General features: G+C 71.1%; 50 protein-coding genes and 1 pseudogene (2 of these 51 only partly in view). 23 read left to right on the top strand and 28 right to left on the bottom strand.

All coding sequences use genetic code 11. The features are described from left to right. On the bottom strand, positions 1 to 589 hold the 5' portion of the coding sequence (locus tag SLUN_RS05410; protein ID WP_108147398.1) for an aldo/keto reductase. 431 nt of this gene lie to the left of the window's left edge; 589 of the gene's 1,020 nt are visible here — the first part of the coding sequence; the start codon lies at positions 587 to 589; the stop codon falls past the left edge of the window. A gap of 158 nt (positions 590 to 747) precedes the next feature. Between SLUN_RS05410 and SLUN_RS05405 the strand changes: the two genes are divergently transcribed. Then, positions 748 to 1,338: a TetR/AcrR family transcriptional regulator gene (locus SLUN_RS05405; protein ID WP_108154548.1), complete on the top strand. Its 591-nt coding sequence runs from the start codon at positions 748 to 750 to the stop codon at positions 1,336 to 1,338. A 116-nt stretch (positions 1,339 to 1,454) separates the two neighbouring features. Continuing rightward, entirely contained in the window at positions 1,455 to 1,877 is a 423-nt protein-coding gene (locus SLUN_RS05400; RefSeq protein ID WP_108147397.1) for a secondary thiamine-phosphate synthase enzyme YjbQ, read from the top strand. A 120-nt stretch (positions 1,878 to 1,997) separates the two neighbouring features. Here the strand turns inward: SLUN_RS05400 and SLUN_RS05395 are convergent, their stop codons facing one another. Both SLUN_RS05395 and SLUN_RS05390 read right to left on the bottom strand, forming a co-directional pair. Next, a complete protein-coding gene (locus tag SLUN_RS05395) occupies positions 1,998 to 3,242 on the bottom strand; it encodes a PucR family transcriptional regulator (protein ID WP_108147396.1) in 1,245 nt (414 codons plus the stop codon). A 32-nt stretch (positions 3,243 to 3,274) separates the two neighbouring features. Next, complete coding sequence (locus SLUN_RS05390) at positions 3,275 to 3,457, bottom strand: hypothetical protein (protein WP_108147395.1); 183 nt, start codon at positions 3,455 to 3,457, stop codon at positions 3,275 to 3,277. Between the two features lie 240 nt (positions 3,458 to 3,697). Between SLUN_RS05390 and pgfA the strand changes: the two genes are divergently transcribed. The 8 genes from pgfA to SLUN_RS05350 all read left to right on the top strand — a co-directional run bounded on the left by pgfA (position 3,698) and on the right by SLUN_RS05350 (position 14,817). After that, complete coding sequence (gene pgfA, locus SLUN_RS05385; RefSeq protein ID WP_108147394.1) at positions 3,698 to 4,651, top strand: cell envelope lipid trafficking protein PgfA; 954 nt, start codon at positions 3,698 to 3,700, stop codon at positions 4,649 to 4,651. Between the two features lie 322 nt (positions 4,652 to 4,973). Beyond that, a complete protein-coding gene (locus SLUN_RS05380; RefSeq protein ID WP_108147393.1) occupies positions 4,974 to 6,182 on the top strand; it encodes a glycosyltransferase family 4 protein in 1,209 nt (402 codons plus the stop codon). A gap of 78 nt (positions 6,183 to 6,260) precedes the next feature. Then, a complete protein-coding gene (locus SLUN_RS05375) occupies positions 6,261 to 6,938 on the top strand; it encodes a class I SAM-dependent methyltransferase (protein ID WP_108147392.1) in 678 nt (225 codons plus the stop codon). Between the two features lie 22 nt (positions 6,939 to 6,960). Beyond that, complete coding sequence (locus SLUN_RS05370; RefSeq protein ID WP_108147391.1) at positions 6,961 to 11,229, top strand: alpha-(1->3)-arabinofuranosyltransferase domain-containing protein; 4,269 nt, start codon at positions 6,961 to 6,963, stop codon at positions 11,227 to 11,229. Positions 11,230 to 11,309: 80 nt separating this feature from the next. Continuing rightward, entirely contained in the window at positions 11,310 to 12,902 is a 1,593-nt protein-coding gene (locus SLUN_RS05365; protein ID WP_306610678.1) for a condensation protein, read from the top strand. 26 nt (positions 12,903 to 12,928) lie between these two features. Then, positions 12,929 to 13,690: a class I SAM-dependent methyltransferase gene (locus SLUN_RS05360; protein ID WP_108147389.1), complete on the top strand. Its 762-nt coding sequence runs from the start codon at positions 12,929 to 12,931 to the stop codon at positions 13,688 to 13,690. 15 nt (positions 13,691 to 13,705) lie between these two features. Continuing rightward, positions 13,706 to 14,599, top strand: coding sequence for a DMT family transporter (locus SLUN_RS05355; RefSeq protein ID WP_108147388.1), 894 nt, complete (start codon positions 13,706 to 13,708; stop codon positions 14,597 to 14,599). Continuing rightward, positions 14,596 to 14,817, top strand: a complete 222-nt coding sequence (locus SLUN_RS05350; protein WP_108147387.1) for a Trm112 family protein — start codon at positions 14,596 to 14,598, stop codon at positions 14,815 to 14,817. Before SLUN_RS05355 ends, SLUN_RS05350 begins: the two co-directional genes overlap by 4 nt. Positions 14,818 to 14,974: 157 nt before the next feature. Here the strand turns inward: SLUN_RS05350 and SLUN_RS05345 are convergent, their stop codons facing one another. The 3 genes from SLUN_RS05345 to SLUN_RS05330 form a co-directional block, all read right to left on the bottom strand. Continuing rightward, the gene (locus SLUN_RS05345; RefSeq protein ID WP_108147386.1) at positions 14,975 to 15,775 is read right to left on the bottom strand and encodes a VOC family protein; all 801 of its coding nucleotides are present in this window, start codon (positions 15,773 to 15,775) and stop codon (positions 14,975 to 14,977) included. A 246-nt stretch (positions 15,776 to 16,021) separates the two neighbouring features. Next, the gene (locus SLUN_RS05335; protein ID WP_108147385.1) at positions 16,022 to 17,584 is read right to left on the bottom strand and encodes a DUF4139 domain-containing protein; all 1,563 of its coding nucleotides are present in this window, start codon (positions 17,582 to 17,584) and stop codon (positions 16,022 to 16,024) included. 8 nt (positions 17,585 to 17,592) lie between these two features. After that, positions 17,593 to 19,665 carry a DUF4139 domain-containing protein gene (locus tag SLUN_RS05330; protein WP_108147384.1) on the bottom strand — a complete coding sequence of 691 codons (2,073 nt, stop codon included), beginning with the start codon at positions 19,663 to 19,665 and terminating at the stop codon, positions 17,593 to 17,595. Between the two features lie 110 nt (positions 19,666 to 19,775). Here SLUN_RS05330 and SLUN_RS05325 point away from each other — a divergent pair. Next, a pseudogene (locus tag SLUN_RS05325) lies at positions 19,776 to 20,318 on the top strand (nitrobindin family protein). Between the two features lie 44 nt (positions 20,319 to 20,362). Here SLUN_RS05325 and SLUN_RS05320 read toward each other — a convergent pair. The 7 genes from SLUN_RS05320 to SLUN_RS05290 all read right to left on the bottom strand — a co-directional run bounded on the left by SLUN_RS05320 (position 20,363) and on the right by SLUN_RS05290 (position 30,959). After that, entirely contained in the window at positions 20,363 to 21,139 is a 777-nt protein-coding gene (locus tag SLUN_RS05320) for a hypothetical protein (RefSeq protein WP_108154547.1), read from the bottom strand. 13 nt (positions 21,140 to 21,152) lie between these two features. Then, a complete protein-coding gene (locus SLUN_RS05315; RefSeq protein ID WP_108147383.1) occupies positions 21,153 to 25,922 on the bottom strand; it encodes a putative T7SS-secreted protein in 4,770 nt (1,589 codons plus the stop codon). A 2-nt stretch (positions 25,923 to 25,924) separates the two neighbouring features. Continuing rightward, a complete protein-coding gene (locus tag SLUN_RS05310; protein ID WP_108147382.1) occupies positions 25,925 to 26,581 on the bottom strand; it encodes a hypothetical protein in 657 nt (218 codons plus the stop codon). Beyond that, complete coding sequence (locus SLUN_RS05305; RefSeq protein ID WP_175314171.1) at positions 26,571 to 26,990, bottom strand: hypothetical protein; 420 nt, start codon at positions 26,988 to 26,990, stop codon at positions 26,571 to 26,573. The genes SLUN_RS05310 and SLUN_RS05305 overlap by 11 nt, the downstream gene beginning before the upstream one ends. Positions 26,991 to 27,438: 448 nt before the next feature. After that, a complete protein-coding gene (locus SLUN_RS05300) occupies positions 27,439 to 29,658 on the bottom strand; it encodes an NADP-dependent isocitrate dehydrogenase (RefSeq protein ID WP_108147380.1) in 2,220 nt (739 codons plus the stop codon). A gap of 97 nt (positions 29,659 to 29,755) precedes the next feature. Further along, the gene (locus SLUN_RS05295; protein WP_108154546.1) at positions 29,756 to 30,451 is read right to left on the bottom strand and encodes an HAD family hydrolase; all 696 of its coding nucleotides are present in this window, start codon (positions 30,449 to 30,451) and stop codon (positions 29,756 to 29,758) included. 25 nt (positions 30,452 to 30,476) lie between these two features. Then, entirely contained in the window at positions 30,477 to 30,959 is a 483-nt protein-coding gene (locus tag SLUN_RS05290; RefSeq protein ID WP_108147379.1) for an Lrp/AsnC family transcriptional regulator, read from the bottom strand. Positions 30,960 to 31,204: 245 nt separating this feature from the next. Here SLUN_RS05290 and SLUN_RS05285 point away from each other — a divergent pair, with 245 nt between their 5' ends. From SLUN_RS05285 to SLUN_RS05275, 3 genes are all read left to right on the top strand, one after another. After that, on the top strand, positions 31,205 to 32,707 hold the full coding sequence (locus SLUN_RS05285; protein ID WP_108154545.1) for an FUSC family protein: 1,503 nt from the start codon (positions 31,205 to 31,207) through the stop codon (positions 32,705 to 32,707). A gap of 136 nt (positions 32,708 to 32,843) precedes the next feature. Beyond that, positions 32,844 to 34,091 (top strand): nitric oxide synthase oxygenase, encoded by a 1,248-nt coding sequence (locus SLUN_RS05280; RefSeq protein ID WP_108154544.1) that lies wholly within the window; start codon positions 32,844 to 32,846, stop codon positions 34,089 to 34,091. Positions 34,092 to 34,164: 73 nt separating this feature from the next. Continuing rightward, entirely contained in the window at positions 34,165 to 35,214 is a 1,050-nt protein-coding gene (locus SLUN_RS05275) for a lactonase family protein (RefSeq protein ID WP_108147378.1), read from the top strand. A gap of 94 nt (positions 35,215 to 35,308) precedes the next feature. Here the strand turns inward: SLUN_RS05275 and SLUN_RS05270 are convergent, their stop codons facing one another. The 5 genes from SLUN_RS05270 to SLUN_RS05250 all read right to left on the bottom strand — a co-directional run bounded on the left by SLUN_RS05270 (position 35,309) and on the right by SLUN_RS05250 (position 40,436). Then, the gene (locus SLUN_RS05270; protein ID WP_108147377.1) at positions 35,309 to 36,229 is read right to left on the bottom strand and encodes a sirohydrochlorin chelatase; all 921 of its coding nucleotides are present in this window, start codon (positions 36,227 to 36,229) and stop codon (positions 35,309 to 35,311) included. A 95-nt stretch (positions 36,230 to 36,324) separates the two neighbouring features. Then, positions 36,325 to 37,311, bottom strand: a complete 987-nt coding sequence (locus SLUN_RS05265) for an N-acetylglucosamine kinase (RefSeq protein WP_108147376.1) — start codon at positions 37,309 to 37,311, stop codon at positions 36,325 to 36,327. Positions 37,312 to 37,313: 2 nt separating this feature from the next. Beyond that, positions 37,314 to 37,991, bottom strand: coding sequence for a uracil-DNA glycosylase (locus SLUN_RS05260; protein ID WP_108147375.1), 678 nt, complete (start codon positions 37,989 to 37,991; stop codon positions 37,314 to 37,316). Positions 37,992 to 38,026: 35 nt separating this feature from the next. Further along, complete coding sequence (locus SLUN_RS05255) at positions 38,027 to 39,112, bottom strand: WD40/YVTN/BNR-like repeat-containing protein (RefSeq protein WP_108147374.1); 1,086 nt, start codon at positions 39,110 to 39,112, stop codon at positions 38,027 to 38,029. Between the two features lie 244 nt (positions 39,113 to 39,356). Next, positions 39,357 to 40,436: an NADH:flavin oxidoreductase/NADH oxidase gene (locus SLUN_RS05250; RefSeq protein ID WP_108147373.1), complete on the bottom strand. Its 1,080-nt coding sequence runs from the start codon at positions 40,434 to 40,436 to the stop codon at positions 39,357 to 39,359. Positions 40,437 to 40,553: 117 nt separating this feature from the next. Between SLUN_RS05250 and SLUN_RS05245 the strand changes: the two genes are divergently transcribed. Both SLUN_RS05245 and SLUN_RS05240 read left to right on the top strand, forming a co-directional pair. After that, on the top strand, positions 40,554 to 40,925 hold the full coding sequence (locus SLUN_RS05245; RefSeq protein WP_108147372.1) for an ArsR/SmtB family transcription factor: 372 nt from the start codon (positions 40,554 to 40,556) through the stop codon (positions 40,923 to 40,925). A 77-nt stretch (positions 40,926 to 41,002) separates the two neighbouring features. Beyond that, entirely contained in the window at positions 41,003 to 41,704 is a 702-nt protein-coding gene (locus SLUN_RS05240) for an SDR family oxidoreductase (protein ID WP_108147371.1), read from the top strand. Here SLUN_RS05240 and SLUN_RS05235 read toward each other — a convergent pair. Next, positions 41,679 to 43,082 carry an FAD-dependent oxidoreductase gene (locus tag SLUN_RS05235; protein WP_108147370.1) on the bottom strand — a complete coding sequence of 468 codons (1,404 nt, stop codon included), beginning with the start codon at positions 43,080 to 43,082 and terminating at the stop codon, positions 41,679 to 41,681. The two genes, SLUN_RS05240 and SLUN_RS05235, sit on opposite strands and share 26 nt — an antisense overlap. A 140-nt stretch (positions 43,083 to 43,222) precedes the next feature. Between SLUN_RS05235 and SLUN_RS05230 the strand changes: the two genes are divergently transcribed. After that, positions 43,223 to 43,819: a DUF6214 family protein gene (locus SLUN_RS05230; protein ID WP_257153672.1), complete on the top strand. Its 597-nt coding sequence runs from the start codon at positions 43,223 to 43,225 to the stop codon at positions 43,817 to 43,819. Positions 43,820 to 43,893: 74 nt separating this feature from the next. On the opposite strand, the gene SLUN_RS05225 is transcribed toward SLUN_RS05230, so the two are convergent. Next, a complete protein-coding gene (locus SLUN_RS05225) occupies positions 43,894 to 44,559 on the bottom strand; it encodes a DUF305 domain-containing protein (RefSeq protein WP_257153671.1) in 666 nt (221 codons plus the stop codon). Between the two features lie 176 nt (positions 44,560 to 44,735). Here SLUN_RS05225 and SLUN_RS05220 point away from each other — a divergent pair, with 176 nt between their 5' ends. Continuing rightward, positions 44,736 to 46,241 (top strand): LVIVD repeat-containing protein, encoded by a 1,506-nt coding sequence (locus SLUN_RS05220; protein WP_108147368.1) that lies wholly within the window; start codon positions 44,736 to 44,738, stop codon positions 46,239 to 46,241. Here the strand turns inward: SLUN_RS05220 and SLUN_RS05215 are convergent. The 6 genes from SLUN_RS05215 to SLUN_RS05190 form a co-directional block, all read right to left on the bottom strand. After that, positions 46,223 to 46,870, bottom strand: coding sequence for a TetR/AcrR family transcriptional regulator (locus SLUN_RS05215; RefSeq protein ID WP_108147367.1), 648 nt, complete (start codon positions 46,868 to 46,870; stop codon positions 46,223 to 46,225). The genes SLUN_RS05220 and SLUN_RS05215 overlap by 19 nt on opposite strands. 133 nt (positions 46,871 to 47,003) lie before the next feature. Further along, the gene (locus SLUN_RS05210) at positions 47,004 to 47,741 is read right to left on the bottom strand and encodes an HAD family hydrolase (protein ID WP_108147366.1); all 738 of its coding nucleotides are present in this window, start codon (positions 47,739 to 47,741) and stop codon (positions 47,004 to 47,006) included. Between the two features lie 19 nt (positions 47,742 to 47,760). Next, complete coding sequence (locus SLUN_RS05205; RefSeq protein WP_175313052.1) at positions 47,761 to 48,447, bottom strand: phosphatase PAP2 family protein; 687 nt, start codon at positions 48,445 to 48,447, stop codon at positions 47,761 to 47,763. Positions 48,448 to 48,481: 34 nt separating this feature from the next. After that, positions 48,482 to 49,417, bottom strand: a complete 936-nt coding sequence (locus SLUN_RS05200; protein WP_108147365.1) for a M56 family metallopeptidase — start codon at positions 49,415 to 49,417, stop codon at positions 48,482 to 48,484. Between the two features lie 106 nt (positions 49,418 to 49,523). After that, on the bottom strand, positions 49,524 to 50,078 hold the full coding sequence (locus SLUN_RS05195) for a DUF5134 domain-containing protein (RefSeq protein ID WP_257153670.1): 555 nt from the start codon (positions 50,076 to 50,078) through the stop codon (positions 49,524 to 49,526). A 169-nt stretch (positions 50,079 to 50,247) separates the two neighbouring features. Continuing rightward, positions 50,248 to 50,634 (bottom strand): VOC family protein, encoded by a 387-nt coding sequence (locus tag SLUN_RS05190; protein WP_108147364.1) that lies wholly within the window; start codon positions 50,632 to 50,634, stop codon positions 50,248 to 50,250. Positions 50,635 to 50,871: 237 nt separating this feature from the next. Between SLUN_RS05190 and SLUN_RS05185 the strand changes: the two genes are divergently transcribed. Next, positions 50,872 to 51,435, top strand: a complete 564-nt coding sequence (locus tag SLUN_RS05185) for a GNAT family N-acetyltransferase (RefSeq protein ID WP_108147363.1) — start codon at positions 50,872 to 50,874, stop codon at positions 51,433 to 51,435. A gap of 181 nt (positions 51,436 to 51,616) precedes the next feature. Here the strand turns inward: SLUN_RS05185 and SLUN_RS05175 are convergent, their stop codons facing one another. After that, positions 51,617 to 52,300, bottom strand: coding sequence for a glycerophosphodiester phosphodiesterase (locus SLUN_RS05175; RefSeq protein WP_108154540.1), 684 nt, complete (start codon positions 52,298 to 52,300; stop codon positions 51,617 to 51,619). A gap of 472 nt (positions 52,301 to 52,772) precedes the next feature. Between SLUN_RS05175 and SLUN_RS05170 the strand changes: the two genes are divergently transcribed. From SLUN_RS05170 to SLUN_RS05155, 4 genes are all read left to right on the top strand, one after another. Continuing rightward, positions 52,773 to 54,170 carry a DUF6421 family protein gene (locus SLUN_RS05170; protein WP_108147362.1) on the top strand — a complete coding sequence of 466 codons (1,398 nt, stop codon included), beginning with the start codon at positions 52,773 to 52,775 and terminating at the stop codon, positions 54,168 to 54,170. A 26-nt stretch (positions 54,171 to 54,196) separates the two neighbouring features. Then, positions 54,197 to 54,952 carry an SDR family NAD(P)-dependent oxidoreductase gene (locus SLUN_RS05165; RefSeq protein WP_108147361.1) on the top strand — a complete coding sequence of 252 codons (756 nt, stop codon included), beginning with the start codon at positions 54,197 to 54,199 and terminating at the stop codon, positions 54,950 to 54,952. Beyond that, positions 54,949 to 56,019, top strand: coding sequence for a threonine aldolase family protein (locus SLUN_RS05160; RefSeq protein ID WP_108147360.1), 1,071 nt, complete (start codon positions 54,949 to 54,951; stop codon positions 56,017 to 56,019). Before SLUN_RS05165 ends, SLUN_RS05160 begins: the two co-directional genes overlap by 4 nt. Before the next feature lie 172 nt (positions 56,020 to 56,191). Continuing rightward, positions 56,192 to 56,884 (top strand): B3/B4 domain-containing protein, encoded by a 693-nt coding sequence (locus SLUN_RS05155; protein WP_108147359.1) that lies wholly within the window; start codon positions 56,192 to 56,194, stop codon positions 56,882 to 56,884. A gap of 13 nt (positions 56,885 to 56,897) precedes the next feature. Here the strand turns inward: SLUN_RS05155 and SLUN_RS05150 are convergent, their stop codons facing one another. Then, on the bottom strand, positions 56,898 to 56,966 hold the 3' end of the coding sequence (locus tag SLUN_RS05150; RefSeq protein WP_108154539.1) for a lysophospholipid acyltransferase family protein. The gene runs 654 nt beyond the window's last position; the window shows 69 of its 723 coding nt (coding positions 655–723); its start codon lies off the right edge, out of view; the stop codon is at positions 56,898 to 56,900.

Below are 56,966 nucleotides of genomic sequence, written 5' to 3'. Positions count from 1 at the left end.
CCTCGGCCACGGGCAGGACGTGGGTCTCGATCCCGCGCTGCAGGATCGAGTAGCTGGGCTGTTCGGTGACGTAACGGCTCAGGTGATGCTCGCGGGCGGCCCACTGTGCTTGCACCATGCGGTATGCGGGGAAGGTCGAGGAGCCGAAGTAGCGGATCTTTCCCGCGCGCTGCAGGTCGGTCAGAGCCGACAGCGTCTCCTCGTCGCTGGTGTTCGGGTCCCACCGGTGGATCTGGTAGAGATCAACGTGGTCGACACCGAGGCGGCGCAGGCTGTTGTCGAGCTCGGTGACCAGCCAGCGGCGCGAACTGCCCTGATGGTTGCGCTCGTCGCCCATGGGCATGTTCGCCTTCGTGGCCAGCACGATGTCGTCGCGGCGGCCGGCGATGGCTTTGCCGACCATCTCCTCCGACCCGCCGTCGCTGTACATGTCGGCGGTGTCGATGATGTTGATCCCGCCCTCGAGAGCGGCGTCGACGACAGCGGTGGCCTCGTCCTGGGTGGTGCGCCCGATCTTGCCGAAGTTCATCGCGCCGAGCGCGAGGGAGCTGACCTGCACACCGGTGCGGCCCAAGGTGCGGTACTGCATGACCGTATCTCCTCCATTGCGGGTGAAGCGTGGTGGCAATGCATGGCTTGGTTGCCGGCCCCCTGCTCTGGCATCATGAGCAAACGGAACCTTGTCCCGTTTGACGATACGGAACGTTGTCCCGTTTAGCAATGTCGGGTAACGGAGAGGACGGCGCGGTGAACGACAGCGACGAGGGCGCGGGGCACGCGGCCCGGCCCAAACGGGCGGACGCCCGGCGCAACAAGGAGACTCTGCTCGACGCGGCCGCCGCGGTCTTCGTCACGTCGGGCGTGGAAGCGCCGATCCGCGACATCGCGGCCGAGGCCGGCGTCGGGACGGCCACGATCTACCGCCACTTCCCGACGCGAGCGGATCTCATCATCGCCGTCTACCGGCACCAGGTCGAGGCATGCGCCGAGGCCGGTCCAGCCCTGCTGGCAACCAGCCCAACTCCGCCCGCCGCACTGGGGCAATGGATCAATCTCTTCGTTGACTTCCTGGTCACCAAACATGGTCTCGCTGCCGTGCTGCAGTCCGACAACGCAGGCTTCGAGACGCTGCACTCCTACTTCCTCAACCGCCTCGTGCCCGTCTGCACCCAACTGCTCGACGCCGCAGCCGCCTCCGGCGAGATCCGATCCGACCTGCAGGCCTACGAACTCATGCGCGGCGTCGGGAACCTCTGCATCGGCGCGGACAGCGATCCCCGCTACGACCCACGCCGGCTGGTCGAACTCCTCATCGCAGGACTACGCCGACCGCACTGACTGCCGGCCCGAGCTGACGCAGGCCTCCCTCGTCCGCCTTGCGATCGCAGGAGCGGGTCAATGCCGTCTCGGTCCTCGGACGCGCGATCTTGCGGATTGAACGAGAGAATGCAGCCATGCCCGGACGCTTCACCACCAGGACCCTGAACATCTCCACCGGCTCGGCCGAGACGGTCACCGATCTGACCCACGCCTGCGAGCAGTTCCTCCAGGAAGCCGCGGGAGGCAGGGACGGCCTGCTCAATGTCTTCGTCCCGCATGCGACGGCAGGCATCGCCGTCATCGAGACCGGCGCGGGCAGCGACGACGATCTGCTCGCCGCGCTGCACACGCTGCTGCCCGCCGACGACCGCTGGCAGCACCGGCACGGCAGCCCCGGTCACGGCAGGGACCATGTGCTGCCCGCCTTCGTACCGCCGCACGCGACCCTGCCGGTGATCAGCGGGCGGCTGGAGCTCGGCACCTGGCAGTCCGTCTGCCTGGTGGACACGAACAAGGACAACCCGAACCGCCAGGTGCGGCTGAGCTTCCTAGGTTGATCAAGAGCGTCCTGGGGGTGGCCGCCGATTCTCCTTAACGAAATCCGACCCCCGTCTCCAGAAACGCCCTGACGGACTGTCAGGCGCGAGTCCGACAGTCCGTCAGCCTCGCCCCCCGGGTCAGTCAGGCGGTGGGACGAGATCACCGCGCAGCCGCCGAGCGCGAAGCACCAACTCCAGTTCGAAGCGGCGGTCCGGGTCGTCCAGGTCCTCGCCCCACAACTCACGGAGCTGTCTCAGCCGGTAGCGCACGGTCTGCGGGTGGACTCCGAGCTGGGCGGCCACCTCCGGCGCGCCACCCCGCGTTTCCAGCCAGGCCAGCAGGGTCTCGGCGAGACGGTGGGCGTGCGCCGGGCCGCCACACTCGCCCAACTGGGCGAGCCGCCGCCGCGCCAGATCGTCGATCAACTCCCCTGCGGGCAGCAGCACCAGGGCTTCGACGTGCTCGCCGCAGTGCAGGAGCCGCCCTTGCGGCAGCAGGCCCTGCTCGATCATCCCGACGGCGGCCTCCGCCCAGCGCAGCGACGTGGCGGCCTCCGCCAGGGGAACCGACGGGCCGATCGCGCCGGACCAACTGGCCAAGGCCCGGTGCAGCAACTCCGCGCGCCCGGGGGCGTCCGGGTCCGGCACCACCATGCGCGGCTGCTCGCCCTCCATGTCGAGCAGCACCTCGTCGCCCACGGCGGGGGCGACAGCCTCCTGGGCGGGGCGGAGCAGCACGGCCACCGCCACCTTTTCGGGCAGTTGCCAGCCGACGCCGGCCGCGCGGTCGGCGAGGAAGGCGGACGGATCCGTGCGGTGCTCGGCGAGCAGGAGCTCGACGAGTTGTCGTTGCAGGCGCAGCCGCTCCCCGGCCTGGCGGGCGACGGCCTCGGCGTAGCCGCGTACCGACTGGGCCACCATGACGTCGAGGTACTCGAACGCGGACTCGGCGAGTTCGTACATGGCTGCGGGCGGGATGTCGACCTGCTGGCCGATCTCCGCCATACGCCGCCAGGAAAGGCGTACGCCCAGCCGGTAGATCCCCTGCAAGGAGTCCAGGCTGCGCCCCTGCGTAACTTCGCCGCGCCCGAAGTCCTGGAACATCTCGGGAAGGGCGCGCGGCCGGTCCGACCCGGTGGTCATCTGCTCCACGAAGAGCTCCAGCGCGTGCCGTATCGCCACCAGGGCCTTCGGCTCTCCGGACTCGTCGGCGATGAACGCCAGACCCGGATATTCCCGTCGGATCGCGGCGAGGATGTCCTGTGCAAGCTCGGGGACCTGCTCCAGGGCTCGGTCGGCGAACCGCTGAATCCGTGCTCGTGGCACGTCGTGCCACGCTGACGACGCTGCCACAGCACCTTCTCCCGGACGTCCGGTCCGCATGCGCTCGATCAGCGGGCCTGGATCTTCACAACCTAACTCGCGCTCGGGCTCGGTGCGCTGGACGGCCCATTGGCGGGAGGGTCGGGGAACGTGACGAGCGGCACATTCTGCTGCTCGGGTGTGACATTGAGGGCGGCGACGATTCCGAAGGCGGCGCCTGTGGCCAGGACGGCAGAGGCGACGCAGGTCAGGAAGGCGACGAGCAGTCTGGGCATGAGGGTGATCGGCCTCTCGTATCGATGAGGTTGTCACCCAGCGCGCCGGCCCGGTCCGGCGCGGTCAGTATGCGAGGCGCATTGACAGGCGGTCAAGCTCCGCCTAATTTCGCCCGTCACAGCGCTGTTACTCCCGGGTACGCCACTCCTCGGCCCGGACAGGCTGAAATCCGTGCGTGTGACCCCTTCCCGCACGGTCCACGAACGCCCCGCATATCCCGCACGCATTGGAGTACCCACATGCGCCGTTCAACGTCGCGTTTGTCCCTGATTCTGCTGGGTACTGGCGTTTTTCTGCTGGTACTCACTCAGCTGCTCGCCTGGTACGTGGAGCCGCGTGCCAAGCGCACACCGACCGACGTGAACTCCACGACGGTCTTCAGTGGTGAGGGTAGCTATTTCGACACCGGATCCCTCTCCACGGTGGACGGCCAGACGATAACGATCACCCGTCGAGTGCTGGGCGACGTCGCCGGCAGCGAGCGCAGCGGAAACGCGATCTGGGACGTGTCGACACAGATCGACACGCCGAAGACGCTGCCGCTGGCCGACCCGCGGAAATCCCTGCAGTGGACCACGGAACGCTGGGTCACCGACCGCCGGACGAACCTGCCGGTGCGCTGCTGCGAGGAGAAGCCCGGGTTCGAGGGCGAGGCCTACCTGAAGTTCCCGTTCGACGTCGAGAAGCGCGTTTACACCTGGTGGGACAGCACCCTGGGTGCCACCGTGCCGCTGGAGTTCAAGGGCACCACCAAGATCCGCGGCCACCGGGGCTACCTCTTCGGCGGCACTGTCGCGGCCACCCACACCGGCGAGCGTCAGGTGCCCGGAGTGCTGGTGGGCCGCCCGCAGGGCCAGGTGCTCGCCGAGGAGTGGTACTCCAACGCGGGGATTGAGCTGACGGTGGACCAGCGCACGGGCCGGATCATGAACGCGGTGATCGCGCCGACGAAGACGCTGCGGGCCCCTGGTTCGAAGAAGGACGCGGTCACCCTGCTGTCCAGTAAGCGGCTGGAGTTCACCGAGGCGACCCGGCGCGAGCAGGTGACGCTGGCCTCGGACGACGGCAGTCGGCTGCAGCTGCTCGGCGAGACTGTGCCCGTTGTGGGCGGGATCGCGGGCGGTCTGCTCGCCGCCGCCGGCGTGGTGATGCTGATCCGTGGCCGCCGGCAGACGGAACACTCAGGCGAGTGATAAAGGTGAGCCGCCGAACAGCCCAAACTTGTCACCCGCGTGCGTAGTGGAACGAATCACTCGAACGAACACTTGGGTTACCCCGCAGTAAGAACCAGTGATTCCGGTTTGTGTCGGGCTCCCACCCCCAGGAGTCCGCCGCCACCGGACCGATGCTCACACACATCGACCGCACATCCCGGTCGGCACCGTCCCGGCAGTACCGGCAGAACCGGCAGCCGCGGCAGTACCCCGCACACCGAGCCAGCCCAGCGCTTCACCCCCGGAAGCCCGGCAATCCCTTATCCGCCTGCCCCCGCAGCTGCCGAGTTGGAGCACCTCTATGCCCCAGCACGCGTCCGCTCTGGCCTCCGGCCAGGAGGACTCCGTCCCCGTTCAAGCCCGCATCGGCAGCGCAGTCACCGACTCGCTCGCCGATGACCCGCACATCGCACCCGTCGCGGAACCTCTGCCGCGCCGGATCACCTTCCTCGCCCGCCGTGACCTGGGCAACCAGGCCGCCGGCGGCTCGGAACTGCTCATCGACCGGATAGCCGGCGGTCTGACCGCCGGCGGCCACGAGGTCACGCTCGTGTGTGGCGGCCCGGCCGCAGAACGCGACTACCGGGTGGTCTCCGCGGGCGGTGACGCAGGACACTTCCTGCGCGCCAGGAAGACCTTCGCCCGCGAGGTCGGCGACTGCGACCTGCTGGTCGAGGTGTGCAACGGCATGCCGTACCTGGTGCCGCTGTGGCACCGCGGACCGACGTTGTGCCTGGTCAACCATGTGCACACCGATCTTTGGCAGATGCGTTACCCCGGCCCGGCGGCCCGGCTCGGCCGCAGGCTGGAGCACTGGGCGCTGGCAGGCACTCACCGCGACAACCTGATGGTTGCCGTCTCCGAGTCGACCGCCTCCGAGCTGCGCGGCATCGGCGTGGCCGCGGACCGCATCCGGATCGTCAACAACGGCGTCGAAGACCCCGGCGCGCTGCTGCCCGAGGCGAAGGAGCCGCTGTTCCTGGCCGTCGGCCGCCTGGTGGAGTACAAGCGCATCGATCTGCTCCTGCGGCTGTGGGAGCGGGTCCGTCCGGTCACCGGCGGTCGGCTCGTCATCGTCGGTGACGGCCCCGAACGGGAGCGGCTGGAAGCCATGGCCGGCCCCGGTGTGACGTTCGCGGGCCGGGTGTCGGAGGCCGAGAAGCACCGGCTGATGTGCGAGGCGTGGCTGCTGTTGCACCCCTCCCTCGTCGAGGGCTGGGGGCTGGTCGTCACCGAGGCCGCCGCCCGGGCCACTCCCGCAGTCGGTTTCGACATACCGGGCCTGTGCGATTCCATCGAGGACGGGGAGACCGGGGTGCTGGCCCGGGGCGAGAGTTCGTTCGCCGCCGCGTGGTGCACTCTGTCCCTCAGTGCCCACCGGCGCGTAGCCATGGGACGTGCCGCCGCGCGTCGCGCCAAGTCCTTCCGCTGGAGATCGACGGTCCGTCAGTTCCAGGCGGTTGCCGCCGAGGCCGCGGCGCTCGCCTCCGCCCCGGGACGCGGGAGGTGAGCGGCCATTTTTGATGTCACCGAACGTGCGTTCAAGGATCCGTCGCTGCGGCGATCGGCCACCCTCTTCCGGGCGTTCATGCGCGAACAGAGCGACCCCGAGCGGTGCTACACCCTGCTGGCCCGTGACTCGGTCGCACAAGTGGCACGTCACATCGACCTGCCCGGCAAGACCGTCGTCGACATCGGCGGCGGCAGCGGCCACTTCACCGAGGAGTTCCGCCGCCGCGGCGCGCGGAGCTACCTCTTCGAGCCCGACCTGCGGGAGCTGAGCGCCCGCGGCCCGGTGACCGAGGACGCGGTGCTCGCCGACGGCTATCTGCTGCCGCTCGCCGACGGCGCGGCGGACGTGTGCTTCTCGTCCAACGTGCTGGAGCACGTGTCGGACCCGCAGACGTTCATCAGCGAGATGGTGCGGGTCACCCGCCCCGGCGGACTGATCTACCTGTCGTTCACCAACTGGCTCTCCCCCTGGGGAGGTCACGAGACAGCGCCGTGGCACTACCTCGGGGCCGACCGGGCCCGCGAACGCTACGAACGGCGCACCGGCCGCGAGGCCAAGCACACGGTCGGCGAAAACCTGTTCCCCGTCCACATCGGTCCCACCCTGCGGCATGTCCGCGGCCGCGACGACGTGCAGGTCGTCACGGCGCGGTCCCGTTACTGGCCATTCTTCGCGAGCACGATCACCCGGGTGCCGGGACTCCGCGAGATCGCCACCTGGAATCTGCTGCTGATTCTCAGGCGAAGCCCATGAGCAAGCGAAGAGAGGAACGGTCATGACCACTACGGTCCAGGCGCCCACCCGGGCGCCGCAGCCTGGCCCGACGCCGTCCGAGGCGTCCGGGGCGCCGCGCGGACGACGTCTGCTTTTCGGCTTCTGGGCCGTCGTGCTGGTGTCTTTCCTCGCGGTGTCACCGGGGAAGATGACGTTCGAGACCAAGCTCGGCGTCGCCCTCGACCCCGGGCGCTTCCTCGGCGACCTCGGTTCGCTGTGGAACGGCAGCATGGGCCTCGGCGGCGTAGCCAACCAGTACATCGGCTACGCCTTCCCGGCGCTCCCTTACTACGGGTTCATGGACCTGCTGCAGGTGCCGGTGTGGCTGGCCGAGCGGCTCTGGCTGTCGATCATCGTGACCGCCGCATTCTGGGGTGCGCTCAGGCTCGCCGAACGGCTGCGCGTGGGCACGCCCGCGACACGGCTGCTCGGTGCGGTGGTATACGCGCTGTGGCCCACCTTCACGATCGTCATCGGCTCGACCTCCGCCGCCGCGCTGCCCGGTGCCCTGCTGCCCTGGGTGCTGCTGCCGCTGACCTCCGCGGCGCTTAGCCCCCGTACGGCCGCGGCACGTTCGGCCATGCTGATCCCCTTCATGGGTGGCGTGAACGCCGCCTCGACGCTGGCCTCGCTGCTGCCCGTGGGTCTGTACCTGCTCAGCCGCCCGGCCGGCCGGCGTCGGCGCGCGCTGCTGGGCTGGTGGATACCGGGCGTCGCGCTGGCCACCGTGTGGTGGGTGGTGCCGCTGCTCCTGCTCGGCATCCACGGCGAGAACTTCATGCCGTACGTCGAGCAGGCCGACACCACCACCGCCACCATGTCCGCGACCGAGCTGCTGCGCGGCGCCGGCAACTGGGTGGCGTATCTCAACTTCGGTGAGGCATGGCTGCCGGCCGGCTGGACCGTCGCGGCCTCCGTCATCACCGTCCTGGGTTCGGCGTTCGCCGCGGCACTGGGGCTGGCGGGTCTGGCCCGCCGGGACCTGCCGGAGCGCCGCTGGCTGCTGCTGACCGTCCTGGCCGTCGTCCTGATCACGCTGGCCGGGTACGGCGGCGCCTTCGGCGGTCCGTTCCACGGTGTCGTGCAGGAGTGGTTGAACGGGTCGCTGAAGCCCTTCCGTAACATCTACAAGTTCCAGCCGGGACTGGCCCTCGCGCTCGCCCTCGGTCTGGCCCACCTGACGGCTGTGTTCTCCGTGAGCAGCAGTCCTCGCGCACTTCCCGGTCGCCGCTGGGCACCCGCGGTGGTGGCGGTGCTGGTACTGCCTGGCCTGGCCCTGCCCTACCTCAATGGCTCGATCCTGCAGCCCGGCGCCTTCACCAAGCTGCCCACCCACTGGGAGAAGGCTGCCGGCTGGCTCAAGGACAACGCCCCGAACAGCCGGGCCATGGTCGTACCGGCGACGGCGCACGGCATCTACACCTGGGGTTCCCCCATCGACCAGCCGTTCGACGTGCTGGCCGAAACGCCCTGGGCACAGCGTGACTTCGTCCCCTTCGGTACACCCGGTTCACGCCGTGTGACGGACGCCGTCGAGCAGGCGCTGCTGTCCGGCACCGAGGTTCCGGGTCTTCAGGCGTACCTGGCACGGGCCGGCATGCACGAAGTGGTCGTGCGTAATGACCTCGACCCCGACCAGATCGGTTATGTCCCGCCGCAGACGGTGAAACGGACCTTGGAATCGTCCGGCTACAGCAAGGTCGCCGGGTTCGGCCCGCTCGTGACCGGCGGGCGCATCGCCGCCGACACCCCGCTGCAGGTGCAGGGGCTGTATCCGCGGCTCCAGTCCGTGGAGATCTATCAGCCGCAGGACCGCGACAGGCGTCCCGAGCGGGTCGGTGTGTCGGCCACGGCCGACACGGCCGTGGTCAGTGGCGGACCCGAGGCGCTGCTCCAGCTGTCGGCCGATCCCTCGATGGCCGACCGGCCGGCCGTACTGGCCGGGGACAGTCTTCCCAAGGGCGTCACCGCACCGGTGAAGGCCGTCGCGGACGGGCTGCGCCGAGCCGACACCCGGTTCGGCCTGGTCAACAACAACACCTCGTACACGTACACCCCGGACGAGCTCAATCACTCCGGCAGCCTGCAGAACGCGGGCGAGAAGCCCAAGCAGATCCTGCCGTCGGAGGGCACCGATCACCAGACGACGGCCGACCTGCGCGGCGCGACGTCCGTGACGGCCTCCAGCAGTGGCAACTGGCTGTTCCACCTGCCGCAGTACGACCCGGTGAACGCCTTCGACGGCAACCCGGACACCGCGTGGGCCGAGGGCAGCCCGGGCAAGCCGGCCGGTCAGTGGCTCAAGGTGGACTTCTCCGGGCCGACCGACATCCCGGCCTCCATCCAGCTGACGCCCCTCCCGGGCGACAGCATGCGCGCTGCGCCCACGCGGGTGCGGATCGAGACCGACCGCGGTTCGGCCGAAAGCCCGCTGCAGACGAACGGCCGGCCGCAGACCGTCAAGGCGCCTGTCGGCGAGGCCTCCTGGATGAAGATCACCGTCCTTGCCGCGCAGCAGGCGCGGCCGGGCCTGTCCGGGGCCGGCTTCTCCGAGGTGTCGATCCCGGATGTGCAGGTGACGCGCATGCTGGCGCTGCCCGCCGACGCCAAGCGCACCGACGCGGCGGCGACCGTGTACTCCCTGCACCGCGGCACGGACGCGGGCGGCTTGTCGCCCGTATCGGCCGAGGTGGGACTGCACCGGCAGTTCAGCACCCAGGAAGCGGGCGAGTACAAGGTGTCGGCGCGAGCCGTCGCCGTGCCCGGCGGCCCGTTGGACGAACTGCTGGACCGTTCGGCTCCGGGATCGAAGAACCGGGTGACGGCCTCCGCGGACTCCACCAGCCGCAACGGCATGTCACTCAGCGCCCGCAACCTGGTCGACGGTGATCTGACGACCGCCTGGATCGCGGGCGACCGGCCGGTCGTCCACCTGAGCTGGCCCAAGAAGGAGAAGGTCGACGAGATCATCCTGGCGTCGGCGGGCGGGGTGTCCACCCGGCCCGAGCAGGTGCTGATCAGCTCGCCGCACGGCGCCGCGACGGCTGATGTGGACGAGAACGGGCGGGTGCGCTTCCCGGAGATCGAGACGAACCGGCTCGACATCACCGTCAGCAGGGTCGCCCCGCTCACCGTCCACAATCCGGTGGCGGACGCGCAGTTGCAGCTGCCGGTCGGGCTCAGTGAGGTCCACGTTCCCGCGCTGGCCGACCTGCGGGTGCCGCCTCCGAAGCCGTCCGCGCGCTTCTCGCTGCCGTGCGGTGAGGGCCCGGACCTTGCCGTCGGCGGCGTCCTGCACAAGACGAAGGCCTCCGGATCCGTCCGGGACCTCACCGAGCGGCGTCCCGTCACCGTCGCACTCTGTGCGGGAGACGAAAAGGACGGCACCCTGGACCTTCCGGCCGGAAAGCACGAGGTGGAGGCGGGTGACGCGGGTCCGCTGGCGATCAGCGACGTCACGCTGACCCAGGGCACCCCGCAGGAGATCGCGGGAGCGGGGGGCCGCGAGGCCACCGTCACCAAGTGGACCGACGACAGCCGGACCGTGTCGGTGTCGGTCGGCTCCGACGAGGCCACGTACCTGCAGACCTACGAGAACGCCAACGACGGCTGGAAGGCCACCCTGGACGGCACGGAGCTGGAGTCGGTGCGGCTCGACGGCTGGCAGCAGGCCTGGGTGGTCCCGGCCGGGGCGTCCGGCACGGTGAAGCTGGAGTTCGAGCCCTCCAGGCCGTACCGGGCCGCCCTGATCGGCGGTGTGATCGCGCTCGCCGCGCTGGCCGCACTGGCCTTCGTGGGCCGCAGGCGCAACGCCGGCGGAACCGACGAGGAGCTGCCCGAACCGGCGGCCCCCGGGATGCTGCTCGGGACGCTGGCGCTGACCGCCGTCGTCGCGGTGGCGGCGGGTCCGCTGGCCCTGGTGGTGCCCGTACTCGCCGTGGCGGCCCGGTTCCGGCCGGCCGTTCTGGTCCCGACGGCCGCGGTGGCGATGGCCGGAGCGGGCATCGTCGCGGCCGCCGGAGCCGGGGAGCCGGCCGCCGCCGGGCAAGGCGCGTTCAGCGCCTTCGCCCAGGTACTGGCACTGGTGGCCCTGTCCGCCGCCTTGGTGACGGCGGTAACCCCGGCGTCCGCGGCCGCCGGTCGGGAAGACGATGGCGGTGCCGACGCGCCGGAAGCCGGACCGATGGTCACGGCCCAGCAGGGAAGCACGGACGCCGGGGACTGGCCCGAGCCGCTCCCTCGGCATCCAGGACGCGGTGGCCCGTCATGACCTCGTCGCGGACCGCCGCCGGGTGGGGGACCTCAACCCCTCCCGGCGGGGTCCGGATTCCCTTTCGGCCCATCGATGAGGTGTCGCGGCACTGCCTCAGTGACGACGAGCCGGAGACCGTACACATCGAGGTCCATCTGCCCGGACGGCTGGACCCGGCACGGTTGCGGACCGCGTTCCGGCGGGCGCTGCTGACGCACCCCCGGGTGCTGATGCGGGAAGTGCCCGGCCGCCGGCACCGGCAGTCCTTCGCGTGGGAGCTGACCGGCGAACCGGACAGCGACCCGGTGAGCTTCGCGCGGCCGGGACCCGACGCGTTGGGCCGCGCCCGCGCGCGGGCCCTGACGGAATGCCCGTCACTGGCCCTGTCGCCGCCGATGCGCCTGGAAGTCATCGAGGTGGGCGGGGGAACGGTCGCCGGTGAGCCGCCGGAGGCGGGCGTGCCGGGGGCGACCCGGACCGTGCTGCTGCTGACGATGCATCACACGGCCCTCGACGCAGGGTCCGGGCTGCGGGTGCTCGCCACGACCGCGGAACAGTACGGCGGCTCGGCCGCTCTCCCCGTCCCCGGGCCGGTTCGGCCGGACCCCTCGGGGCCGGCCCCGGCCGCGACCGGCGGCACGGGCCGTGCGGTGTGCGCGCGGCCCGTGCGAGTCGCGCCGGACTCCCGCCCCGAGCCGGTGCGCGCCCGCGCCGCGGGTAACGGCATGCTGCAGGCGGAACTGCCCGTTCCGCCGCGTGTGGGTCGGACCGGCGGGCTCGCGCCGTGGACCGTCAACGACCAACTGCTGGTCGCCGCGTCACTGATGGTGGGCCGCTGGAACGTCTCGCAGGGCCGGCCGGCCGGTCCGGTGCGGATCACCATGCCCGTCGACGACCGTCCGCGCGGCAGAGGGATGCCGATGGGGAACGGAACCCGGCTCGTCGAGGTGGCCATGACCTCCGAGGACCCGCGCGACCCGGACCTGCTGCTCGGTGAGCGGCCGGACCTGGCGGCCGTGACCCGGTTGCTGCGCGCCACCGCTCGGCGCACCCGCGCGCTCAAGTCGGCCCACGGTGCGCCGCTGGGGCCCGGGACGGGCCTGTTGACTGCGCCGCTTCTGCCGGTCGGGATCCGGGGCAGGCTCACCCGTGGCGCGCGGCGGGCGGCGGCGCCCTGGACATCGACGGTGCTGGTCACCAATGTCGGACGCATTCCGTACGCGCTGGACTTCGGTGACGCCGGCCGGGCGAACGCCGTGTGGTTCTCCGCACCGGCGCGGATGCCGCGCGGGCTGAGCGTGGCGGCGGCTTCCACCGGCGGGCGACTGCATGTGACTCTGCGCTGGTCGCGGGCGCTGCTCGGTGACGCGTCGGGCGCGTACCTGGCCGGCTTGTTCGAGCAGGCGCTTTCGGCAACGTCACAGGTCACCCGGCCCGGATCGAACGCTGGGGGTTCTGGGCCGGAAGCCGACGTACCGGAAGCCGACGTACCGGAAGCCGACGTACCGGAGGCCGACGTACCGGAGGCGGACGCCACCACTCTCGACGCCACCGCTCCGAACGCAGAGGCGCCCGGAGCTCGGGGGAAGGCTCGCCGACCCGGCGGGTCGCACGACCGCGACGCACCGTGTCCGGACCCGACACCGGGTGGAGCCCTCTCCGCCCGGCAGAACCATGAGAGGCCGTCATGAACCCCTCACCCCACTGCTCCGCCGCCATGAAATCGCCGGAGGCGGCGGTACCTGCGCCGGCCCGGCCCGTTCCCGGGCTGCGGGATTTCTACGAGGACCCCACCGTCCCCGTCGCCTCCGGCGATGCCCGTACTCTGCGCCAAGCCCGGATGCTGGCCGAGGCCCTCGGGCCCGTCGGGCCCGGCCGCCCGGCAGCGACCGTGCTCGACGTGGGCTGCGGCGACGGCTCGGCGGCCGCGACCGCCGCCGGCGAACTGAACGGGCACCGCATCGTGGGAGTCGACTGGTCGCAGGGCGCGCTGCGCCGGGCGGCGCCGCGCCTGAGCCAGGTCGTCCGCGGCGAGTTGACCGGCGGTGGGCTGCCGTTCGCCTCCGGCAGCGCCGACGCCGTGCTCTTCAGCGAGGTCGTCGAGCACCTCGTCGACCCCGACAGCGCCCTCGACGAACTGCACCGGGTGCTGCGACCCGGGGGACATCTGATGCTCTCCACGCCCAACCTCGCCGCCTGGTACAACCGCGGGCTGCTGCTCGCCGGAGTCCAGCCGGTGTTCTCCGAGGTGAGTCTGCGCCACATCCACGGCAGACCGGGCAGTCAGGTGGTCGGCCATCTGCGCCTGTACACGGCACGCGCGCTGCGCCAGTTCGTGGCGGCGTGCGGGTTCGAGGTGGTGACGGTCGCCGGTGCGCCGTTCCACGGAGTACCGCGCCCGCTCCGCCCGCTGGACCGCTTGGCCTGCCGGCTGCCGTCCCTCGCCTCCATCCTCCTGGTGCACGCGAGGAAGGTGTAGCCCGTGGTGTGGGGAGTGGCGGCCGCGCTGGCGGCGAACGTCCTGTACAGCACCGGCTTCGTCCTGGAGAAGCGGGCTCTGGCCGGCATGCCGCCGCTGAGTGCCGCACGGCCGGGCCGGGCCCTGCTCCTGCTGGCCGGCAGGCCCTTGTGGATCTGCGGGGCCACGGCGCTCGCCCTGGGGTTCGCCGCCCAACTGGCCGTCTACCGCACACTGCCGATCGCCGCCGCCCAGGGTCTGTTCCTGTCCGGGCTGGTCCTCCTGCTGGTGCTCTCGTCGGTGGTGCTCGGTGAGCGCCCCTCCGGCCGTGAACAGCGCGCGGTGGCCGTCACCGGGCTGGCGCTGGTCATGGTGGTGTCCTCGCTGTACGAGAGCAGCGAGGAGGTCAGCCGCAGCGCGCCCTCAGGTCTCCTGCTGGCACTTTGCGTGCCGACACTCGCGGCCGGACTGCTGCTGTACGCGGCCGCGGAACGGCGAGCCGGCCGGCGTCACCGGCAGCCGACCACCGGAGTGGCCTACGCGGTGGCGGTCGGTCTGCTTTACGGGGTCAGCTCGCTCGCCATCAAGGGCATCTCCGGGCACCTGGACACCTCGGACCTCCAAGGCTCCGTGCCGGCCCTGCTCGCCTCCCCCTACCCGTACCTTCTGCTGTTCACCGGGATCAGCGGACTGGTGCTGTCCCAGACCGCCCTGCAGCGCTGCCGCGCGTCGCTGATCGTCCCGGTCTGCTCGACGGTGACCTGCGTGTTCACCATCGTCAGTGGCACGATCGCGTTCGACGAGCCACTGCCCGAGGACCCGCTGCGGCTGCTGCTGCGCCTCGGCGGCACCGCGTTGGCCCTAACGGTCCTGCTCACCATGCCGCGACACGACGCGGACACCTCCACCTCCGAAGGAACCCGGCCATGAAGCCTGACAACCCGTTGCTGAAGATCCTCGCCTGCCCGCTCGACAAGGGTCCGCTGATCCTCGACGAGATCAGGGGCGCTCTTTACAATCCGCGCCTGCGCCGCCGCTATCCGATCGTCGACGGCATCCCGCAACTGCTCCCCTCCTCCGGCGAGCCCGCCGTCGAGCAGGAACACGACGCACTGCCCGCCGAACTGCCCGACTCTGGCAGTTCGTAACCGTTACTGAGACAGCGGTCGCGAGCGCGACCGTACCCGGCATCCCGAGAGGCCGTGGTCCGTGCCGCTGCCCCGTAGGCGCGCAAACATCAGCCCGTCCCCATGGCCGTATCAACGACCTGGGCACGGATCAGCCACGTGATCGGCCGGACAGGTCCTAGCTCGGGGTGGGGGTCAGCACCACGAAGTCGGCGTTCGACGGGTCGAGGCAGACGGCCAGCCGACCGACGCCCTCGGCATCCTCCGGCCCCATCTGCACGCTGCCACCGTTCTCGGTGACCTTGGCGACCGCGGCGTCGCAGTCGGTGACGTTGAAGACCGGGTGCCAGTACGGCCGTCCGTTCGCCAGGGCGAGGTTCTCCTTGGGAAGTTCCATCAGGCCGCCGTGCATGCGCTCCTCGGGCTGCTTTTCGGCGGGGGTGATGAGGGAGTACGTGCCCCCGCCGCCCGGCAGCTCCATGTCACTGAACTGCCAGCCGAAGACGCCGCCGTAGAACTCCTTCGCGGCCGAGGCATCGCTCGTGTACAGCTCCGTCCAGGACAGCGAGCCCGGCTCGTCCACCAGATCGACGCCCTTGTTCGTCCCGGGCTGCCAGACGGCGAACTGGCCCCCCAGAGGGTCGCTGTACTGCGCCATCCTGCCCCACTCGTCGAGGTCCATCGGCGGCACCCGCACCGTGCCGCCGGCGCTCTCGACGGCCTGGGACGTGGCGTCCGCGTCGGTGACGTTGTAGTAGATCATCCAGGCCGAGCGTGCTCCCTCCTCGGTGAGCTTGCCGAGCCCGGCGACGATCTTGCCGTCCTTCCGGAACATCCCGCCTTCCATGTCCTCCCCCTCACCCATGGACTCGTAGTCCCACCCGAGCACGGCGCCGTAGAAGGCCGCGGCGGCACGGACGTCGGGGGCGCCGAGGTCGAGCCAGCAGGGGGAGCCGGGGGCGAAGTCAGTGGTGATCATGGCGATTGCCCTTTCGCAGATCGTGTGACGTCCTTAGCGTGGCACCGGACACTGACACTCGCCCGTCGATCGACCGCTCCCGCTCCCGGGAAGGGGGCAACCCCTCGTAGGCTGAATCTCGCATGTGATGGACAGGAGGCTGAGGTGGCCGAGACGATGGTGGCCGAGGTGATGGCCGAGCTGGCCGAGCTCCAGGACCCGAAGACACGCGAGGTGAACGAGCAGGCGTGCAGCGGCCCACCGAGCTCAGAGCCCGGTGACTTTGGCGCTCGCCGACAGCTCGTAGACGAGGGTGACCGTGCGGCGGCAGCCGGGCGGGAGGGTGACACTCCACCGGGCGATGCCCTCGGCGTCGACCACGTCGGGCGCCGGGGAGCATGAATCCTTGTGCAGGCGTATCTCCACCGCCGAGACCTCGGAGACCGGGATCCGCTCCCGAAGGACGACCACCCGCTCGCCGTGCTCCCCGGGGGCGGAGAACCGGGACAGGTGCAGCCGGACCGTGCGGGTGACCACGGTCCGCTGGGTGATTCCGGCGGAGTCGCGGGACTCCTCGGCATGCCGGACCACCCTGGAATCGTCGCAGCTGCCGAAGGCCAGCTCAACGGGGGCGCCGGGGGCGGTGAAGTCCAGCGTGCCACGGCCGCTGAATCCGCTGCCGCGGACCAGATCCACAGGCCCGGCGAGCAGCGCGTGGCCGGACAGGTTGTCGAACCGCACCACCTGGGTGACCAGCGGCGACGCCTCGGGTGAGCAGGCGTACTCACTTCGCACGGCCGTGGTGAACGCGGAGAGCGGCACCCGGTGGGCGCGGCCGTCACCGGGCACCGAGACCGGCGCGGAGGATCTCAACACCCGCACCTCGCCGCCGTCGTCCACCCCCGGCAGGCCGAGCACCGGGGCCGGGCCGAGGTCCCCGATCTCCTCCTCGCGCAGCTCGACGTCGACCGTGCGGCGCTCCGCTGCGGAGCGGTCCTTGAGCGTCAGCCGGTCCTCGCCCAGCCGTGGCGGATCGGCGGCCAGCGCCGAGCGGGCCGTCGACAATGTCAGCCGTACGTCCGACCAGTCCTCACCGGTGCGCTGCCAGACCATCGCGTCGGTCTCCAGTGTCAGGGAGTCCCCGTCGAGCACGGCGCGGTAGGCGGGTCGCCACAGTGCACACGGGGTGAGGTGGCTCAGGCGCAGCCCGACCGGCCCGGCGACCGCGGCCTCCACGGTCAACTCGATATGGCCGACCAGCTCGGCGGGCTCCTCCTCGGAGAGGTGCATGGCACGCTGGGCTTCCCCGAGTTCGGCGGCGAGGGCGGCCAGCCGGGCCTCCACGGTGCGGAGTTGCTCGCCGTGCGCGTCGCGCTCGTCGTCCACCCGGTCCAGTTCGAGGGCCCAGCGCGGCCGTTCGGCCTCCCCGGAGCCGGCGCCTTCGCCGATCTCCCGCAGCAGATCGACGGCGAGGCGGCCGAGCAGGTCAATGCGGGCATGCAGCCGGTCGCGTCGCTGCCCCAGGGCCAGCCGCTCCTCTTCGAGGGCGTGTACGCGGTGGCGCAGGGCGGAGTCGTCGTCGGTGGACGGCAGCGGCCCGCGCGGCGTCCAGCTGCGGACGATCCGCACGTCGAGCACGGTCGCGGGGCGATCGGCGGTCAGCTCGGCATGGAGGGTCCGGTCGACGGCCAGCGCACTGACCGGCCCGAGACGCAGCCGCTGGACCCCGGCCTCCAGGTCGAGCACGACGGCGCGCTCGATGTGGGCGCGATCCTCAAGGCACGTGACGGCGGTGATGGGGAGGGCGATCGTCTTCGGGGCCGTGGACATGGCGTGTGTCAGCTCCTGCGGTTGCCGCCGACCAGGGCCTTGCCGGTCGGGATGCGGATCTCGTAGCCGCCGTCGAGGGCGGCAGTGCAGCCTGCGGGCAGGTCCAGTCGCCAGACGCGGGTGCCCGGGGCATGGCGATCGGGCCCCGTGCCTTCGTCGGGTGCCGTCCAGTCGGCCCGTTCCTCGATCCGGACGTCCGGTTCGGAGGTGACCGGCACCCGCTCGCGGACTTCGACCGTGACGGGCCTCGCGAGCCGGTTGGCCAGTTCCACGTGGACGCGGTGGTCGAGCACGGTGGTGTTGTTGCGCAGGCCCGAGGTCGACTCGTGCAGGTTCGTACGGCGGGTGACCCGGATGCCCTCGGCCGGTCCGAGCCCCACCTGGCGGACACCGCCGGGGGCGAGCGTGGGCAGTGCGGCGGTCAGCAGGAAGTCGTCGTCGACGGTGACCTCCACCGGGCCGGCCAGCAGTGCCTGGTCGGTGGCGTTGGAGAGCACCAACGTCGCGTACACGGTCTGCTCCACGGACGGCACGCAGAGGTACTCGGTACGCAGGCCGACCGGGATCTCGCCGACGGTGACGGTGTGCCAGGTGCCGTCCGACGGAATGTCGGCGCGGGCGGTGGCATCGAAGCGGTGGTCGAAGGAACCCGCCGATTCGCGGGGCCGCACGGCCTGTCCGGGCAGCGGCAGCGCGGCCACCGCTTCGGCGCGGCGGCGGTACTCGGCCGCCAACGGGTCGAAGGGAGAGCCGGGGAACAGCCGGCCTCTGCGACTGGCCTGCTCGTCGGGGCCGCACAGGACGAGGGCGGCGTAGTCGAGTTCGGCGCCGCTCGGCTGCGGGGGACCGGCCGCCGGTGCCGGAGGGGGTGGCGGCGCAGCCCGGCCAGGAGCCGCGGGCGCCATGGCGGCGGGGGCACCTGCGAAGGACCTGCCGCCGGTACGCGACCTGGCGCCGGGTCGCGCCCCAACCGGCTGCGCGGGGGCGGGCATCGCGCTGCGGAAGTCCTCCGGGGGAGCGCCGTACGCACCGCCGGGCACCGGGAGAGCGCCCGGGGGAGCGCCGTAGCCCTGCGGTGCGGGCGGCGTTGGCGGTGGCGGGACGGGACCGGGGGCGGCACCGGCCCCGACAGCCGCGGGTGCGGCGGTGGTGGCCGGGCCAGGGCCTGCCGCCTCGTACCCGGAGAACAGGTCGACCAGCCCGGCCGGGGGCTCGCGCCAGCCGGAAGGCGCGGGGGCGGGCTGACGGCGTCCGATCCGGATCGAGCGGAGCTTCGGCAGGTCGGTGCGGCGCCGAAGATCTGCGGTGGCCAGGGCGATGCGCACGCTGGTCCAGTCCTCGCCGGTCCGCTGGGCGACCGAGGCGCGCAGCACCAGACGGCCGCTGCCGTCGCCCTGACGGTGAGTGAGACGGTAGGTCGGCACCCAGACGGCGCCCGGCACCCCGTATTCCAGCTCCAGCTCCACCTCGGCGTCACCGGTGCCGTCGAGGGTCAGGACCGCGCAGACCGTGGTCTCCACGTGCGCCGGCGGTGCGTCGGTCGAGGTGCGGGCGAGCCTGTCGGCGGCGACGGTGAGTTCGTGCTCGACGCTGCGCAGCGCCTCTTCCAGCTCGACGAGGCGGGTGTGCAGTCCCGTCAGCCGCTCGTCGACGAAGCCGGCGAGCTCCAGCCATGCGTCGACCGGGGTGCGGCGGTGCGGGTCCTCGCGCTTGCGGGCAGGCGGGACCGGGTGGAGAGCGCTGACCTCCTCGATCAGACTCAGCTGCCGGTCCCGGCGTCCCTCGGCCGCCGCGTACGCGTCGCGCAACCGCTCGAACTCGCGCCGCAACTCGTCGGGCGCCCCCGTCGCGAGGGGCTTCGCCTCGACTTCCACGCGGGCCTCGGTGACGCGCACTCCGGGGGTGCCCAGGACACGGGCCCGCAGCGAAACCGGGTCCAGCGAGCGGGGCAGTCCCGTCACCCGTACCCGGCCGTCGGGCGGCACACTGCCCCGCGCCAGGCGGCGGCAGACCGCGCCCTGCGCGTACACCACGACCGAATCGAGGGTCGACCCCCACCTGTGTGCCGGCTCAGCCGTCATGTACTCCGCCCCCCGCGCCGCGTTCATGCTGAGCGAAGCCTACGCCCGGCCGGTCGGAGCGTCGGCCTAAGCTGCCGTCCGGCACCGGCCTCGACCCAGGAGCGCACCTCATGTCCGACCCCGCCCAGAAGCCCCCGTATCCCGACGCCCTGCGACCGGACGACGCACCCGCACCGCACGCACTGCTCGCGCCGGTGACCGGGTTGTTGGGTACCTGGACCGGCCGCGGCCGGGGCGGATATCCGACGCTCGACGAGGAGTTCACGTACGCGCAGGAGGTCACCTTCAGCCACGACGGGCGGCCGTTCCTCCACTACGAGGCGCGCGCCTGGCTGCTCGACGCGGACGGTACCCCGCTGCGGCCGTCGGCCCGGGAGAGCGGCTGGTGGCGGCTCCAACCCGATGGACGGGTGGAGGCGTTGATCACCCAGCCCACCGGAATCGCGGAGATCCTGGTCGGCAGTGCCGTCGCCGGCACGGTCGAGCTCAGCAGCCACTAGGTGGCGCTCACGCCCACGGCCAAGGAGGTGAACGCCACCCGCCGCCGCTACACCGTGACGGACGAGGAGACGCTCGACTTCGTCCATGACCTCGCGGCGGTCGGTCAGCCCCTGCAGCACCACCTTTCGGCACGGCTCCGACGGAAGCCCTGACCAGGCGTCAGGCGTCGGGTGTCAGGCATGCGGTGCGATCCCATTCACGGCTTCCGCTCGGCCGGCCGGCCGGCGTAGTCCTCCACCAAGTCGGCGATCTTCACGGTCAGGGCGTCGATTCGGTGCCGGTCCTCGCGCTGGTTGCGCAGGCTGTGCTCGAGTGCCCGGAGGCTGGCCAGGGCGGCCGGTTCCCGGCGCCTCACCTCGTCGAGCAGAGGCGTGGTGATGAGGTCCAGGCATTCGGTGAGCAGGAGCCGGGTGGCCGGGACGGGGGGAGCCGGGTCGGGGGCGGCGAAGCCGGTGGTCAGGTACCGCGCGGGATCGGTGAGGCTCCAGCCGACGACGGTTCCGTGCTGGACCAGGAGCGCCACGTCGGGGGCGATGCCGATGCGGGCCTCCAGAGGCTCGTCGAGGACGTCGAGGTCGCGCAGGCAGGTGAGCACTGTGTCTCCGGGGGCGCGGCAGAGCTCCGTGGTCACCTCCAGGCGGAAGTCCCGGGCCTCGTCCGCGCGGAGGCCGCCCGGGTGGACGAGGGGTGTGGCGGGAACGCGGGCGGAGTCCTCGGCATCGGCGGCCTCTCCGGCCAAATGAAGCTCGGCGCCGACCAGTTCGAGGCGGCCCTGATCGAACCGGAGCTCGTCAGGCGTGTCCCACAGCCACGGCCCACTGCCGAACGTGTCCAGCAGGAACCGCTGCCATTCCTCCACGTTCGCGTACTCCGCGATGCGCACACGAAAGTCCCAAAAATCGAAGCGCGGGGTGATGTGCAGCGGATCGCCCGTCGCCGTCGCGGTCCAGTTGTCGTCGATGGTGATTCTCATGGTGAACGTCACCTCATCTGACCTGCTCTGCGGGAGCCATGTAGCCGTTCTTGGCCGGAATCCTGCCCTCCACCACGTCTGCGTGCGTAATCGGCTTACCGGGGTCGGTGGGCAAGCCGCCCAGCGCCTCGGCCCCGGAAGGACCCTTGATGCCGGACGAACCGTATGCCGTGATGACGTTGCCTGCCCCCTGACGGTCAGCCCGGACCACCACGATGTCCTCACCTTGACGGAAGATCAGGTTTCCGCTGCCCGCCGTCGAGTGGTACACCGCGTCCGGCTTCTTGAGGATCTCCATGACCATGTCCTCAGTGAAGCCATGGTCGTCCGCGTGGTAGTTGCCGGCCTTCTTCATCTTGCCGTCCTGCGCCCTCTGGATGACCTCGTCCAGAGCCTTGTGGGCATCCTCCCTGGCCTTCTGTGCCTTCTCCTCCTTCGTGTACTTGGGCATGAGGCCCAGCGGGTCGCACCCGGTGTACGGGTTGTCCACGTAGGCGACGGGGTTCGGTGCGGGAGCGAGGCCGAGGGGGTCGGGGGAGGTGTAGCGGCCGCTCTCCGGGTCGTAGTGCCGGAGGTAGTTGTAGTGGAGGCCGGTCTCGGGGTCGAAGTACTGGCCGGGGAAACGCAGCGGGGTGTAGGTGCTGCTGCCACGGGCCCAGGCGGTGGTGCCCCAGAGCGTGCTCCGGCTGCGCCAGGCGATGTCGCCGGACTCGTCGATCAGTTCGGTGGGGGTGCCGATCAGGTCCGTGGCGATGGCGAAGAAGCGGCGGTCGATCTCCGCCTGGCGGTCGTCGGCCGTGAGGATCCGTTCGGTCTGGGACAGGGGAACGACGCCACGGTGGTCCCAGGTCAGGGCGATCGCGTTCGGCTGGTCCGGCTGGTGGGTGGTCTGTTCGCACAGGGTCAGGCCGTCCCAGGTGAAGCGGACTTCCTCCACCACGGTCTCGCCGTCGGCTGCCAGGCGCTGTTTCGCGGTGCGGCGGCCCAGGGGGTCGTAGCGGTACCTCCACCGGGTCCCGTCGGGGGTGGTCACGGAGGTGAGGCGGTTCTCCGTGTCCCACGCGTAGCGCCAGGTGTCCGGCTTGCGGGAGAGGCGGGTCTTCTGCCGCAGGACGACCCTGCCGAGGGCGTCGTGCTCGAAACGCACGCCTCCGGCTCGGGTGATGGTGGTGCCGGTGTAGGCACGTGGTCCGGTGGCCTCGCTGCCGGGGTGGCCGGACGGCCAGGACGCCGAGGTCTGGTTGCCGGCGTCGTCGTAGGCGTACCGCTCCGTCCAGCCCCGGGCGTGGACGGCGGTGACCCGGCCCGCGCGGTCGAGATCGAAGGTGCGGGTGCCCGACAGCCGGTCCGCGACGGAGGTCAGGTGACCGTCCACGCGGTAGGAGTAGGCGCGGCTGTTGACGGCGCGTCCCCCGGCGGTGATGTGCTGCTCGGAGAGCCGTCCGGCCTCGTCCCAGGCGGTGGTCACGGTGATCGCGTCGCCGAAGACGCGGGCCAGCTCGCGTCCGGCGGCGTCGTGGGTGAAGTCGACGCGATGGCCGCCGGTGGTGAGGCGATGGGCCTGTCCGTCGGCGCCGTAGGCGTAGGAGGTGACGTGACCCGTGGGCGTGGTGCGGCGCGTACGGCGGCCCAGGACGTCGTACGCGTACATGATGGGGCGGCCGTCGACCAGTTCCGTCTTGGTGAGACCGCGACGGTCGTACTGGTACCGCAGTTCGCCGTCCGGTCCGGACGCCTCCAGCAGGCGACCGGCCCTGTCGTAGGCGTAGGTCGTCACCCGGCCGTCGACGTCCTTGAGGATGGCCCGGCCGAGCTGGTCACGCTCGAACTCGACGGTCCCGCCGAGCGCGTCGGTGCGGGCCGCGAGCCGGCCCGCGGCGTCCACCCGGTAGGTGAGGGTGCGGCCGTCGAAGTCGGTCTCGGAGACGATGTCGCCCGCAGCGTCGTACTCGTAACTCCAGGTCAGCCCCTGCGGGTTGACCACGCGGGTGAGGCGCAGCTCGGCGTCGTGCTCGAACTCGTAGCGCGCGCCGTCGGGCTGGGTGCGGGCGACCGGCAGGTCGAAGTGGGTGTACTCGAAGCGGGAGACGCCACCGGACGCGTCGGTGCGGGTGAGCAGGTTGCCCTCGCCGTCGTAGGTCCACGACTCCGTGGCGCCGTCGGGGCCCGTACGGCGTGCGAGCTGACCGTCCGCGTCCCACTCCAGGCGCGTGACGCCGCCCATCGGGTCTGTGACGCGGACCGGCCTGCCGAGGGCGTCGCGCTCGGTGCGGGTGACGGCGCCGGCCGGGTCGGTCACCTCCACGGGCAGACCCGCCGCGTCACACACCACGCGGGTCGTGGCCCCGAGGGCGTCGGTGACCGAGGTGAGCCGGCCGCCGTGGTCGTAGGTGTAACGGGTGGTGGTGCCGGCCTGGTCGGTGACCGCCGTGCGGTTGCCGCGTTCGTCGAACTCATGGACCACGCGGGTGCCGTCCGGCCCGAAGACCTCCACCGGCAGGCCGAACGGGCCGCGCACGGTGCGCAGTTCGCTGCCGTCGGGGCGGACGGCGGCGATCAGCCGGTCGTCCTCGTCGTACGAGAAGGCGGTGGTGAGGCCCAGCGGGTCGGTGCGGGACAGGGTGTTGCCGCGCGGGTCGTGGGTGAACCGGGTGGTGTGGCCGAGCGGGTCGGTGATGGCCAGGAGCCGGCAGCCGGGGCCGTACACGTGGCGGGTCGCGTGCCCGTCGGGGGTGGTGATCGTGGTGGTGTGGTGGCCCGTCCCGGGGTCGGGTTCGGTGTACGCCAGCGTGATCTGGACGTGGCCCGCCTCGCCGCCCTCCGCCACGACGCGGTCGCGGTCGTCGTAGACGTAGTCGTAGCGGCTTCCGTTGGAGTCGATCCAGGCGATGACGCGGCGGCGGTCGTCGTAGACGAAGGTGGTGGTGGCGCCGGACGGCTTGGTGACGGTGGTGAGGTCGCCGTCCTCGTAGCCGTAGCCCATCAGCGGCAGGTCCGTGCCGCCCTCGCCCGCGCCGGCCAGGGACAGGGCGGTGACCAGGCCGTCGGCGACGGACAGCTTCATCTGGTGGCCCGCCGAGTGGACCAGGGCGAGCGGCAGGCCGTCCTCGGTGCGGTCGACGGTGACGGAGTGGCCGTTGCGTTCGGTGATCCCGGACAGCCAGGCGTCGCCGTCGCCGCCCGGCTCGCTGCCGGACGGAGCGGTGAAGTGGAAGACCAGGCCGCTGTCGGGGTCGGTGACCGTGTAGTCGCCGTGGGCGTCGCGGGCCAGCAGGGTGCGGGCCCTGCCCGTCTCCGGCCGGGTGGGCGCGCCGGGGACCGGGTGCGGGTACGGGACCAGGAGCCCTTCGGCGGTGACGTGGACGACGCCGACGGCGTCGATCTCCAGACGCTCGTCGACGGTGGACGTCCAGGCGGGACCCAGGAAGCGGCCGGCCGCGCAACCGGACTCGGTGCGGCGGGTGAAGACCAGCGGCAGGATGCCGGGCAGTTCGACGTCGGTCTGGGGCAGGAACATCCGGCCCGTGGCGAGGTCCACCGGGTCGCCGCCGGCGTCGCGGTCGCCGTCCGGGGTGCGGTGGGTGCCGTCGGGGGAGTCGTCGACCAGCCTGCGCGCCTTCGCGGCGTCGGCCATGTCCGCGGCGATGCGCACGCCCTTCACCGCGGCGCCGCCTCCGCCGGTGGCCACGGTCAGCGCCGCGTCGGGCAGCAGACGGCCGAAGCCCTCGTACGGGTCCTTCATGAAGTCGCTGACCATCTGACGGCCGGTGCCGATCGGGTCGTTGGCGGCGACCACCAGTCCCGCGGCCAGGCTGTTGAGCGACGTGGCGTACTCGGCCGGGTGCGTGATGTTGTACGGGTCCAGGGGGTTGACCGCGCGGACGAAGTTCAGGATCCCCGCGGTGCCCTTGATGATGCCGCCGCCGACGTGGTCTCCCATGATCTGCAGTTCCTGGAGCCCGTCGCCCAACTGCTGGGCGTACGAGGGCTTCTCCGGGGCCTTGTCACGCGCGGCGCGGACCGCGGTGCGCGCGGTCTCCGCGGCCGTGTTCCGCTGCTTGCGGGCCTCGGCGAGGATGTCCTGCGCCTCCTGCAGCAGCTTCTTGCCGGGGTCCTCGAACGTCGCGGCGGGGCGGGGAGGAAGCGTCGACGGGTCGCGCTTGTCGGCGGGCTGGGCGTTGTACCGGTCGACCGCGCTGTTGAAGTCGTCGACCTTCTTGCGGTGCGCGTCGGCGGCGTCCGTGGAGGCCTTGGTGCCCTCCTTCCACTTGTCGATCGCCGTCTGCGCCTGTCCCTGCGCCCAGGTGACCGTGCCGGCGAACGCCCACAGCGCGGCGGCCGCCTTCTCGCAGGCGTCGGCTCCGGTGAACCACTTGGGCGGCTGGTTGCGCACGGCGGCCCGCAGCGCCTCGGCCGCCTCGCCCTTGAGCTGGGAGGAGTCGAGGCCCTTGAGGCCCTCGGCGGCGTTGTCGAAGGCCGTCTGGAAGGCGCGGAGTTTCTTGGCGGTGGAGGTGATCTCGTCCGGGCTGCCGTAGATCAGCTTGGTCTTGTCCTCGGTCTGTCCGAGGTCCATCTCGTCGACCTCGGCGCCCATCCGGTTGGCGACCGAACGGGACTGCTCGCGCACCCAGTCCGCACCGGACTCCCAGCCGACCTCGTCCAGCCGGTCGGCGGTCCAGTTCCCGGCGTCCTCGACCCGGTTGCCGGCCCACTCGACGCCGTCCTCGACCACGTTCTCGACCGAGTCGGGCGTGATGTCACTGATGAAGTCGCCGATACCCATGGTCAGTTCCCCCCGGACTCACCCTGCTGCTGCGCCTGTTGGGCGCGCTCCTCCGGCGACGGGCCGAAGGTGTCGTCCAGCGCCTGGTTCCACTGGTCGTCGGAGATGCCGAGCGCGTCGTTGAGCAGCTCCGACTGCCGGCCGCCCCGGCCCTCGGTGAGGACGGTGCGGCCGGTGTCCTTCCACGTCTGCCCCATCTCCTGACCGGCCTGATCCCACGACTCGGCGCTCCAGTCCGGGTTCAGGTAGTCCGGCGTGAACACGTCGCCCCAGTCCTGCTGGGTGATCTCCTCCTCGGTGGCGTGCGGGCTGCCGCCCATCACGGAGTTGACGCCCACCTTGAGTGCGCCCTCGACGTACTGGTCGTGCTCCCACTGGGTGCCCGCCGCCAGGCCGAGGCGGTTCGCGATCGCGCCGGCGTCGCTCACCAAGGCGCGCACACCCCACTCCCAGCGCTCGCAGAAGTCCTCGAAGTCGACCGAGAGGCCGTGGTGCCCGGCCTCCATCCCGGTCATCGACAGCCCCGAGAAGCCCTTGCCCATCACCGAACCCGTGGCGCCGCCGAGTTCACCGAGCTGGTCGATGGTCGCGCCCACGCCCTGCGTGAACTTCGCGACAGACGCCTTGTCGAAGTTCAGATCCGCCCCGTCACCGCCCATGGCCGCGCCCCCCTGCCTCACCGGAGTCGACGGCGACGCCGTCCGGAACGATGCCGACGACCGGCGGGAAGAACATCGACCCGTCCTCGGTGGCGATGTCGACGGCGAGGCCGGCGGGCTCGTCCAGGGACGGCACGACCTCGTCGACGATGCGCGCGCCCAGCAGCGCCGCGTAGTCCATGGGCTGATCTCCGGACGGGTGAAGCAGGGCGAACCGGGCCAGTGCGGCCTCGTCGGTGAACCCGCAGATCCACCGCACCCCGCCCGAACGCGCCGACCAGAGACCTCCGCCGGCCGTCGGCACCAGAAGGACCGAGCGCCGCATCTCACCGACCAGCGCACGAGGGTCACCGACTCCCCTTCTCCGCTCGGCTATTCGCTCGGCGAGCGCTGTCCTTGCCTGCTCCACGGCCCCTCCCGCCTCGTAGGTGACTGATGGCACCGCAGATCAGGACGCGCGGAATGGCAGGGTCGGTTCTCGTGAGGTCCGCTCGGGGCCGACTGGTCTCAGGGCACGGGAGTCGCCGGCCGGTGCTGATGGAGATCGCCCTGGGAACGGCCCCCCGTCACGGGAGGTGTCATCGCGCTGATGAGCAACACTGCTTACGGTAGGCCGACTTGAGGCTCCGGCCATCAGGTGTACGCGCACGTGCTCTGGACGTCATCGAGGCAAGCCGGCGCGGGCCCGGAACGCGGTGGCGCTCGCGAGGCGGTGGGCGCATAGGTCCTGTCCGGCCGATCGTGCCGGGCTCGCGTGCCCTGGCACGCCCTGGTGAGTGTCTTTTGGATCTTGCCGGGGAACACAGAACCGCCCCGGCCGGACGCAGTGCCAACCGGGGCGGAACGAGGTGCGGACGTCAGCCGAGGATCGCCAGCGCCTGCGTGAACGCCGCCGAAGGACGCATGACTGCCGCGGCCTTGAACGCGTCGGGCAGGTAGTAGCCGCCGATGTCGGCCGGCGAGCCCTGCACCGCGAGCAGCTCGTCGACGATGGTCCGCTCCTGCTCGGTCAGTGTCTTGGCGAGCGCGGCGAACGCCTCGGCGAGCTGCACGTCGTCGGTCTGCTTCGCCAGCTCCTGCGCCCAGTAGAGCGCCAGGTAGAAGTGGCTGCCGCGGTTGTCGATGCCGCCGACGCGGCGGGTCGGCGACTTGTCCTCGTTCAGGAAGGTCGCGGTCGCGCGGTCGAGGGTGTCGGCGAGCACCTGGGCGCGCGCGTTGCCCGTGGTCTGCGCCAGGTGCTCGAAGCTGGCCGCGAGCGCGAAGAACTCGCCCAGGCTGTCCCAGCGCAGGTAGTTCTCCTTGACCAGCTGCTGGACGTGCTTCGGGGCGGAGCCACCGGCGCCGGTCTCGAAGAGCCCGCCGCCGTTCATGAGCGGGACGACCGAGAGCATCTTGGCGCTCGTGCCGAGCTCCAGGATCGGGAACAGGTCGGTCAGGTAGTCACGCAGGACGTTGCCGGTGACGGAGATCGTGTCCTCGCCGCGGCGGATGCGCTCCAGGGAGAACGCGGTCGCCTCGACCGGCGGCATGATCTCGATCTGCAGGCCATCGGTGTCGTGGTCCGCGAGGTACGTCCTGACCTTGGCGATCAGCTGCGCGTCGTGGGCGCGGCCTTCGTCGAGCCAGAACACGGCCGGCACGCCGGTCGCTCGGGCGCGCGTGACGGCGAGCTTGACCCAGTCCCGGATCGGCGCGTCCTTGGCCTGGCACATGCGGAAGATGTCACCGGCGCCGACCACCTGCTCGAGGACGGCGTTTCCGTTGCTGTCGACGACGCGGACCGTGCCCGTGACGGGGATCTCGAAGGTCTTGTCGTGGCTGCCGTACTCCTCGGCCTTCTGCGCCATCAGACCGACGTTCGGGACCGAGCCCATCGTGGAGGGGTCGAAGGCGCCGTTGGCGCGGCAGTCGTCGATGACGACCTGGTAGACGCCGGAGTAGCTGCTGTCCGGGAGCACCGCGAGGGTGTCGGCCTCCTCGCCGGCGGGGCCCCACATGTGACCGGAGGTGCGGATCATGGCCGGCATGGAGGCGTCGACGATGACATCGCTCGGTACGTGCAGGTTGGTGATGCCGCGGTCGGAGTCGACCATCGCCAGCTCGGGCCCCTCGGCGAGCTCGGCCTCGAAGGAGGCCTTGATCTTCACGCCCTCGGGCAGCGACTCCAGGCCCTTGAGGATGCCGCCGAGACCGTCGTTCGGGGTCAGGCCGGCCGCGGCGAGCGTCTCGCCGTACTCGGCGAACGTCTTCGGGAAGAAGGCGCGTACCACGTGGCCGAAGATGATCGGGTCGGAGACCTTCATCATCGTGGCCTTCAGGTGCACCGAGAACAGCACGCCCTCGGCCTTGGCGCGGGCGATCTGCGCCGTGAAGAACTCGCGCAGCGCCGCCACGCGCATCACGGACGCGTCCACGACCTCGCCCGCCAGTACGGGCACCGACTCACGCAGCACGGTGGTGCTGCCGTCGTCCCCCGCCAGCTCGATGCGAAGCGAGCCGTCCTCGGCGATGACCGCGGACTTCTCGGTGGAGCGGAAGTCGTCGGCGCCCATGGTCGCGACGTTCGTCTTCGAGTCGGCCGTCCACGCGCCCATCCGGTGCGGGTGCGCCTTGGCGTAGTTCTTGACCGACGCCGGGGCGCGGCGGTCGGAGTTGCCCTCGCGCAGCACGGGGTTGACGGCGCTGCCCTTGACCTTGTCGTACCGCGCGCGGACGTCCTTGTCCTCGTCGGTCTTCGGGTCGTCCGGGTAGTCGGGCAGTGCGTAGCCCTGCTCCTGCAGCTCGGCGATCGCCGCCTTCAGCTGCGGAATCGAAGCCGAGATGTTCGGCAGCTTGATGATGTTCGCACCGGGGGTCTTGGCCAGCTCACCGAGCTCGGCGAGCGCGTCGTCGACGCGCCGGCTCTCCTCGAGGCGCTCCGGGAAGCTGGAGATGATCCGCCCCGCCAGGGAGATGTCACGGCTTTCCACAGTGACCCCGGCCGTCGAGGCGTACGCCTTGACCACAGGCAAGAACGAATACGTCGCCAGGGCCGGGGCCTCGTCGGTGTGCGTATAGATGATGGTCGAGTCAGTCACCGGGTGCTCCGCTCCACGTCTGCAACATTGCTCGACATCAAGATATCTCGTGACCGACCCCCTCTCGACAGGGCCCTGCCCCACCAATGTCGAGCGATCAGGAGGAAGGCTCAGCCACAACGAGCCAGTCGTACGCGGCCTGCGCCGTGAACTCGCTCTGCCCGCCCGCGAACAGCAGCCCCGCCGCCAGGAACGCCGGGTCGCCGGCCGTCCCGGGCACATACGGAACGGCGACGCAGCGCATGCCGGCCGCGTGCGCCGCCGCCGCTCCCGGAGGCGCGTCCTCCAGCACCACACAGTCGGCGGGCGAGGCACCCAGACGGCGCGCGGCCTCCACGAACACGTCGGGCTCCGGCTTGCCCTGCGCGACCTCCTCGGCGGAGACGATCGTGGGGATGAACGCGTCGAGTCCGGTGCCGGCGAGCACGGCCTCAATGGCGGCGCGGGAGGAGCCGGAGGCCACCGCCATCGGCACCCCGGCCGTGTGCAGCCGCTCCACGAACTTCCGCATCTCGGGGAACACGTCCGTCGAAGCGCGCGCCAGCTCCAGATAGTGCCGGTTCTTCCCGGCGAGCAGCTCGTCGACCGGCGCCTCGATCCCGTACTCCTCGCGCAGCACCTCCAGCGTCTCCCGCGTCCCGATGCCGATGAACCGCGTGTGGTGCTCCCAGCTGAAGTCCGCCACGCCGTGCTCGGCCAGGAGGCGGCGCCCCGCCTCGTAGTAGTTCGGCTCGCTGTCCACGAGCGTGCCGTCGAGATCGAAGATGACCGAAGGGGTACCCGGAGTGCTCATGCGCTCCAGCATGCCAAGACGGGGTTCACCGTGAGGTACCGGCGGCCCTGCCCACCGACTCGACCAGCGGCAGCAGCCGGTGCGGCACCCGCTCGCGCAAGGCCATCTCGGTACGCGTACGCACCACACCGGGCAGCTGGATCAGCCGCTGGATGACGTCCTCGAGATGTCCGTTGTCCCGCGCGGCGACCCGGGTCAGCAGATCTCCGCCGCCGGTGATCGAGAACGCCTCGATGATCTCGGGCAGCGCGGCGAGCGCGTCTCCGACCTCGTCCAGATGTCCCTGGGTGACCTCGATATGGACGAAGGCGAGCACCGGATGACCGAGGGCGGCGAGGGAGAGGTACGGACCGGTGCCGGTGATCACGCCGTCCCGCTCCAGGCGGTCGATCCTGGCCTGCAGGGTGCCGCGGGCGATGCCGAGGATCCGGGCGTACTCGCGCACGCTGGTGCGCGGCTGCTCGATCAGCAGCCGCAGGATCCGGGTGTCCAGTGCGTCCACTGTCATGGTCCGTTGGCCTCCCTCTGGTGCAGGCGTTGTGTCTTTGGCTGTGCCAATGGCTCAGCCTATCGTGATCGATTTGAGCCAATGTGCCTTGTGATGCTTTCCTCTGCACAGAGAGGGCGCTGCGCAGCGCCGGAACGGCGACGGAGCCCGACCGGACCCGCGGCGCCTTTGCCATGTCTGCAGAGGGTGCTGAACAGCAAGGGGGCGGGACGGCCGTCGTGAAGAGCGTGACCGGCGTGAAGAGGATGTTCGTCGCCCCCGATCCGGGGCGTCTGCGGCTGCGTGTCTCCGCGCGCGCCGTGCTCGGCGTCAGTCTCGCGGTGGCCGCGGCCGAGCTGGCCGGGCTCTCCCTCGTCGCCTCGATCACCGGAGGACTCGCCGCGCTCCTCGCGCTGTTCACCGTCGGGGACCCGACCGTGCGCCGCCAGGCCGTCACCACCGCCCTGCTGCCCGCCGCGGGCTTCCCCGTACTCGCCCTCGCGACCACCCTGCACGGGCTCCCGCCGCTTCGCGCCGCTGCCTGGCTCGCCGTGGTCTTCTGCGGTGTCTACGCCAGGCGCTGGGGCCCGCGCGGACATGCGCTGGGGATCTTCGCGTTCATGATGTTCTTCGTCACCCAGTTCCTGCACGCGGTCCCGGCCCAGCTGCCTGAGCTGTACGGCGCGGTGGCACTCGCGCTGGCCGCGACATCGGCCGTCCGCTTCGGCCTGTGGTGCATCGAGCGGCGTATGCCCCCGCCCGCCGCGCCGGCCCCGCTCCCCGGCCGCGGACTCGCCCGCCCCACCACTCGCCAGGCGTTCCAGGCGACCGTGGCCTGTGGCGTCGCGATCGCCGCCGGACTGCTGATCTCCCCCGACCGCTGGTACTGGGCCGTCGGGACCGCCTGGTGGATCTTCGTCAACACGGCATCGCGCGGCGAGACCCTGGTCCGCGGTTTCCGCCGGGTCGTCGGTACGGTCACGGGCATCGCCGCCGGGCTGCTGATCGCGATCCCCATCGCCGGCGCGCCCGCCCCCACCGCGGCCCTGGTCGCCGTCTGCGTCTTCGGCATCTTCTACACGGCCGCGCCCTCGTACAGCTGGATGATGTTCTTCGTCACCGTCATGGCCGGTCTGCTGTACGGGCTCCTCGGGGTCCTGCACCCCGGTCTGCTGCTCCTCCGCTTCCAGGAGACGGCGGTCGGCGCGCTCGGCGCCGCCCTCGGCGTCGCGCTGATCCTGCCCGTCAGCACCCATGGCGCGACCGACGCCTGGATCCGCCGCGCGCTGCACTGCGTGCACGGCTGCACCACCACGGCCGCGCGCCGGCTGGCGGGCGACGAGCAGGCCGATCCGGCGCCGCTCGCCGCCGAGCTGGAGCTGCTGCTCGGCCGGGTACGCCACTCCCTCGCCCCGCTCGTCCACCCGCTCAGCCCGCTGCGGGCCCGCAAGGCGCGCGCCCGCCAGGTGATCGGGCTGCTCGACGACTGCGCGCGTGCGGTGCGCGGCCTCGCCACCGTCGCCGCCGACCCGGACGCTTCCCACGACGCGCGGCTGGCCGCCGCCTGCGCCCGGGTCGAAGCGGCTGTGCATGCGCTGGTGCCGCCCGTCACCGGGCAGGCGAAGGCCCACATCGTCTCCGTACCGGCCCCGCGGCATCATCCAGGGGCCGAGGCCGCCCTCACGCATCTGCACGGGCTGGAGAGGGCGCTCGAGGACCTTGCCGCGCCCCTGTGTACCTCCCCGCGCGCCCCCCTCGTGCCCGCCTGACCTGGCGCATCGACACATGGCCAGGAAATGAGGCAATTTCACCTGGCACACACAGGGTAGATCAGCCTGTTCAAGGGGTAACCACAGCGGCATCCACATACGTCCCCTCCAGGACGGGACCCCGGGGGTGCACACCATGCGGAAGTTTTTGCTCAGAGCCCTGCGCCGGACCGGCACACGGGTGGAAGCACACGAGTGGGCGGACGCTCAGGCGCCCGACGCCCGCTGCCCGGTGGGCCACGCCGAGCAGCCGGTCGCGGGCCCGCCGGCGTCCCGCCGTGAACTGGTCGAGGAGGCGGAGGAGTTCCTCCGGCTCCATCACCGGGAGGAGGAGGCGAGCGGCGACTTGGCCGCCCGGATCGCCGCCGTACACGCGGAGATCGAGGCGACCGGCACCTACCGCCACACCGCCGCCGAACTCGTTTACGGCGCACGCGTCGCCTGGCGCAACAGCAACCGGTGCATCGGCCGGCTCTACTGGCGCTCCCTGCAGATACGCGACCGCAGACACGTCGACGACGCCGACGGCGTGGCGCGCGAGGCGGCACAGCACCTGAGGGAGGCCACCAACGGCGGCCGGATCCGCCCCCTGATCACCGTCTTCGCCCCCGACGCACCCGACCGTCCAGGACCGCGGATCTGGAACGAGCAGCTCGTACGGTACGCGGGCTACGCCGCCGACCACGGGTCCGCCGTCGGCGACCCGCGCAACGCGGGGATCACCGAACGCGCCTTCCAACTCGGCTGGCCCGGCGGCCCCGGCACGCACTTCGACCTGCTGCCCCTGGTGATCGAGGACGGGGACCGCAAACCGCGCTTGTTCGAGCTGCCGCGCGACGCCGTACTCGAAGTGGAGCTGCACCACCCCGAGCAGAGCTGGTACGGGGGTCTCGGCCTGCGCTGGCACGCCGTACCCGCGATCGCGAACATGTGCCTGGAGATCGGCGGGATCTGCTACCCCGCGGCCCCCTTCAACGGCTGGTACATGGGTACCGAGATCGGCGCCCGCAACCTCGCCGACACCGACCGCTACAACCTGCTGCCGCGTATCGCCGAGAAGTTGGGCCTGGACACCTCCAGCGACCGCTCGCTCTGGAAGGACCGGGCGCTGGTCGAGCTGAACCGCGCCGTACTGCACTCCTTCGACCGCGCCGGAGTCACCGTCAGCGACCACCACACCGAGTCGCGCCGCTTCCTCACACACATGGACCGCGAGCAGAGCCGGGGCCGAGGTGTGGGCGCCGACTGGTCGTGGATCGTGCCGCCGATATCGGGCTCCGCGACACCCGTCTTCCACCGGACGTACGACCCGACCCAGTGGCGCCCCGCCTATGTCCACCACCCCGAGGCGATGGCACGCGCCCGGGGCGAAGGGTGCGTGTGACCGGAGTTGGTCTAGACCGCCTGCTACCGTCGGCCGGGCACCAAGCGATCAGTGGGCGGAGAGGGGACACGCTATGGGCGACAAGGGCGCAGGGCGGGCATTCATCGGGTCGTTCACCTCGGCAGGCGGCCGCGGGATAATCGCGGCCGCCGTGGACGGGGAGACCGGTGCGCTGACCGAGACAGGGGTGAGCGACGCCGTCGCCGACCCGTCGTATCTGGCCCTTGCTGTCGCGTCCGGCGGCACGGTCCTCTACACCGTCTCGGAGACGGCCGAAGGCGCGGTGGCGGCGTTCGACGTGGCCGGCGCATCACCGCGGCCGATCGGCGCGCGCGTGCCGGTGTGCGGCGCGGGACCCACGCATCTCGCGCTCGCCTCGGGCCATCTGGTCACCGCCAACTACGGCTCCGGCAGCGTCAGCGTGCTCCCCGTCGGGGCCGACGGCGAGCCGGGCGAGGCCAGCGGCGTACTGCAGCACGAAGGTGCCGGACCCCATCCGGACCGCCAGCGCGGACCGCACGCGCATCAGGTACTGCCCGATCCGACCGGACACTGGGTGCTCAGCGTCGACCTCGGCACCGATTCCGTACGGATCTGCGCGCTGCATCCCGCGACGGGCGAGCTGACACAGCACCGCGAGACCGCGCTGCGCCCCGGGACAGGGCCGCGCCACCTCGCCTTCCACCCGGCGGGCAGCCACGCCTATGTGCTGAACGAGCTCGAGCCGACCCTGACCGTCTGCCGCTGGGACGCCGACACGGGCGTCCTGGAGCCGGTCGCCGAGACGCCGGTACTGCCGGAGGGAGCGGCCGGGCCGAGCTACCCGTCCGAGGTGGTCGTCTCGCACGACGGCCGCCACCTGTGGGCCGCCAACCGCGGCCACGACAGCATCGCCGTCATCGCGCTCGACGAGACACGCGAGCGGGCGGAGCTGGTCACCACGGTGCCGTGCGGCGGCCACTGGCCGCGCGATCTGGCCCTGGACCCGTCGGGGCGCAGGCTGTACGCGGCCAATGAGCGCTCCGGGGACGTCACCTGGTTCGACATCGACCAGGAGACGGGCGTGCCGCGCAGGGCGGGCTCCATCGATGTTCCCGCAGCCTCCTGCGTGGTCTTCGCCTAGGAATTCCCTGTCCGCCCGGTGGCACGCGCAAGGGCCCGCACCTGGTCGACCGTTCGACCGGTGCGGGCCCTTCTGCGTACTTGTGGCAGAGCCGTCAGAGAGACGGCGACCCCTGCGGCTGCGGGGCGATGCCCAGCGCGGTCGTGTACTGCGACAGCACGAGCTTGCCGATCGCCGGGTAGGGGCCGAGCGGCTCGGCGGCGGCGCAGCCCGCCTCCTTCGCGGCGGCGTCGAGCAGACCCTCGGGCAGCTCGGGGCCCACGAGGTACGGGGCCAGGGCGAGGTTCACCGAGCCGGAGCCGCGCAGCTGGTCGGCGATCGCGCCGATCGCGCCCTCCTGGTCGAGCGCGGCGGCCATCACCGGCACCGCGAGCCGCGCGGCCAGCAGCATTCCGGTGATCCCGGCGGCCTGGACGGCCTCATCGCCGCCGACCGTGGCCAGGATGATGCCGTCGGCGGCCGTGGCCACGGTGAACAGCCGGGCGCGGTCGGCGCGCGCCAGACCGGCCTCCGAGAGCCTGACGTGCAGGGCCTCGGCGAGCAGCGGGTGCGGGCCGAGGACGTCGGTCAGCTCGGCGCTGGCGCGGCTGTCCATGACGGCCTGACGGATGCGGCGCATCAGGGCGTTGTCCGGTCCCGCGAGGAGCGGCACCACGACGGCGGCGGGGCCCTCGGGCGCGGCCACTTCACGGCCGGCGGCCTTGGCGATCTCGTACCGCTCGACACGCTTGGCGGCGGTGTGCGCGAGGACACGCTCGAGCGTGGGGTACTCGGTGTCGTCGCCGTCGAGGTAGCCGATGGCGACCTCGAGGCCGGGCAGCTCGGAACGAGCGATGCTTATGACCTCTTCGGCCAGGCTGCGCGTGGCCGGCGCGGGAGCGCCCGGCACGGCGAGCACGAGCGCGGGCGCGCCCTCAGGAGCCGCCACGGGTTCCGGGCGGCGGTGCCGCCCGGACTGGCGGGGTCGCGGCATTCGTACAGGCAGGCCGGATGCCGGCCCAGTGGGGGTGCTCATGGCGCCGCATGCTACTGGTTTTGAGGGCGCGACTGTTCGGGGAGGGGGCCTTCAAGCGTCATCTGTCCATATTTATCCGATGCATATCGTACGCCTTACCTGTCCTGCTCTGTCGGTACGTACAGCAGTGCCGGATGGCGTGGCAGCCGCAGCGTATCGGTGGCGAGCGCGGCAGCGAGAAGCAGTGCCCCGGCGAGCGGATCGCCGGCCGCCGACACCGGCCGTGCGTACGGCAGTTGTCCGGCGAGCTCCGCCCTCAGCGGTACGAGAAGAGGGTCGCCCAGCTTGAACAGCCCTCCGGTCAGGGCGACTTCGCAGCCCTCGGGCATCTCGTCGGCCGGCGGGCACACGGCCGCGGCCGCCTCCGCGATGTGCCCCGCGGCACGGGCGAGGACGTCCGCGGCCACCTCGTCGCCGTCCGCCGCGCAGCGGGCGACTTCCGGGGCGAACGAGGCCAGTACTGCGGGCCGGTCGGCGCGGGGATAGAGCAGTCCCGGCAGCTCCGGCGCGGGACCGAACACCGACTCCATCCGCGCCAGCAGCGCGGCCGAGCCGCCCCTGCGCCCGTCGTGGGCGCGCAGCGCGGCCTCGAGACCGGCCCGGCCGATCCAGGCACCGCCGCCGCAGTCGCCCAGCAGATGACCCCAGCCGTCCGCCCGGTGCCAGTCGGTCAGATCGGTGCCCAGCGCGATCATGCCGGTGCCCGCCGCGACGACGGCTCCGGGCTGTTGGCCGAGCGCCCCGGCGTATGCGGTGACCGCGTCGGCGGCGAGCGCCAGGCGCCGTACGCCCAGCGAACTCGCGAGCGCGGCGGGGAGTTCGGCGCGCAGCTCGCCGCCCAGCGTCGCCATTCCGGCGGCGCCGATCGCGACCGCGGACACGGTGCCGCCTCCGGCCCGGTCGAGGAGGGTGCGCACCATCGGTAGCAGCTGGTCCAGCAAGTGCCCGGCTTCGATGCCCGCGGCACCGGTGCGTACCGGCTCGCGCGACACCTCGGTGTCGGCCTTTCCCGGGTTCCCGGCCTCCGCGAGCGCGGCCCGCAGGCCCGAACCGCCGGAGTCCACCCCCAGAACCCGGCGCATGCTCACGGAAGTCGCCACTCCACCGGCTGCGCCCCCTGGCGCTCCAGCAGCTCATTGGTCCGGCTGAACGGGCGCGAGCCGAAGAACCCGCGGTCCGCGGACATGGGGGAGGGATGCGAGGACTCGATCGCCGGAAGATCGCCGAGCAGCGGCCGCAGATTGCGGGCATCACGCCCCCACAGCACGGACACCAGGGGCTTGCCGCGCGCGGCGAGAGCCCGGATGGCCTGCTCGGTCACCTCCTCCCAGCCCTTGCCGCGGTGCGCGGCGGGTTTTCGGGGCGCGGTGGTGAGCGCCCTGTTGAGCAGCAGCACCCCCTGTCCGGTCCACGGCGTGAGATCCCCGTTGGAAGGACGGGGGTGCCCCAGGTCCGCGTGCATCTCCCGGAAGATGTTGTCCAGGCTGCCGGGCACCGGCCGCACGTCGGGCGCCACCGAGAAGCTCAGCCCCACGGCATGCCCCGGCGTGGGATACGGATCCTGACCGACGATCAGGACACGCACCTCGTCGAACGGCTGCTGGAACGCGCGCAGCACATTCGGTCCGGCCGGCAGATAGGTGCGCCCGGCGGCGATCTCGGCGCGCAGGAAGTCGCCCATCGCGGCGACGCGTTCGGCCACGGGGGCGAGCGCATCGGCCCACCCGGGCTCGACGATTTCTTTCAACGGTCGTGCTGCCACGGAGCGTCACTCTACTGGTGCAGCGACCACCCCTCTCAACCCATGGCCGCTGCCCGCACACAGAGCACATCCGGCAGATGGGAGGCGAGCAGCTGCCAGCTGTCCCCGTCGTCCGCGCTCGCGTACAACTCGCCGTTGCGATTGCCGAAGTAGACACCGGCCGGATCCGCGTCGTCCGTGCACAGGGCGTCCCGCAGCACCGTCCCGAAGTGATCCCCCTCGGGGAGTCCGGCCGACAGTGCCTCCCAGCTGCCGCCCGCGTCGCTCGTACGGTAGACGCGACAGCGACGCCCGGCCGGGACGCGGTCCCCGTCCGCCGTGATCGGGAAGACATAGGCGGTGTCGGGGCGGTGCGGGTGCGCAGCCACCGCGAAGCCGAAGTCGGACGGCAGACCCGCGCCGATGTCGGTCCACTTGGCGCCCGCGTCGTCGCTGCGGTACACACCCCAGTGGTTCTGCAGATACAGCCGGTCCAGATCGCCCGCGTCCTGTGCGATCTTGTGGACGCACTGCCCGAACTCCGGGTTGGGGTCCGGCAGGAAGACCGCGGAGACCCCCTGGTTGGACGGCGCCCAGCTCGCTCCGCCGTCCCGCGAGCGGAACACCCCGGCCGTCGACACCGCGACCGTCACGGCCTCCGGGTCACGGCGGTCGGTCACCACCGTGTGCACGGCTTCGCCACCGCCACCCGGGACCCACTTCGAGCGGGTCGGATGCTCCCACAGGGGCCGTACGAGCTCGAAGGTCTCGCCGCCGTCCTCCGAGCGGAACAGCGCCGCCGGCTCCGTGCCCGCGTACACCACGTCCGGGGCGGCGGGACCGGCCGGATGCAACTGCCAGACCCGCTCCAGGGACGTCCCCGTGTCCTTGGGGAACTTCACCGCCGGCTTCGCCGGCTCGGCCCAGGTCCCGCCCAGGTCGTCGGAGTGGAACACCGAGGGGCCCCAGTGCGCGCTGTCGCCGCCGACCAGGAGGCGGGGCACCGACCTGCGCGTATCGATCCCGATCGAGTAGACGGCCTGCGCATTGAAGTGCGGGCCGTCGAACTCCCACGCGCCGCCGCGCCTGCGGCCGATGAAGAGCCCTTTGCGAGTACCTACGGTCAGTAGTACATCGGCCATCGCCGACACCTCCAGGACGCCGTTGTCTGGATATGGGCCAGTCTGCACCCGACCACTGACAGTGGCCTGTGGGTCGGGTCTTCGCGCAGGTCAGCCCGGTTGAAAAGGGTGTTCCGAAGCAGCACGAGTGGCCTCCTGCGTGGGGACGTACTCAGTAGACCGGCCAGGAGGCGAGAACTCATCGGTGCGGCCGGGGCGAGTCGTGCCGGGCCGTTGCTCGGACGGATCGGACGGACTGAACGGATCAGAGGGAGCGGTGGTACTGCTGCGGGACATGGATCTCGCCGCCGAGCTCACGGGCGGCGTGCCGGGCCCAGAACGGGTTGCGCAGCAGCTCGCGGCCGAGCAGCACCGCGTCCGCCTCGCCGTTCGACAGGATCTTCTCGGCCTGCTCCGCCTCGGTGATCATGCCGACCGCGGCGACCGGGAGGCCGGTCTCCGCCTTGACCCGCGCGGCGAACGGCACCTGGTAGCCCGGTCCGGTCGGGATCCGGACCCGCGCGGCGTTGCCGCCGGCCGAGACGTCGAGCAGGTCGACGCCGTGCTCCTTGAGCAGCGCGGCGAAGCGCACCGTGTCGTCCGCCGTCCAGCCGGCCTCCTCCAGCCAGTCGGTGGCGGAGATACGGAAGAACAGCGGCAGCTCCTGGGGCCATACGGCCCGCACCGCGTCGACGACCTCGAGAGCGAAGCGGGCGCGGTTCTCGAACGAGCCGCCGTACTCGTCGTCGCGGTGATTGCTGTGCGGGGAGAGGAATTCGCCGATCAGATAGCCGTGCGCGCCGTGGATCTCCGCGATGTCGAACCCGGCGTCCAGGGCGCGGCGGGCGGCGTCGGCGAACTGACCCGTGATCTCCCGGATCTGAGCGACTGTCAGCTCGGTGGGGACGGGGTGTCCCTCGTCGAAGGGGAGCGGGCTGGGGCCGAGCGGCTGCCAGCCGTGCTCCTCGGCCCCCACCGGCGCGCCGCCCTTCCAGGGGCGGTCCGTCGACGCCTTGCGGCCGGCGTGGGCCAGCTGGATGCCCGGGGTGGTGCCCTGTCCCTTGAGGAAGGAGGTGATCCGCCGGAACGCCTCGACCTGGGTGTCGTTCCAGATGCCGAGGTCGGCGGGGCTGATCCGGCCCTCGGGGCTGATGGCCGTGGCCTCGATCAGGATCAGGCCCGTACCGCCGGCGGCACGCGCGGCATAGTGCGCGAAGTGCCAGTCGTTCGCGACGCCGGCGTTCGGCCCGAACACCTCCGCCGAGTACTGGCACATCGGCGCCATCCAGGCGCGGTTGGGGATGGTCAGCGATCGCAGGGTGTAGGGCTGGAACAGCGCGCTCACGGCGGACTCCATTCGGACGGGACCGGGGTACGACTCGTACGATACCCATCGTAGTACGAGAAGTGTCAAACTACGATGGGCCTCGTACAATGGAGTCCCCGATGAAGTGGAGCCGCCGTGACCACCGCGACAAGCCCCCGCGTGCTCGCTCACCCCACGCGCCAAGAGCTACGCCTGGAGAACGTGCTCCACGCGCTCTCCGACCCCATGCGGCTGCGCGTGGTGCGTGACCTCGCGGTCGCGGAAGACGACCTGTCCTGTTCGTTCTTCGATCTGCCCGTCACCAAGTCCACCACCACCCACCACTTCCGCGTGCTGCGCGAGAACGGCGTGATCCGGCAGACCTACCAGGGCACGGCCAAGATGAACGGTCTGCGCCGGGACGATCTGGACGCACTGTTCCCCGGACTGCTCGACAGCGTCCTCGGCGCGGCGGCCGGCCAGGAGGAGCGCCTCGGCGACAACCAGAGTGCCCCGGCTGCGGGTTGACATCGAGCGCGCTCCAAGTGATGGACTCCCCGGCACGGCAAGGGCAGCGGCCCTGGCCCTGAGCCTCGGGGGTACCCATGACCGACTCACCGGTCACGTTGATCACAGGCGGCGGAAGCGGCATCGGGGCGGCGGCGGCCCGGCAGCTGCTGGACCAGGGGCACCGGGTGACGGTCACCGGTCGTGGCCAGGACCGGCTCCGCCGCTTCGCCGAGGAACTGGGCACTCCGGCCGGTCTGTTGACGCTCACCGGGGACGCGGCCGACTACGAGTCGGTCCGGGCGGCCGTCGACGCCACCGTCAAGGAGTTCGGGCGCCTCGACACCGTCGTCGCCAATGCCGGCTTCGCCACCCATGACACCATCGCCGACGGCGATCCCGCCGGATGGCGTGACATGGTACTGACGAACGTGCTCGGTCCCGCCCTGCTCATCAGGGCGGCGCTGCCCGCCCTGAAGGAGACGCGCGGGAGGATCGTGCTCGTAGGCAGCGTCGCGGGCATCGTCAATACGCCGGGCAATATCTACGGCGCGACCAAGTGGGCGGTCACCGGCCTCGCCGAGAACACCCGGCGCCTGGTCACCGAGGACGGAGTCGGAGTGACCCTGATCGCTCCGGGACGCGTGGAGACGCCCTTCTGGGACAGCATGGGCAGTCAGCCGCCAGGGATTCTGCTGACCGCCGACCAGCTCGCCGAGTCCATTGTGTGGGCGATCGGGCAGCCGAGCGGCGTCGACGTCAACACGGTGGTCGTCAGGCCGATCGGCCAGCCCGTGTGACCTCGGTTCCGCCTGCGGCAGTCAACAGGCCCGGCCAGTCAGGGATCTTGACGGACCGTCGGCCGAGAGTCCGCCCCAGCGCCGACTCCGCCGCCTCGATCGCCAGCCAGCCCGGCCACGGGACCGGCCGGTGCCCCGACGCACGCAGTTCCGCCAGCGGATCGGCGGCGACCGGCCGCAGCGCCAGCATCGTGGCATCGTCGAGCAGCGATGTCACCGTCTCCTTGGCGCACGGCCGGTTGGTGCCGATCACGCCGGTCGGGCCGCGCTTGATCCATCCCGCCACATACTCCCCGGGCGAGGGCACGCCGTCCCGCAGCACCCGTCCGCCGGTGTGCGGCACCGTCCCGTGGTCCGCGTCGAACGGCAGACCCTCCAGCGGCACCCCGCGGTAGCCCACCGCCCGCAGCACCAGCTGCGCCTCGATCTCCTCGTACCGGCCCGTGCCCCGAACACCCCCCTCGCCGTCCGGAACGGTGCGCTCGAACCGTACGCCCGCGACCCGCCCGCCGTGCTCCAGCAGCTCCACCGGGCGCAGGAAGAACCGCAGATGGATCCGGCGGTCCTGCCCCTGTGGAGATCCCTGGCCCTGCGGGGACCGGGCCGCCCAGCCGCGTACGACATCGAGATTGCGCCGGTTGGCCGCCGGCAGCGCGGCGTGAACGGCGCCCGACGGATCGGTGTACGCGGGATCCAGGGCGAGGTCCCCGGGCTCGACGACCACCGCCGCAGCGGGCAGGGAGCCCAGTTCGCGCAGCTCCTTGGTGGTGAACTTCGCCTGCGAGGGACCGCGTCTGCCCACCATGTGCACCTCGCGCACCTGGCTGAGCGCGAGCGCGCCGAGCGCCGCCTGCGGCACATCCGTGGGGCGCAGCTCCTCCGCGCCCCGCGCGAGGATGCGGGCCACATCGACCGCCACATTGCCTACGCCGATGACCACGGCCGAACGGGCGCCGAGCGCAAAGCCGTTGCCCGCCGCGTCGGGATGCGCGCTGTACCAGGAGACGAAGTCGGTGGCCGAGTGGCTGCCTGGCAGATCCTCGCCCGGTACGCCGAGCCTGCGGTCCCTCGCGGCGCCCACGCAGTACACGACCGCGTGGTAGAGCTCCAGCATCCGCTCGGGTCCGAGTCCGTGCGTGCCGATCTCCACATTGCCGATGAAGTCGATCCGCTCGTGCTCCAGCACGGTGCGCAGATTGTTCTGCAGTGACTTGATCTTCTCGTGGTCGGGCGCGACTCCGTAGCGTACGAGTCCGTACGGGCAGGGGAGCCGGTCCAGTACATGCACCCGTACATCCGGCACCAGGCTCTGCTGGACGAGAGCCTGCGCGGCGTAGACCCCACTGGGTCCCGATCCGACGACGGCGACACGAAGCACAGCTGCGCTCCTTCCCACAGGGGGACTCCAGCATCGCACCGGCGTGCGGGCTGGGGGAGATGCTCTAAGGGGGTGCCTTGTGGCGTCCTGCCGTGCGTGCCGCCACAGAGTGTCATGATTTGCCTGGTTGCGTGCTAATTGTGAAAGAAACTCCGTTTCTTAACCTTAATGATCAGTATGACTCGGATGAAGCCCTGCCGTACCCGCCTGTCTGGGAACTCCAGGGCCAGGGCACCGTCACCTGCGGCACCGGGCGGATTCATGGAGCGCCCGAGGGGCCCTACGAGGCCTCCCCGCCCTGGTTCGACATCCGGCTGACCTTTGCCGACGGCGCCCGGATCGATGTGCTCGCCGTCGTCACCGACGGGCGGATCGCGATCGAGGACATGCGGGCGGATCCGCCGCTGCCGCTGGCGGGCTTCGCCGTCCTCGCCGACAGGATCGAGGATCCGCTCGGGGACGCCTGCCGAGTGCTCGTGGAGGACCACATGGCCGGGGAACCGGCACCGGCCGCGGAGGTGCCGCTGCCGGGACGCCGCCGGGCGCGTACCGTCACACCGCGCGGCGGCGCCGGCCGGCGCATCGCCGCCGCCGCGTACCGTGCCGCTCAGCAGGAGGGGAGCGACCCCGTGCTCGCGGTGATGGGCGCGACCGGGCGGAGCCGTCGCAGAGCGCTCCGGCTCATCGCGGGCGCCCGCGACGACGGCCTTCTCGCACCGCGCCACCATCGCCGCTAGGCCGTGTCCGGTCGATCGGGCGGCAGGGTCCAGGCAGTGGTCCGCGCGCCCCTGCCGCTGCCCACCCGCCACCGTCACATCGAACGCATCCGGTTGATCTCGCTCGTCTGCTGGGCGATCACATCGTTCGCCATCTCCTCGACCAGGATGTTGTTCCCCTCGGAGAGGACCTCGGTGGCCATGGTGAGCGCCCCCTGGTGATGAGTGATCATCAGCTTCAGGAAGAGTTCGTCGAACGCCGCGCCCTTCGCGCTGCGCAGCTGAGCCAGTTGAGCCGGGGTGGCCATTCCGGGCATCGCGCCCCGAGAGTGGTCATGGCCGCCCTTCCCCTGCGCCCCGCCGTTGATTTTGAGCCAGCCCTGCATCGCGCCCATCTCGGGCTTCTGTGCCGCTGCTATGCGCTCCGCCAGCCGCTTGACCTGCGTGGATCCGGCGCGGTCCGGTGCCAGCGCGGTCATCTGCAACGCCTGGGTGTGATGCGTGATCATCATCTGCGCGTAGCTGAAGTCCGCCGAGTTGGGGGTGTCGTCCGGGACGGCCTTCGCGGCCTCGTCGGCGGAGAGCGTCCTGGCCGGCTCGCCCGGCTTGCCGGGCGCCACCACGGACGGTCCGCCGGCCCCCTTGGCCTTGGCGGGAGTGCCGGAGTCCGACTCGCAGGCACCCAGGGCGAGTACGGCGGCGGTGACCGCCGCCGCGACGACGGACCTGCGGACACACGTGGTCCTACGACGGTTCAGCACGGTGACCTCCTGGGGCACTTGGGGTGTTTGGGGACCGTCCTAGCACGCTTCCGCACGCGGATGATCAAAAACTTTCATTACGTCTCTGTTGCCACCTGTTGAGATGTACATGGAAAGGAAGATACTGCCGGGGTCTGGAAACCGTTCAACTGCGAACGGATACAAGGGAGGACGCAGTGACCCTGTTGCACACCACCCGAGTGCGGCGCAGACGTCTGGGCGTGGCGGCAGCCGCGGCCGGGCTCCTCGCCACGCTCCTGACGGCCGGACCCGCGGCCGCCACACCGGACCCCGGGGACACGCCCGCCAAGGGGACGATCTCCTCGGAGCAGGCCGCAGAGGCACGTTCGGCCATCAAGAGCGGCGAGATACCCGGCGTGGACGAGATCGTCCACAGCGACAACATCGAACACCTCGCCAACATCCCCAAGGATGCGCTCAAGGGCACCAACTCGGACCTGGCCTTCCAGGGCACGTACGCCTTCTCGGGCAACTACGACGGCTTCCGGATCTTCGACATCAGCAACCCGAAGGCCCCCAAGACCGTCGCCCAGGTCCTGTGTCCGGGATCGCAGAACGACATCTCCGTCTCCGGCAATCTGCTCTTCCTCTCCACCGACTCCTCGCGCAGCGACAACTCCTGCAGCAGCACCACGCAGCCCGCGACGGAGAAGTCGTCCTGGGAGGGCATGAAGATCTTCGACATCAGCGACAAGAGCAACCCGCGGTATGTCGCCGCCGTCGAGACCGCGTGCGGTTCCCACACGCACACGATCGTGCCGGAGCGTCGCAACGTCTACGTCTACGTCTCCTCGTACTCCCCGAACGCGACCTTCCCCGACTGCCAGCCGCCGCACGACGGAATCTCCGTCATCAAGGTGCCGCGCAAGTCTCCCGAGAAGTCCGCGATCGTGAACTTCCCGGTGCTCTTCCCCGGTGAAGGCCCCGACGGTGGCGGCAACCCGGGCTCGCCCACCAACCCGGGCGTCTCCAAGACCACCGGCTGCCACGACATCACGGTGCTCCCGTCCAAGGACCTGGCCGCCGGCGCCTGCATGGGTGACGGCATCCTGTTCGACATCGAGGACCCGGAGCAGCCGAAGGTCATCGACAGGGTCCAGGACAACGTGAACTTCGCGTTCTGGCACTCGGCCACCTTCAACCAGAAGGCCAACAAGGTCGTCTTCACCGACGAGCTCGGTGGCGGCGGCGCGGCCACCTGCAACGCGGAGATCGGCCCGAACCGGGGTGCCGACGGCATCTACGACATCGTTGGCAAGGGCGACCGGCGCAAGCTGGTCTTCCGCAGCTACTTCAAGATCGACCGGCCTCAGGCGCCCACGGAGGTCTGCGTGGCCCACAACGGTTCGATCATCCCGGTGAAGGGCCGCGACCTCATGGTCCAGGCCTGGTACCAGGGCGGCGTCTCGGTGTGGGACTTCACCGACTCATCGAAGCCCAAGGAGATCGGGTACTTCGAGCGCGGCCCCGTCACCCTGGCGCAGGTCACCACCGCCGGCCCCTGGTCGGCGTACTACTACAACGGCTACATCTACTCGAACGACATCGCCAAGGGCCTCGATGTCCTGAAGATCAACGACAGGCGTACGGATCCGGCGAAGCGGGTGCGGCTGGACGAGCTCAATGTCCAGACCCAGCCGGACTACTTCGACCGCGAGTGAACCCTGCTGTCATGACGCGTTCCGCCGGGCGGCTCCTCGCCCGGCGGAACGCCGAGTTCCCAGTCCAGCCCGTAGCGCTGGAACAGCTCCGCGCGCAGCCGCGCCCGCGGCATCGGCGCACCCGGCAGCAGCACCGCGAAGACCGCACCCATCAACAGGGCGCGCAGCAGCGGGTAGTCGGCGTCCACATCCTCGGATCCGTACCGCTCCACCGTGTCCCGCAGCAGGAACGCCAGCCGCTGCTGCTCCGGGCACTGCACAAAGCCCTGGGCCTGCAGAACCCCCGACATGTGCGTGCGCATGAGCACGGGATGGTCGACCGCGAGCCCCAGAATGGCGTCGACAGCCCGCGCCAGCCGCTCCCGCCCGTCCTCGCTGCGGGGCTCGCGCTCCAGCTCCGCCTCCAGGGTCAGATGCATCAGGCGGTGCACCGCCGACTGCAGGAGCTGGCGTTTTCCGGGGAAGTAGTACGAGACGAGCCCGCGCGCCGAGCCCGCGCGGTCGGCGATGTCGGCCAGCGTCGTGGCCTCGTATCCGCGCTCGCCCACCAGCTCGACCGTCGCCTGCAGGAGCCGTTCGCGGGAACGCCGACGAAGCTCTTCATTGACCGATGCGCTCCGCGGGGACATGCTTGACTCCTGCGTTGACTGGCTCCGAGCCAATATACTCAGCGCGTCCCACTGCCCTGCCTTCAGGGCCTGGTCAGCGGGAGTGCTGCCCGAACCGGGCGACGCGGGGGATCGTCCGGTTCGGGTGGCTTTGTCATGCCTTAAGTGTCCCTCCGGCAGTGGGACTCCCGGCCGGTGCGCCGGTGAGGCCGACCACCGGACGAAGTCCCGCCGGACGCTCTTCCACCGGCAAATGGTCCACGAAGTGGACCGCACACCCCAGATGTGCCGCCCCGCCGTCCGCGCTCCGGCTGTCGCCGACCATCAGTACCTCGCGCGGGTCCTGGCCGAGCGCCTCGCAGGCCGTACGGAACAGACGTACATCGGGCTTCTGCACGCCGTGCTCGTACGACAGGACGTACGCGTCAACCAGGGCGTCCAGACCGTGGGCGCGGAAGACCGGCCGCAGATCCCAGCCGATGTTACTGACCACCGCGATGCCCAGGCCCCGCTCCCGCAGCGCTGTCAGCACCTCGGCGGCATCGGGATAGGGGCGCCAGGCCGCGGGCGCCATATGGCGCTCGTAGAGCGCGTCGTACAGCCCCTCGTCGGGCAGCTCCACCCGCCGGGCGAGACCCGTGTACGCGGCCCGGTGCCGCTCCGTGCTCTCGTCGCGGGTCGCCCACAACTCGGTGAGATGGGCCGGCACCCGCTCGGGGTCGGACCCGCCGGGGAGCGCCCCGGCCGCCGCCAACAGTTCCGCGTACCGCACGAGTTCGGCCTCGGGGACCGTACTGCCCCGCGCGTTCAGGGCCGCGAGCAGCCAGTCCCGCACCGACTCGATACGGAAGAGCGTTCCGGAGAAGTCGAAGAGCACACCCTTGATCGTCATGACGGCGATCCTTTCCGCCTCAGCGCTCACGGGACAAGACCGTCCGCTCGTACGCAGCGACCGACAGGGCCACCAAGCAGGCTCCCATCAGCCAGCCGCCCAGCACGTCCGAGGGCCAGTGCACGCCGAGATAGAGCCGGGTGAGGCCCACCCCGACGACCGAGACGGCCGCGGCCGCGGCACACCAGCGCCACAGCCCTGCGGCCACTGCGTGCCGCTTCAGCAGCCACAGCAGCAGAGCGCAGGTGACCATGGCCGTCATCGCATGACCGGACGGGAAGGCCGCGTAGTTCGCGGTGTCGACCGGATCGGACCACTGCGGCCGCTCCTGTCCGACGGCGGACTTCAGCCCCTGCTGTACGTACGTGCCGACGGCGCTCGTCACCGCGACCCACAGCGCGAGCAGCCACTCGCGGCGCAGGCACAGCCACACGACGGCCACCGCGACCAGGGCGCGCATCGTCCACGGATCCCACACCCAGTCGGTGAGCACCCGGTTCACATGTGTCAGCCCCGGCTCGGTCACCGCCCAGCGGTGCAGTCCGTCCGTGACCGTGCGGTCGAAGGAGGTGAGCGGGGACCAGGAGACCACGACCAGGATCACCAGCACGACGGAGGCGACGGCCAGCACGGCGCCCGTACGGGCGGCTACGGCGACCGAGGAGGGCGTCGGCGGGGTCGGGGGAACGGGGCGCTGGAAGTGCATGGGGGAGATCCTCGCGGCTGACCGGCCCACCGGGCTAACCGAGGGCGCGCAGGCCCGGCACGAATGCCACCAGGAGCGGTACCACCGGCACCAGCGCGGCTGCCGCGGTCAGCCGCAGCCGGCGGCCCGCGCTGAGCCGAGGCACCGGCGTCAGCAGCCGGTTGACGCGCTGCGGCAGCTGGGCGTCCGGAGTGGGGCAGGGCCCGAACACCCCACGGTCCTCGTTGAGTTCGACCAGCGCCAGCGCGATGGTGCGTCGGCCGAAGCGCCGTGAGGCGACATCGTCGGCGGCCAGCTCGACCAGCCGGTGCATCTCGTTCCGGAACGCGGCGAACACCGGGATCTGCGGAAAGCCGGTGGCGAGCGCGGCGGAACAGTGCAGCAGCCAGTCGTGCCGGGCCCGCGCGTGTCCCTGCTCGTGCGCCAGTACGGCATCGAGCTGACTGCCCTTCAGGCGGCCCAACGCGGCCGTGGTGATGACCAGTTGGGGCGCAGCGCCCGGCAGCCACCAGGCGTCGGGCCGCTCGCCCTCCAGGACTACCAGCGGTTTGCCGCCCGGCTCCTCGCCGGGCAGCAGCGGGGAGCGCACCAGCAGTTCCATGCGCCGCCGCTTGCGCCCCGCGTGCGAGCGGTAGATCTCCCGGGAAAGCATCGCCCCGGTCCACAGGCCCCCGCACGCCAGCACCACCGCGAGGACGGCGGACCACGGTTCGTTCGCGCCGAGTGCGTAGGCATCCACCACGGCGTGCGGCGCGGGCGCGAAGACACGACCCCGTACCAGCTGCCAGGCCGCGGCCGCGCTGAACGTCATGGAGAGCGCGAAGCAGAGCAGCACGGCCGCCACCACGCACTGCCACACCCACAGCGCCACCACGGGCTCGCGCTCCGGCCAGTCGGCACGCGACACAAGTCGCGGAGCCACGACGGCAGCCAGTGCGCCGAGCAGCAACAGCACGAGGGAGACCAACATGGGATCAGCCTATGAGCGCGGGGCTACTTGCGGGTATGGCCGCGCGCGCCAAGTGATGTACGACACGGTTTCGCATCCGCGGCCCGGCGGGGCGGCCAGGCCGGACTCAGAGTGCGAGCAGCATCGCCAGCATGGCGATGCCCATGGAGAGTCTGCAGGCCAGAGCCAGCTCGGGCCGCGCGCCCCAGGAGACGGCCGCAGGCGCCGCGGCTCCCGCCGGAGACGGCACGGGTATCAGCCGTACGCCCGAGCGCAGGACGTACACCGCGAAGTACGCCAGCAGCGCACCGGTCAGCAGCGGCACCCCGGCCGCCGTATGCGCGGCGTGCGCCCCGCCACCGTGCGCCATCGCCACCGCCATGTAGACCATCGCGAGGAAGCCCACGAGATGGTGCAGATGGTGCGTACTGCGCCGGGCGGGCCGCAGGGCGTGCAGCGCCGCGGCGCCGAAGACGGCCGCGTACACCACCCAGCCCCACGCCGGCGGCGCGAGCACGGTGGCGGGCACCGCCATCGCCGCCATCCCGAACCCCATCCCGGCCTCGCCCCCGGCCGCCTCACGCGCCTCGCCGGAGCAACTGCGCATCCGCACAAGGCAATACGCGCCCGTCGCCCCGCACAGCGCCACCAGCAGCCAGCCGGACATCGCCGGTCCCTGCACGGCGCACCTCCCCCTTCGACGGTGTCGAGAGGTCGATGCCCGGCACTGGGCGTTCTACGCGAGCGCACGGGGGTGCGCGGGAAGCACTGGCCCGGCCGCGAACGCGCCGGGCCGCCTGTGCTCGACTCGGTGCCGCGCCCCGGCCGGCCCAGGACGTCGGTCTGCCCGATCAGGGGCGGTACCGCAGCGGATGGTCCGCCGGCACCTCTACCAACGCGATGCGGTGACCGTCCGGGTCGGCGATCCACATCTCGATCAGCCCCCAGGGCTCGCGCTGCGGCGGTCGCAGCACCTCGGCACCGTGCTCCGACAGCTCTTCGTACGCCGCCCGCACGTCCGCGACCTGGAGCCAGAGCCGGACGGCGGGCGACGGCGCGGCCGCCGTGCTCCCCGAGACCTCCAGATAGCCGCCGCCCAGGAAGTACACCGTGCCCCGCTCCGGTCCTGTGCCGAACTCCCGGTAGACGGGCAGGCCGAGTGTCTGTCCGTAGAACTGCCGCGACCGCTCCGGATCGGCCGGGCGAAGGAGGATCCGGCTGCTCAGCACATGCACCATGCCCCGGACCCTAAGCGGTGTCGGGGAAGTCCGGGTGGGTGAAGGAGCGGGTCGAGGGCCGAGTCTGGCAAGGCGGAGGAAGGAGTCCACGCGGAGCGTCGGCGACTGACGACAACGCAGCCAGGCGACAGCCATCGGCCCGCGACGCCGCCCGGACTTCCCCGGGGCCGCTTAGGCCGAACCGTCGGGTTAATCTCGTCGGACACCTGCACGCAGCCGAGAACGGAGAGCCACCTCATGGACACCGCACCGCCCCGGGACTCCGGCGAGCTCAGCTACCGCGACGCGGTCGAGGCCGACATACCTGCACTCGTCCCGCTGATCGAATCCGCCTACCGCGGCGACTCGAGCCGGTCCGGCTGGACCACCGAGGCGGACATCCTGAACGGACAGCGGACCGATCCGGAAGGCGTCCGCGAGGTCATCACCGCTCCCGGCAGCACCCTCCTCGTCGTGGAGCGCGACGGCGAGCTGATCGCCTGCTGCCAGCTCGAACACCGTGGTGAGAACGCCTACTTCGGGATGTTCGCGGTCCGTCCCGGGCTCCAGGGCGCGGGCCTCGGCCGCCAGGTGATGGCCGAGGCGGAGCGCCACGCGCGCGAGCGCTGGGGCGTGAGCGAGATGCACATGACCGTGATCTCCGTCCGGGACGAGCTGATCGCCTGGTACGAGCGGCGCGGCTACCGCCGTACGGGAAAGCTGAGCCCCTTCCCGTACGGCGACGAGCGCTTCGGCATCCCGCAGCGCGAGGACCTCGCCTTCGAGCTGCTGGTCAAGCCACTGGTCAGGCCGCTGGCCTAGGGCCTCTCGTTTGGATCTTGCCGGGTTCGCGTGCCCTGGCACGCACACTCGCCGCGTTGTCGTCGGTCGACATGGCTCCGCCATGCCTCCCTCCTCCGCCTTGCGATCGCACGCACCGCAGTGACATCAGCCGCTCCGCGGCGGGCCGCTCACTCATCCGGCCTGATCCAAACGAAAGACCCTAGGCCGTGAACCGGCCGGTGCGCCGGATCTCGGGGAAGTCGGTGGTCGCGCCGTCCAGCTCGAGGGCGCGCACCAGCCGCAGGTGGTCCTGGGTGTTCACCACCCAGCCGATCACCTGCAGCTCCTCGCCGTGCGCGTGCTCGACGGTCTCCAGAGTCAGCCTGCGGATGTTCAGGGCGAGAGAGGCGGCGCCCACCGCCTTCGCGCGGTCCACGACATCCGCGCCCCAGCGGCTCGCGATGAGCGCGGTCCGTACTCCCGGCACCAACGTGGCGATCTCGGCGATCGCGTCGTCGTGGAAGGACGACACCTCGACGCGGTGGACGAGATCGCGACGGAGCATGACCTCGGCGAGCGTCCGGGCCGCGGCCACGTCCTTGATCTCCGCCTGGAGCGGCGCCCGTACGGCGTCGAGCACCTCCTCGAAGACCGGCACCCGCTCGCCGTTGCCCGCGTCGAGCTCCCTCAGCTCGGCGAGGGTCTTGTCGGCGATCGGGCCGTTCCCGTCGGTCGTGCGGTCCACGTCGGCGTCGTGCATGACGGCCAGCGCGCCGTCCTTGCTGAGATGCAGATCCAGTTCGATGACGTCCATCCCGGCCTGTTCGGCGCGGATGAAGGAGCGCAGGGTGTTCTCCGGCTCGACGCCCATGACCCCGCGATGACCGATGGTGAGGAAAGTCAAGATTCTCTCGCTTCCGTCGACGGCGGCTCTCACGCGGCGCATCCCGGCACCCGCGCGGCAAGCACGCAGCCTAACGGCCCGCCTCCGCGATGGGACCGGTCCGGCGCGGGGGAGTGGAGTAGTCCGCTCTGGCTCCCGCGGGCCGTGCGCCACGAACCGCGTCACTCGCGCGTGGGCGCGTCCCCGCCGGCTTGACGCGGCGGTGTGCGAGGAGGGAATGGCGGGCGACGAGGGAATGGCGGGCGAGGGACAGGCCCTGTGCGGCAAAGCTCACAGCGACCGGATAATCGCCCACCGAAGCCCGCTCTCCCCGGATGTCCCACGGCTTCCTGGCGCGGAAATCTGAATCAACCGCAAAAATTGCGGTGATCATGGGGGTCGGGCAGCATAATTTCCCAAGTCTCCCCTTGTACGGGAGAACCCTGCATGGATACGGTGTCTTGACGCGAGGTTCTCCCGTGGAGGAAGTGACATGACGGAAATTCTTGTGCAGGACATTGCCGCAGGAGGCATATCCCAAGCCACCCGGGTGATCGAGCACCCGGCCTGGCCCCGGCTCAAGGATGCCGTCGGGGAGATCCGGCCCTGGCAGTCCAAGGACGGCTCGATCGACTTCGACGCCGACGGCGCCCCGACCCGTGTGGTCGTGGAGGCCGCGCTCGACCGAGTGATCGACGCGGTGGACGAGCTCTCCCCGCTGCTGCCGCACGACGTCGCGTACCACCGCGCGCTCGTCGCCGATCTGCACAAGTGGGCGGACAGCGCCTTCGACGTCCCCGACTTCCTGGACTCGCTGCTCGCCTTCCAGCCCGCCGCGAACCGCGCGGACGGACTGCAGCACCTCGTCGTCTTCCCGATGTACACGCAGAACGGCAACCCGGACCGCAATCTCGAAGCGGTCGTGCTGCGCATGGTCTGGCCCGAGTGGCTCTCCGAGCTGGAGCGCACCCGCTACGACAACCCCCTCTTCTGCGGCATCACCTTCGAGGACTTCACCGCCGGATACGACACCAACTCCGCGGTGCTCTTCCCGGAGACCATCGCCGTGCGCGAAGCCCCCGAGCGCTTCACCTGGGGCGGCATCTTCTGCGACCGTGAGGCCGCCCGGTTCCGCCGTGTCACCCACGAGGCCGTACGCATCCTCGGCCTCGAACTCCCCGAGGACATCGGGGAGATGGTCGGTGACCAGACGCGCTGCGAGCAGGCCTTCGTGCTCTGGGACATGGTCCACGACCGCACCCACAGTCATGGCGATCTGCCCTTCGACCCCTTCATGATCAAGCAGCGCCAGCCGTTCTGGATGTACGGCCTCGAGGAGCTGCGCTGCGACCTCACCGCCTTCAAGGCGGCCGTGCAGCTGGAGTCCGAGGGCAACGCGCACGGCCGCGATGTGCAGTACGCGGTGCTCTTCGACCGGATGTTCCGCTTCCCGGTCAGCGGTGACCGCGTGCGCAACTACGACGGTCTCGGCGGCCAGCTGCTCTTCGCGTACCTCCACAAGCACGATGTGGTGCGCTGGACCGACAACACGCTGAAGATCGACTGGGACCGGGCCCCGCAGGTCACCAACGACCTCTGCGCCGAGATCGAGAAGCTCTACCGCGACGGCATCGACCGGCCGAAGCTGGTCCACTGGTTCGCCGCGTACGAACTGGTCTCCACCTACCTCGCACCGCACCCCGGCTCCCGCTGGGCCAAGGGCCCCGATGCCCTCGATCTGTCCCAGCCGCCCCGCAAACTCGTCGACGACGTGCTTCCGGACGAGTTTCCGCTCAGCATGTTCTATGAGGCGCTCTCCAAGAGGCTGAAGAATGTGATCGCCTCCACCAAGGGGATCACCGCGGCGAGTGCCGAGCGGGTGTCCGCGTGAGCGCGAGCACGAAGGAGGCGACGACCATGAGGACAAACGGCACTGGTCCGCTGGAGGGCGCCGTGGTCGCGGTGGCCGGAGCCGCGGGCCCGGCCGGCCGGGCCACGCTGCTGCGCCTGGCCGAGGCCGGCGCGACAGTCGTCGCATCCGACGCGGACGCCGCGCGGCTCGCCGAGGCGGTCGACGCCGCCCGGTACGCGCACGGCGGCGCCACGGTCACCGGGGACACCGTCGACCTCCTTGATCTGAACGCCACCCGGGAGTGGGCGGACAAGACCGAGAAGGAGTTCGGCCGGATCGACGGCCTGGTCCATCTCGTCGGCGGCTGGCGCGGCAGCGCCTCCTTCACCGAGACCGACCTCGCCGACTGGCAGCTGCTCGAGAAGCTGCTGATCCGTACCGTCCAGCACACCTCGCTCGCCTTCCACGACGGACTGCTGCGCAGCGACCGCGGCCGCTATCTGCTGATCAGCGCGGCCGGCGCCAGCAACCCGACCGCCGGGAACGCCGCGTACGCCGCCTCCAAGGCCGCGGCCGAGGCGTGGACGCTCGCGCTCGCCGACGCCTTCCGCAAGGCGGGGGGCGAGGCCGGGCCGAAGGCCGCGGCTGCCATCCTGGTGGTCAAGGCACTGGTGCACGACGCGATGCGCGCCGAGCGCCCGAATGCGAAGTTCGCGGGCTTCACGGACGTGACGGAACTGGCCGAGGCCATCGCCGGAGTCTGGGACCGGCCCGCCCGGGAAGCGAATGGACAGCGTCTGTGGCTGACCCCCAAGCCGTGACACCGCCGAAGACCGACGCCCGACGCCACCACGATCCGTCCGTACGGGGCTTTGCCAGCGACAACTACGCGGGCGCACACCCCGAGGTCCTGGCGGCGCTCGCGCTCGCCAACGGCGGTCACCAGGTCGCCTACGGCGAGGACGAGTACACCGAGCACCTCCAGCGGGTCATCCACAGCCACTTCGGCCCGACGGCGGAGGCTTTCCCGGTCTTCAACGGCACCGGCGCCAACGTCACCGCGCTCCAGGCGCTCACCGACCGCTGGGGCGCTGTGATCTGCGCCGAGTCGGCGCACATCAATGTCGACGAGGGCGGCGCGCCGGAGCGGATGGGCGGGCTGAAGCTGCTGACCGTTGCGACCCCGGACGGAAAGCTCACACCCGAGCTCATCGACCGTCAGGCGTTCGGCTGGGACGACGAGCACCGGGCGATGCCGCAGGTCGTGTCGATCACCCAGAACACCGAGTTGGGCACCGTCTACACGGTCGAGGAGATCCGGGCGATCGTCGACCACGCGCACGGGCTCGGCATGAAGGTCCATCTCGACGGGGCCCGGATAGCCAACGCCGCCGCGTCGCTGGACGTCCCGATGCGGGCGTTCACCAACGCCGTCGGCGTCGATGTCCTCTCCTACGGCGGCACCAAGAACGGCATGCTGTACGGCGAGGCCGTGGTCGTCCTCAACCCGGACGCCGTGAGCCATATGAAGCATCTGCGGAAGCTGTCGATGCAGCTCGCCTCCAAGATGCGCTTTGTGTCAGTGCAGTTGGAGGCGCTGCTGGCGCGCGATCTGTGGCTGCGCAACGCCCGGCACTCCAACGCCATGGCCCAGCGTCTGGCTCAGGGTGTACACGCGGTCGACGGCGTGGAGATCCTCCATCCCGTCCAGGCCAACGCCGTCTTCGCACGACTGCCGCACGATGTGAGCGAGCGTCTGCAGAAGCGCTTCCGCTTCTACTTCTGGAACGAGGCGGCGGGCGACGTCCGCTGGATGTGCTCCTTCGACACCACCGAGGACGATGTCGACGCCTTCGTCCAGGCGCTGAAGGAAGAGATGGCGAAGTAGAGGTCCCTGTATGGGTATGTGGCCGACCGGAGAGTGACTGACCTCCGGTCGGCCACTTCCTTTTTTCGCTCGATGGAGATCGGCTGGCCTTTGGGATGCGAGTGGAGTCCAGCGTGATGGACTTTCCGGTACTCTATGCTGAACTATCGTCGACCTGTGAGGCAGCCCGACCATGACGCTCACGCTCACCGTCTCCGACGAGGTCCGGGACCTCGCGCCCGGCTTCACCCATCTCGCCGTCGAGGCGCGCGGTCTGGTCAACGGGCCGAGCAACGCCGACAGCTCGGCCCTGCTGGACGACGCCGCCCGCCGGCTCACCGAGCGGCTCGACGGACGCGCTCCGCACGAGGATCCGCACATGGTGGCCTGGCGCGCGGCGTACTCCGCGTTCGGATCCAAACCGTCCCGTACCCGCAACTCCGCCGAAGCTCTGGCCAAGCGGGCGCTCGCCGACGGCGGGCTGCCGCGCATCAACCGGCTGGTCGATCTCTACAACGCGATCAGCGTGGCCCATCTGATCCCGGTCGGCGGCGAGGACACCGACCACATCAAGGGCGGGATGCGGCTCGTACGGGCGACGGGCGCGGAGCCGTTCGTCACCGTCGCGGGCGGCGAGGAGAGCGTGGAGCACCCGGACACGGGCGAGGTCGTCTGGTGCGACGACGAAGGTGTCACCTGCCGGCGCTGGAACTGGCGCCAGGGCGTGCGCACCCGGCTCACCGAGGATTCGGTGAACGCGCTCTTCCTGCTGGAGAGCATGGCCCCCATGACGATCGGCGAGCTCGAGGCCGCAGCCGCCGAACTCGCCGAGTCGCTGGAGAAGTTGAGCCCCGGGGCGCAGATCACCGTCCGCCCGCCCCAGTAACGGGCGTGCCGTTTCAGCCGGTCTCGCGGACCTCGGCCGGAGTCGGCGCCGTACCCCCGAGGTGCGCGGGCACCCACCAGGT

Origin of the sequence: Streptomyces lunaelactis (assembly GCF_003054555.1) — a bacterium.
In the GTDB taxonomy this organism is placed as follows: domain Bacteria; phylum Actinomycetota; class Actinomycetes; order Streptomycetales; family Streptomycetaceae; genus Streptomyces; species Streptomyces lunaelactis.
Note: the sequence above shows the minus strand (reverse complement) of the source record. Positions and strands in the feature narration are given on the sequence as shown.

What these genes read in the sequence shown, in the direction of transcription:
- SLUN_RS05400 (WP_108147397.1), top strand. Translation starts at nt 1,455, where the DNA reads ATGCCCGGACGCTTCACCACCAGGACCCTGAACATCTCCACCGGCTCG.
- SLUN_RS05395 (WP_108147396.1), bottom strand. Translation starts at nt 3,242, where the DNA reads ATGCGGACCGGACGTCCGGGAGAAGGTGCTGTGGCAGCGTCGTCAGCG.
- SLUN_RS05390 (WP_108147395.1), bottom strand. Translation starts at nt 3,457, where the DNA reads ATGCCCAGACTGCTCGTCGCCTTCCTGACCTGCGTCGCCTCTGCCGTC.
- pgfA (WP_108147394.1), top strand. Translation starts at nt 3,698, where the DNA reads ATGCGCCGTTCAACGTCGCGTTTGTCCCTGATTCTGCTGGGTACTGGC.
- SLUN_RS05380 (WP_108147393.1), top strand. Translation starts at nt 4,974, where the DNA reads ATGCCCCAGCACGCGTCCGCTCTGGCCTCCGGCCAGGAGGACTCCGTC.
- SLUN_RS05375 (WP_108147392.1), top strand. Translation starts at nt 6,261, where the DNA reads ATGCGCGAACAGAGCGACCCCGAGCGGTGCTACACCCTGCTGGCCCGT.
- SLUN_RS05370 (WP_108147391.1), top strand. Translation starts at nt 6,961, where the DNA reads ATGACCACTACGGTCCAGGCGCCCACCCGGGCGCCGCAGCCTGGCCCG.
- SLUN_RS05360 (WP_108147389.1), top strand. Translation starts at nt 12,929, where the DNA reads ATGAAATCGCCGGAGGCGGCGGTACCTGCGCCGGCCCGGCCCGTTCCC.
- SLUN_RS05350 (WP_108147387.1), top strand. Translation starts at nt 14,596, where the DNA reads ATGAAGCCTGACAACCCGTTGCTGAAGATCCTCGCCTGCCCGCTCGAC.
- SLUN_RS05345 (WP_108147386.1), bottom strand. Translation starts at nt 15,775, where the DNA reads ATGATCACCACTGACTTCGCCCCCGGCTCCCCCTGCTGGCTCGACCTC.
- SLUN_RS05335 (WP_108147385.1), bottom strand. Translation starts at nt 17,584, where the DNA reads ATGTCCACGGCCCCGAAGACGATCGCCCTCCCCATCACCGCCGTCACG.
- SLUN_RS05330 (WP_108147384.1), bottom strand. Translation starts at nt 19,665, where the DNA reads ATGACGGCTGAGCCGGCACACAGGTGGGGGTCGACCCTCGATTCGGTC.
- SLUN_RS05320 (WP_108154547.1), bottom strand. Translation starts at nt 21,139, where the DNA reads ATGAGAATCACCATCGACGACAACTGGACCGCGACGGCGACGGGCGAT.
- SLUN_RS05315 (WP_108147383.1), bottom strand. Translation starts at nt 25,922, where the DNA reads ATGGGTATCGGCGACTTCATCAGTGACATCACGCCCGACTCGGTCGAG.
- SLUN_RS05310 (WP_108147382.1), bottom strand. Translation starts at nt 26,581, where the DNA reads ATGGGCGGTGACGGGGCGGATCTGAACTTCGACAAGGCGTCTGTCGCG.
- SLUN_RS05295 (WP_108154546.1), bottom strand. Translation starts at nt 30,451, where the DNA reads ATGAGCACTCCGGGTACCCCTTCGGTCATCTTCGATCTCGACGGCACG.
- SLUN_RS05290 (WP_108147379.1), bottom strand. Translation starts at nt 30,959, where the DNA reads ATGACAGTGGACGCACTGGACACCCGGATCCTGCGGCTGCTGATCGAG.
- SLUN_RS05285 (WP_108154545.1), top strand. Translation starts at nt 31,205, where the DNA reads ATGTTCGTCGCCCCCGATCCGGGGCGTCTGCGGCTGCGTGTCTCCGCG.
- SLUN_RS05280 (WP_108154544.1), top strand. Translation starts at nt 32,844, where the DNA reads ATGCGGAAGTTTTTGCTCAGAGCCCTGCGCCGGACCGGCACACGGGTG.
- SLUN_RS05275 (WP_108147378.1), top strand. Translation starts at nt 34,165, where the DNA reads ATGGGCGACAAGGGCGCAGGGCGGGCATTCATCGGGTCGTTCACCTCG.
- SLUN_RS05270 (WP_108147377.1), bottom strand. Translation starts at nt 36,229, where the DNA reads ATGAGCACCCCCACTGGGCCGGCATCCGGCCTGCCTGTACGAATGCCG.
- SLUN_RS05265 (WP_108147376.1), bottom strand. Translation starts at nt 37,311, where the DNA reads ATGCGCCGGGTTCTGGGGGTGGACTCCGGCGGTTCGGGCCTGCGGGCC.
- SLUN_RS05255 (WP_108147374.1), bottom strand. Translation starts at nt 39,112, where the DNA reads ATGGCCGATGTACTACTGACCGTAGGTACTCGCAAAGGGCTCTTCATC.
- SLUN_RS05240 (WP_108147371.1), top strand. Translation starts at nt 41,003, where the DNA reads ATGACCGACTCACCGGTCACGTTGATCACAGGCGGCGGAAGCGGCATC.
- SLUN_RS05215 (WP_108147367.1), bottom strand. Translation starts at nt 46,870, where the DNA reads ATGTCCCCGCGGAGCGCATCGGTCAATGAAGAGCTTCGTCGGCGTTCC.
- SLUN_RS05210 (WP_108147366.1), bottom strand. Translation starts at nt 47,741, where the DNA reads ATGACGATCAAGGGTGTGCTCTTCGACTTCTCCGGAACGCTCTTCCGT.
- SLUN_RS05205 (WP_175313052.1), bottom strand. Translation starts at nt 48,447, where the DNA reads ATGCACTTCCAGCGCCCCGTTCCCCCGACCCCGCCGACGCCCTCCTCG.
- SLUN_RS05200 (WP_108147365.1), bottom strand. Translation starts at nt 49,417, where the DNA reads ATGTTGGTCTCCCTCGTGCTGTTGCTGCTCGGCGCACTGGCTGCCGTC.
- SLUN_RS05190 (WP_108147364.1), bottom strand. Translation starts at nt 50,634, where the DNA reads ATGGTGCATGTGCTGAGCAGCCGGATCCTCCTTCGCCCGGCCGATCCG.
- SLUN_RS05185 (WP_108147363.1), top strand. Translation starts at nt 50,872, where the DNA reads ATGGACACCGCACCGCCCCGGGACTCCGGCGAGCTCAGCTACCGCGAC.
- SLUN_RS05170 (WP_108147362.1), top strand. Translation starts at nt 52,773, where the DNA reads ATGACGGAAATTCTTGTGCAGGACATTGCCGCAGGAGGCATATCCCAA.
- SLUN_RS05165 (WP_108147361.1), top strand. Translation starts at nt 54,197, where the DNA reads ATGAGGACAAACGGCACTGGTCCGCTGGAGGGCGCCGTGGTCGCGGTG.
- SLUN_RS05155 (WP_108147359.1), top strand. Translation starts at nt 56,192, where the DNA reads ATGACGCTCACGCTCACCGTCTCCGACGAGGTCCGGGACCTCGCGCCC.